The following is a 49,105-nucleotide window of genomic DNA, read 5'->3' as shown; positions in this document are numbered from 1 at the left end:
ACAGAGGGTGTCTTTCTTTTGTGCAATATTTTGGATTTGCTCATTTATAGTTTTTATACAATATTTTACATATACTCTTAAAAAACTTATAAAAGCGTTGATTCCAAAATGAACCAACGCTTTTATAAGTTTTTTGTAACTATTCAGAACCCCTGATAGAGTCCATGTGATTTTTTGTGAAAAACAGAGAAAATAAAAAATCTGTTTTCACTTCATTTGCTTCCTGTCGGTGGATAACTAACCGATGGTGAAGCAGCTATTTCCATCTTTGTGGATTACTGATTTTAATTCATCATTTTTGTATTTCAAAATCCTATTTTTATCGGATTTTGATTAAATTTAGCAACACTTGCACCTTAAAAAAATAGCTTTATCCACAGTCATTTTGCCCAATGAGCATTTCCACACAATTCGCTTTTTTTCTGATTTTACGCTAAAATAGAACTATCATATTTTAGTGAAAGAAGGTGGTCTCTTTGACAGTAGAGGAAATGAATACGCAGCTGCAAATGCAAGTCAATGCATTAAATGCATCTTTGAATTCCCTGCAACAATCATTTGATGCGCAGACTGCGCTTATCACCCAGCTCAATCAGACCATTCAGGAACTGAGAGAACAGCTTAACAAGAATTCTAAAAACAGTTCCAAGCCGCCTTCAAGTGATGGCTTTAAAAAACCTGCGCCAAAAAGTCTGCGTAAACCTTCTGGTAAAAAGGTTGGCGGACAGGAAGGTCATCAGGGAACATACCTGTCTGTCATTTCAGACCCTGATGAGATTGTGAAACATATGCCATCTGCCTGCGAAGGATGTCCTCATTACAAAATGTGTAAAGGAACTGCCTGTGTTGCAGAAAAACGACATGTCATTGATGCGGTCGTCACTGTTAATGTCGTGGAACATCAGCTTCTCGAGATTCCAATCTGTATGCTTCATGGAGATACCAGAAAAGGGAGCTTTCCTAATGATGTTAAAGCAACCGTGCAGTATGGTGAGAACTTGCAGGCACTATCTGTTGCTTTAAATACAGTCGGAGCAGTCAGTGTGAAAAGAACACATGAGATTCTCTCTGGCGTATTTAACATCCCACTTGCCACCGGAATCATAAGTAACATGGTAAAACGTTGTGCTGACGCAGTATCCGAGACAGTAAACCGGATAAAGCAAAAAGTTGCCGATTCAAGTCTTGGTCATTTCGATGAGACCGGAACCCGTGTTGATAAAAAACTATGGTGGGTTCATGATGCATCAAACTGTGAATTCACGTACCTTGATATCAGTCCAAAGCGTGGATATCTTGGCATGGAGCAGTGCGGTGTGCTGCCATTGTTTCACGGTATTTCCATGCATGACTGCTGGGCTTCTTACTGGAGTTACGAAGATTGCCAACATGCAGTCTGCTGTGCCCACTTATTACGGGAATTGACAGGCATTGCCGAGAACCATCCCGAGCAGAAATGGGCGTCTGCATTTATAGGCCTTCTGATAAAAATGAAGAAGGTCAAAGATAAAGCTGTAGAGGCCGGTAAAGAAACTCTCAGCTATTATCACTATCATAAGTTTGATAAGCGATACGATGAACTTATCAAACAAGCCAGGGAAAAAAATCCGCTTCCGGTTACCGCAGAGAAAAAACGTGGGAGAAAGAAAAAAGGAAAGATTCTTGCTCTGGTGGAGCGCTTTGATAATTACAAGGCATCAGTCTGCCTTTTTATCCATAACTTCATGGTTCCGTTTGATAACAATCAGGCGGAACGAGATTTAAGGATGATAAAAGTTAAGACGAAAGTATCAGGCTGCTTCCGAAGTGAAGAAGGAGCCAGGGATTATCTGAAAATCATGTCCTATGTTGGCACAGCCCATAAGCAAGGGCACAACGCATACGATGCAATCAGAAAGGCAATCTCAGGATGCCCAGATTTCATTTTCGAATAGGGGGTTCTGAATAGTTACATGAGAATAACATTTAACTTAGCTCATCTATTGTTTTATCAATCTTCTCAATTGCATAGAGCGGCAAATTTATAAGCCAATCTTCCTTTTTGAAATCTGCCATCGAAGTACGAACAGATATATCAGGTGAAAACTTCTCCTGATATGTTTTCAAGCTCTTTGCTCTAAGGTTAACTTCTGCCTTCACTTCAACCGGAATAATTTGCTCACCTGTATCAATAACAAAGTCAACCTCACAAGAACCCCTATCGTTGGTATAATAATAAATACCTAAATCTTCGATGGTTTTTAATTGCTGACAAACATACTGTTCAGTAAGTGCGCCTTTGAATTCGACAAAAAGATCGTTCCCATCAAGCAAAGTACGTTGACGAAGCCCCGTCATGCATCCGAGCAATCCCACATCTACCAAAAATAACTTAAATGCTTTTAAGTCCTCATACGCCCGTAGCGGGATGCCCGTTGCATTTACACGGCTGACCTTATGAACGAGACCGCAATCACTGAGCCACATAATTGCGGTTTCATAGTCTTTCGCACGGGCACCTTCACGGACGAGCCCGTAAATGAATTTTTTGTTTTCTTTGGCTAACTGAGAAGGAATACTGTTCCACAACATACGAAGTCTTGGTACAATCTCATTTGGAGCATGTTTAGAGAAGTCTTGTTCGTAGGCTGCAAGGATTCGCTTTTGAATTTCACGGACCTCATTAAAGTCTTTGTTCTCTGCGAAGCTTTGCACAGCTTCAGGCATACCACCGACAAAGTAGTATTGCTTTAAGGAATCGATATATGTTTGCTTAAAGCATGTAATCATCCCAAAGTCTTGCTTATCAAGAAGTTCGGCAAAACGTTCCTTATCGGTTGCCATCAAAAACTCTTTGAACGAAAGAGGATAAAGCTTTAAGAAATCTACCTTGCCAACGGGAAAAGATGTGCCTTGATGCAAAGCGATACCAAGCAAAGAACCGGCACATACAATGTGGTACTGCGGGGCGTTTTCATAAAAATACTTAAGAGATGCCAGCGCTCTCGGAACTTCCTGTACTTCATCAAAAATCAATAAAGAATTGTCTGGATCAATTTTGCGACCAGCATACAACTCTAATCCCATAATTAAGCGGTCAGTATCCAAGTCAGAAGCAAATAACTCTGCCATTCTGGAATTAGAGTCAAAATTGATATATATGGCATCTGTATACGCCTGCTTGCCGAATTCTTTCATTAGCCAAGTCTTGCCAACCTGACGTGCCCCTTCAATAATTAAGGGTTTGCGGCGTTTGCTTTGTTTCCATTTTAATAGTTTTTCAATAGCAATTCGGTACATAGACGCACCTCCATCATCATAATGTAAGTATAGTATATTACGCAATTACAAAAAATACAATGAGTTTTAGTCTGATAATTACATTTTTTACAGTGATGAAAGTCGATGAGTTTCATAATATTCTGGCAGCGAAAGCGGCGTATTTATTCCTGTGAAGCAGGCCTCCGATCTTGCTGAAGCAATGAAAACTGCTGCAACTTCCTATTCCACAAGAGATCTGCTTTCTGTCCGCTATATGAACCATTTTAATACGCTTTTTGGTTTTCTCAGAGTCATTTTCTTGAGTCTCATTGGTTTACTCATCGGCGGACTGCTTTCTCTCCCCTACATGGATCATGCCAGCATTCCACTCATTGTTTCCAGCAGTGCGGCCGATTCCCTTCTTGGCAGTGTTCTTCTGGAATCCGGTGTCCAGAGTGGTGTTTATCAGAGTATTTTATGGTTTCTCCTGTGGATTCTGTTTTCCGCTACGCTGGGATTTCTGCATCCCAAAAAACAAATTTGGGGTCCAGGAAACATAACCGTTCCATGGATGCTGAAAAATAAACAGATGAGTGAAATGAAAAACGGAAATATCCGCGTATAATTTTTATCCATTATGCCAAACTGGCTTAAATGATTGATTTATTGAGCAAACTTGTTTTTCTACCAGTCCCATCTTTCCAAAACACTCTTCCAATTTGTCGCATCTTTTTCCGTAGAAACTCACACAAATTTGACAATTTGTGATACACTAACCTATAGCAATTCCGAATATTTTATGCTTCATCACTAATTTTTCGGAACTGAAATTGACTTTTCGATGCATAAACCAAACGATTTGTGGTATACGAAGAAAGGAATTCTTATGAAACTTATTTTTATCCGCCACGGCGAACCGAATTATGAGATTGATTCTCTGACTGAAAAAGGCTGGCGTGAGGCTGAGCTACTTTCGAAGCGGACGGTGAAATGGAACGTCACCGATTTTTACTGCTCGCCGCTCGGACGTGCGAAGGATACGGCTTCTTTTACGTTGAAAAATGCGGGCCGCGAGGCCGAAATTCTTCCGTGGCTGCGGGAGTTTGATGCGCCTGTCCTTGATCCGGAGACCGGAAAGCGCCGGATTCCGTGGGATTTTCTTCCGGATGTGCTCGATGCAAACCGGGATCTCTATGACAATAATCTCTGGACGAAAAATCCGATCATGCAGACCGGAAACATGGACGAGAATTATCATTTTGTGACCGACGGACTCGATGCACTGCTTGCGCGCTACGGTTATGTACGCGACGGTTACCGCTATCACGCTTCGGATGAAACGAACCGCGAAGCTGTCATTGTCTGCTTCTGCCATCTCGGCGTTACGTGTGTGGCGCTGTCCCACCTGCTGAACATGACACCGGTGCAGCTCTGGCAGGGCATGTTCCTGGCGCCGACTTCCGTCACGATCGTCGGAACCGAGGAGCGCAAACCGGGCGAGGTGTACTTCCGCTGCCAGACCGTAGGCGATGTCCATCACCTGCTTTCGGCGGGCGAGCCGGTTTCCTATTATGGAGCGTTTAACGATCCATTTCAATTTTAAACTTTACAAAAAGGAAGATTTTTATCATGAATGAAGCAAAATTAAGAGAATACGCAGAGCTGATCGTAAAAATCGGCGCAAATGTACAGAAAGGACAGCGTGTCCGCCTGCAGACCGGCGTTGACCAGGTTCAGCTTGCTACCATGGTTACCGAAGAGTGCTACAAGGCCGGTGCCAGCTATGTTGAAGTGATCTGGGAGTGCGGTCCGATCAACAAACTGAATTATCAGTATGCATCCGCAGAAACTCTCGGCACCGTTCAGACCTGGGAAGAAGAGCGCCTCAAACAGATGACCGTGGATCTGCCGGTCCGCATTTTCATCGACTCCTCCGATCCGGACGAGCTTGCCGGCATCTCCGCTGACCTGCTCTCCACCGTTCGCCAGATGCGCGCAAAAGTAACGAAAAAATACCGCGACCAGATCGACGGAAAACATCAGTGGCTGATCGTTGCCGCTCCATCACCGGCATGGGCTGCAAAAGTATTCCCGGGCGAGCCGGAGGATGTTGCAGTTGAGAAACTGTGGAATGCCATTTTCGACTGCCTGTACTTAAAAGAAGGCGAAGATATCGAAAAGATCTGGCAGGCACACAGCAACCGTATGATCAGCAAGGCAAAATGGATGACCGAGCAGGCGTTCCATAAACTGCATTACACCAGCAAAAATGGAACTGATTTCACCGTTGAGCTGATCCCGGGCGCAAAATGGAGCGGCGCCGGCGATATCAATCATCTGAACAAGGTCTTCTTCGTTCCGAATATGCCGACCGAGGAAGTTTTCACCAGCCCGATGCGCGGCAAATGCGAAGGCCGCCTTGTTTCCACCAAACCGCTCAGCTGGTCCGGACAGGTTATCAACAACTTTACTGTTGATTTTAAAGACGGAAGAGTCGTTGACTGCCACGCAGAGCAGGGCGAGGAAGTTCTGAAAAAAATGTTCGCCATGGATGACGGCGCTTCGATGCTCGGCGAGGTTGCACTCGTTCCGAAGGAGTCCCCGATCAACCAGTCCGGTCTGATGTTCTTCAACACACTGTTCGATGAGAACGCATGCTGTCATGTTGCCGCCGGTGCCGGATTCTCTGAGGTTCTGGACGGATTTATGGATATGAGTGATGAAGAAATCCTCGCAAAAGGTGTCAATGATTCCCTGATCCACGTTGACTTTATGGTTGGATCGGATGACCTGCACATCGTGGGTATCCACGAAGACGGAAGCGAGACCGATGTCTTTGTAAACGGCACCTGGGCTGAATAATCATCGCCCCATCCTTTCCATCACTTTGCAGAACACCACCGCCGCAATCGTACTCGCCGCTGTCGCCGCAAGCGCCGGTCCGACAATTGCCGTCGGATGGACACTGCCGTACTGACTGCGGTACGCGATGATGTTGACGGGGATGAGCTGCAGGGATGAAATATTCAAAATCAAAAACGTACACATTTCCCGGTTCGCGGTTCCTTCTGGAACTGCGGCCGGGTTTTTCGTTTTCCGCCGCTCCTCCTCCAGCTCCTCAAACCGCTCCATCGCCGCAAGCCCCGGCGGCGTCGCAGCCGCGCCAAGCCCAAACACATTACAGATCATATTCATCCCCGCCGCCCGCATTGCAGGATGCTCTTCCGGCACTCTCGGAAACAAAAACCGCAGCACCGGCCCCATCCTTTTCACCAGCCCGTCAATCACTCCCGCCTTCTTCGCAATCTCCATCAGCCCCGCCCAGAACCCTGTCACCCCAACCAGCGAAACCGCCAGCACCACCGCCTCCCGCGAAGCCCGAATCACCCCATCCGTCACCTCCGGCATCCGCCCCTGTATCGCGCCGTATACGATGCCGAGAAGCAGCATGGAACTCCATAGAACGTTCATTGCATCACCTGACTAAAAAAGATCTTTATAAAAATATGCTGACTTTATATTTTCCATGATTCGAACAGGATCCTGTTATACCCTATCCAGTGAACAAAATAGACTATATATTTCTTCGTGTATTGCCCGGCACTTTTTCATTTAAAAATCAATTTCCCGCTTTCCCTTTTCTCATATAAGGATTTCGATACAGTGAAATCACAAGCTCCGCAGCCATGAAGCACCAGATAATCGGTTCGCACCAGATTACGGCGCTGTAATGGTAACGCGGGATGAATACCATTGCGAAGATAATCTTTCCAAAAAGCTCAATAAAGCTCGACAGCAGCGGCAGAATCTTTTCTCCGAGTGCCTGCAGTGCAAGGCGGCTGCAGTTGACGAGGCCGAGCGCGAAGAAGAACGGGATGGCTACGCGGAGGTAGCGGGCGCCGTTTCCGAGGACGGTCGGGTCGGAGGAGCCGGAGATCAGGTGTACCAGGGTTGGCGCAAACGGTGTGACACAGATAATCAAAGCGATGGTAACGCTGAAGCAGAATAAGTAGGCATAGCGGATGCCTTTGTGTACGCGCTCCCGGTTATCCGCACCGCGATTCTGTGCAACGTAGGTGTTGACGGCCTGCGCCATCGAAGAAAGCGGCATCATGGAGAACGAAAACAGCTTTCTCGCAGCGGTATGTCCCGCAATTGTTTCATATCCAAGACTGTTGATGCCCGGCTGCAGAACGATCGAACCAACGTAAATGATGCTGCTCATGAATCCCATTGAAAATCCCTGTGCCAGCAGATCCGCGTACAGTCCGCGGTCCGGCTCAAAGTGGCGTTTTTCCGGCAACAGAATTTTCGCTTTCGTAACAATATAAATCAGGCAGAGCACCACGGAAATCCCCTGTGCAATGACGGTTGCAATCGCGGCACCGCGGACGCCCATGCCAAAGGTGCGGATAAACAGCAGATCGAGCACGATGTTTACCAGCGATGAAAAGATCAGGAACACGAGCGGCATGAAGCTGTTTCCGATCGCCCGCAGCAGACCGGAGCACAGGTTGTAGGCGAACATGACGAACAGGAAAATCGAGAGAATCGAAATGTAACTGTAGGATTCCTCAAGAATCTTCGCCGGTGTTTTCAGCAGGCGCAGCAGCGGATGCATGAAGATCGTTGCCAGAATCGTGACAACCAGCGTAACGGCAACGCCGATGACGATACAGGATGCAACCGATTTTTTCATCCGGTCTGTCTCCTGCCGTCCAAAGCAGCGCGCCGTGACGATTGCAAGACCGTTTCCGACGCCGAAGGTAAATCCGGTCATCATCTCATAAATCGACGAGCAGGCACCCATCGCCGCAATCGACGAGTCGCCGAGTGTATAGCCGACGATCAGCGTATCCATCGTGTTGTAAATCTGCTGAAACACGCGGGACGCCATAATCGGCAGGGCAAAAAGCAGCAGAGATTTCAGGATTGGGCCATGAAGCAGATCCACCTGAGAACTCCGCCGGGTTTGTGTCTGTGACATAAAAAAATTCCTCCCTCTAAGTATAATGCATTGTTACCATTATATCAGAAGAGAGGAATTACCGGGCAGATAAAATACCCAAAACCATAAAAAAATACAATAATACAAAACTTTTACGGATTTTCGTCAATGATCGTGCATGTTCCGCCTTTTTCTTCGAAGTAATCCTGCATCTGCGCCGACAGCACATTCACATCCTCGTACTGCTCCGGCCGCACATGGTTCGAAATCCAGGCATCGCCGCCCTCGTACAGGATCTGATACTGGCTGTTATAGGAAGCTTCATATACATATGATTCCCCGTCGAGCGTGCATTCATAACGAACCGTGCGAAGCGACGCTTCATCCCGCAGCTGTGATCCCGTGTACACCCGAAGTCCGATCGCCGCTCCAATCAGAACAAAGATCGCCGCAAACACACCAACAAACGCATACCGGATCACTTTCCGTCTCCGCACTGCCTGCTGCACCAGCTGATCATTTAAGACCGCAAGCTGCTGTGCAATCTCATTCAGTTCCGAAGGCTGCTCCTCCTCTACTTCCAGCCCGCCGCCCAGCAGCACGCTCACCGGCACCTCAAACAGCTCCGCCATCCGATCCAGCATCACCGCATCCGGAACCGAAATCCCTTTCTCCCATTTCGAAATCGTCTGCCGCACCACATGCAGCTGCTCCGCCAGCGTTTCCTGGGAATATCCTTTTTTCTTTCGCAGTATTTTGATGTTATCACTCAGCATAACTGTGTCCTCCGCGTATTTGATGGGCCTATCATACGACAAAAACTGGCGTTGCGGCAAGCAACAAAAAATAACACGGCAAATTAGGTTGTATTTATCCTAAGATTTATATATACTATAGAAAAAAGTCTTAAGGAGGTACCCAAAATGACTATCGACACAAAAACTTTAATTTCCATTTCCGAAGCAAACCAGAATTTTTCCAAAGTCGCCCGCCTGGTAGACGAATACGGTTCTGCTGTGATTCTGAAAAATAACATTCCAAGATATCTTGTCATCGACTTCAGCAAAGCCGAGCAGGAAACCACTGCATCCGAAGAGGATGTGTTAAACATCTCAAAACGCCTGATGGAACAAAACAAAGAAGCATACGAGGTACTTGCTAAATGAAAAGACTGAGTAAAAAGCAAATTCTCATGCTGCATACTCAGTTGATTCAGCAAACTGGCGGAAGCGACGGAGTCAGAGATTACAATCTGCTGGACTCCGCTCTCGAAACGCCTTTCCAGTCCTTCGGCGGAGAAGACTTGTACCCCACCCTGCAGGCAAAAGCCGCAAGACTGGGCTATGGCCTGATCAAAAATCATTGTATGATTCTTTCCCCAGCAGATACTGATAAATATCCCTCTTCGTCACCCCGCGATCCTTCGCCACGAGTTTCATCGCTTCTTTTCTTGCAATCCCCTGATCTTCATACCGTTTCATATGATCTTCAATCGAAATCTCCTCAAACGCTGCCTTCGCCTCGTCCTCGATTTCTTTCTGGCTTCGGCCTTCAATCACAAGCACGCATTCCCCTTTCGGATCTTCCTGTTCGTAGCGAGTGATGGCATCTTCAATCGTGGTCTGCCATGCCGTCTCGTGTTTCTTGGTCAGTTCCCGGCAGAGTGTCAGCCGCCGGTTGCCAAGCGTCTCCAGCAGCTCCCGCAGCGTTTTCAGCAGATGATGCGGCGCCTCGTATACGATCATCGTCCGCGTCTCGTTTTTCAGCCGTTCCAGCGCCAGTTTATGTTCTTTTTTATCCGGCGGAAGAAATGCTTCGAAGACAAATCTTCTCGTCGAAAGTCCCGACAGTGTCAGTGCCGTCACACACGCGCATGCGCCCGGCAGGCTTGTCACTTCGATGCCTGCCTCGTACGCCATCTTCACCAGCTCCTCACCCGGATCAGAAATTCCCGGTGTTCCGGCATCCGTGATCAGCGCGATATTTGTTCCCGCCAGCAGCTTCTGCACCAGCTCGCGGCCCTTGTCGTATTTGTTGTATTCATGGTAACTCGTCATCGGCGTATGAATCTCAAAATGGTTCAGCAGCTTAATGCTGTTTCTCGTATCCTCCGCCGCGATCAGATCGACCTCCTGCAGAATGCGGATTGCACGGAAGGTCATGTCCTCCAGATTTCCAATTGGTGTTGCACACAAATATAATTTTCCTGCCATGTTCTTATCTCCCGTCTCCATATAATTCCCGGATGTCCTTTGTATACACGCCCGGCGTCTCATACACAATCAGCGGTTTCTCCACGGTAATTCTCGGATTCCCGCCTTTCATCGCCTCGATCAGCACCATGTTCGGCTCCTTGTCCACAAACGGATAAACGAGCTGCATCCTTTTTGGTTCCAGATGATATTTTTTCAGCGTCGAAAAAATCTCCGCCAGCCGGAACGGCCGGTGCACCAGATAGAACCGTCCTTTCGTCTTTAAAACCGCCGATGCCTCTTTCGCAATATCATCAAACGAGCACAGCACCTCATGCCGCGCAATCGTCTTCGCCTCAAGCGCATTCGTCAGCCCGTGCTGCCCCGTCATGTACGGCGGATTGCACGTTACCACATCAAACACTTCTTTTCCAAACTGCTGCGATGCCGTCTTCACATCTCCCTGGAAAATCTCAACATCATTTTCCAGATGATTGTACCGCACACTCCGCTGTGCCATCTCGGCACTGTACTCCTGAATTTCCAGCCCGGAAAAATGCTCTCCGTTTGTCTTCGCCTTCAGCAGAATCGGCACAATTCCCGATCCCGTGCAGAAATCCATCGCCCGCTCCCCGCGCTTCACCTTCGCGTAGGATGCCAGCAGCACCGCGTCAATGCCATAGCAGAAAAGGGATGGATTTTGTATCATCCAGTAACCGTTCTGCAGATCATCGAGCCGCTCACCCGGCTTCAAAAATTCTTCTTTTCTATCCAATGAAAATCCCTCCTCCTGCTGACTGCCCAGCGCCGCATCACACAAAAAGAAGCGTCAGTTTTACCCGGCGCTTACTTTTTCAAAATGCATTCCAAATCAATCTTATTCCGGCTGTTTTGCCTCTTCCGAAGAAGCCTGCTCCCCGGAGCTGTTTCTGTCTTTTTTCTTCTCTTTGCCTTTTTCCTTCTTATGCTTCGGCTTGAACTTGAGCTCTTCCACCGGGCACTCCCGCATTTCCTTCTCATCGTTCACATCCACCAGCACTTTTACGAGCTGACGAAGCACATTCACACCGGAAACCTCACCTTTCATGCCGTCCGGCAGCGTTACGATATCGCCGACACCCGGCAGCTTGCGGTTCAGGTATTCATAGGTTTCCTGCTCGTTTTTCAGGCAACACATCAGTCGTCCGCAGACACCCGAAATCTTCGTCGGGTTCAGGGACAGGTTCTGCTCTTTTGCCATCTTGATCGAAACCGGTGCAAACTCGGACAGATACGTATGGCAGCAAAGCGGTCTGCCGCAGATGCCGATTCCGCCGAGGATCTTTGTCTCATCGCGGACACCGATCTGGCGAAGCTCGATTCTCGTCTTAAAGACAGCCGCCAGATCCTTTACCAGCTCACGGAAATCAATTCTTCCGTCGGCGGTAAAGTAAAACAGCATCTTGTTATTGTCAAACGTATACTCTGCATCGATCAGCTTCATCTCCAGGTTGTGCGCCCGGATCTTCTTCTGGCAGATTTCAAACGCTTCTTTTTCTTTCTTGCGGTTGCTCTCCTCCCGCGCATCATCCTTCGGCGTTGCAATGCGGATGACTTCTTTCAACGGCTGGATCACCTTGGAATCGTCAACTTCTTTTGGCCCCAGCACAACGAAACCATACTCTACGCCGCGCGCCGTCTCAACGATAACGTGGTCGCCCACGCAGATGTCCAGCTCTCTCGGCGAGAAATAATATACTTTTCCTACGTTTCGAAAACGTACTCCTATAATTGTTATCATGTTATCAGTTTTCCTTCATTGTCAGGAACATAAGCTCCATGGTTAAATCAAAATTAACATTCGCGTTCAGGCGGGCTCTCGCCTTCTGAATCGCCTCTATAATCTTCTCCAGGCCTTCGTATGAGCTCTTATTTGCTCTCTCACGAATTCCATTCAGCTCCTGCTTGAACACAAGGGAATCGACCTCTTTTGTCGCCTTAAAGAGCAGAACATCGCGGAACCATAAAGAAAAGATATCGAAATAATCATCAATATTGTCTTTTTCGGCCGTCAGTTTTTTGATCGTCTCCACGATTTCATACAGCGGCATACTGTCGGCGTACTTTGCCATGCGGAGTGCACTTTCCAGCGTCTCCTCGTATTCCGGAGAACGGGCAATCCGCTCTGCTTTTCCGATATTTCCCTGCGCCAGGGACGCATCAACCTCTGCCTGGTAATCCGGCACATGCATTTCGTTCATCAGATAATCTTTCACAAGCTGGTCTCCCACTGGTTTTAAATTTAACTGCACGCAGCGTGACGAAATCGTCGGAAGCAGCGCATCCGGGTTGTCTGCCAGAAGCATGACAACTGCGTAGGCCGGCGGCTCCTCGATCGTCTTCAGCAGCGCGTTCTGCGCCTGAAGTGTCAGCTTCTGCGCCTCGTCGATGATATAAATCTTGTACGGACTGCTGTACGGCTTGATCATCACATCGTTAATGAGCTGCTCGCGGATTTCATCGATGCTGATGGTGTTCGGCTTTTCATGCTTCACATAAATGATATCCGGATGATTCTGGCTCTGTGCCTTTTTACAGGACGGGCATTCCATACAGGGCTCGACCCCGTGCTTCTCGCACTGAAGCGTCATCGCAAACAGTGAAGCCATCATTTTCTTTCCCGATCCACTCTCTCCGCCAAAAAGATAAGCATGAGATACTTTATTCATCGAAATGGCATTCTGTAAATGCGTTATGATTTCCTGATGTCCTACAACCTTCTGAAAACCCTGCATAAAATCACCCCCTGGAGTTCTTTTGTATTTCTTACTAATACTGCATTAAGTATATCACAACTTTTTCTGTTGTTCCACAAAATTCTGAATTTCGGAAAAACAGTCTTCCGGCGTAGAATTATTGGAAAATCTGCGGACAATTCCAGCTTCCGCAATTTTCTCCTCCGTAAAATCCTCACAGTCCGCCAGGAATCTCCGGCACATCTCCGCGTATTTCGGCTCTGTCTGTTTTCTTTCCCGTTCCAGTGCCCGCGAAAGCCGCAGCCCATCGTCCACCTCGACATACAGCGGAACCATCGCCTGCTCCCCGAAGTATGCCTCTAATTTCAGATACGATTCCAGTGTCCCGATTCCGAGATAATCATGCTTCGCAAGATCAATCTGCCCGTCATCCGCCGTAAAATAATACCACGGCCCCTGCACCGTCGAATACATGCGCTCCTCGATAATCTTTCCGGCCTCCCGCAGTTCCGAAAGCCGTTTTTCATCCACAAAGAAATACTCTCTTCCGTCCTGCTCCCCGCTCCGGATCGGCCGTGTTGTATACAGGACAAACGGTTTTAAATCCAGCGCCGTCTCCTGGATCAGATGCTCATAAATATGATCTTTCCCTGACGCACTTTTTCCCATCAGATAGTAAATTTTTCCCATTTTATCTCTCCCCGAAACACAGATTCTTTATGCCTTAAACCGATATCCAACGCCCCAGATCGTCTCGATATACTGCGGCTTTGCCGTATTAAACTCTATTTTTTCACGGATCTTCTTGATATGCACCGTAACCGTCGCAATATCTCCGATGGACTCCATATCCCAGATCTCACGGAACAGCTCTTCTTTCGTGAAAACGCGGTTCGGATTCTCCGCAAGGAAGGTCAGCAGATCGAACTCTTTCGTTGTAAACTGCTTCTCCTCTCCGTTCACCCACACGCGTCGTGCCGTCTTGTCAATCTTGATGCCGCGGATCTCCACAACATCATTCTCTTTCTTGCCGTTTCCGACCAGACGGTCGTACCGTGCCAGATGCGCTTTCACGCGCGCAACCAGCTCACTCGGAGAAAATGGCTTCGTCATATAATCATCCGCACCAAGACCGAGTCCGCGGATTTTGTCGATATCATCCTTCTTTGCCGAAACCATGATAATCGGAATATCTTTCTTCTCACGCACCTCACGGCAGATCTCAAAGCCATCCACCTCCGGCAGCATCAGATCCAGAATCAACAGATCAAAATCCTCTTTGACCGCCCGTACAAGACCGGTGTCTCCCTGGTTTTCAATCTCCACCTCAAAGCCCGAAAGCTCGAGATAATCTTTCTCCAGATCTGCAATGGATTCCTCATCCTCAACAATCAGTATTTTACTCATGAAACAGGTACCTCCTGATATTTTCTTAATACAAAGTACATCGTGGTTCCCACCCCTTCTTTGCTGGTGGCCCACACTTTTCCGCCGTGGTCTTCAAGAATCTTCTTCACGATGGAAAGACCAATTCCGCTGCCGCCTCTCGTGCTGTTGCGGGACGCGTCGGTACGGTAGAAACGGTCGAAAATCTTCGTCAGATCCTTCGTCGCAATTCCCTTTCCGTTGTCCTCAATCTCCACCTGCACAAAATCTCCGACATCACGCAGACGGATGTTGATGACCTTATGGCTCTTGTCCATATATTTGATGGAATTGCTTACAATGTTATTGATGACACGCTTGATCTGCTCCGCATCCGCGATGACGACCGGGTCGTCCTCGAGATAATTAAAGTATGTCAGATCCACATGCTGCGCGTCAAGCTCCAGATTCAGTTCCTCCACGCAGTCATCAAAATAATCCGCAATGTGAATCTTGGAAAACGTATACGGAATGCGGTTCGTGTCAATCTTGGAATAAAACGTCAGCTCATTGATCAGACGGTCCATCTCATTCGCTTTGTTGTAAATGGTGCGGATGTAGCGGTCCATCTTCTCCGGCGTATTTGCCACACCGTCCATGATTCCCTCGACATAACCCTTGACCGCGGTAATCGGTGTTTTCAGATCATGCGAAATGTTACTGATCAGCTCTTTATTCTCTTTGTCAAACTCGACTTTTTCCTCCGCCGTCTCTTTCAGCCGGATACGCATCTCCTCAAAGTCCTCGCAGAGGTCATTAATCTCCGCCACGCCGCACGGTTCAACAGTGAAATCCAGATTTCCGTCTTTGATATTCTGTGTCGCCTTTTTCAGCTGCTCGAGCGGTCCGATCACACCGCGGTAAATCCAGAAGCTCAGGCCCAGACTGGTGAGCACCAGAATCAGCACAATCACGATGCCTAGCTCTTTTACCATGCCCGTAATCTGCGGCGCAATCTGGTCTGTCTTGGTGACGATAAACGCACTGCATTCTTTTCCGTCCGAGTTCTCATAGTCCACCTGTTTGACCATCCACTGTTTTTCATTGCGGAAATAAACGCCGCCCTTCAAATTGGCCCCCGGGTCACCGTATTTCGGCAGCTCATTTTCCAGCTCCTCCGACGACAGCTCCTCCGAGCCATTGTAAATGATAACACCATCCTCGCGCACCGCGATAAACGACTGTTTTTTCTGCAGTCTTGCATTCAGAACAGAGAGATAATTCGTTTCTTCCAGCTTTGCCGTATCCGATTTCGCGGTATCCTCTACTTCGTCGTACTCTTCTGATGTCATCGCATTCAGCAGCAGGGTGTTGTTCGAAATCGTCCGGTATGTTGCGTTCGCAAGACCGTATTTTTCACCGATAATCTTTGCTTTATACCCTACAAAAAAGTAAAACGTCAAGGCACACATCACGATCGGAACCAGTATGATGATGAAAAAAGAAATGATTACTCTCGTCCTTAATTTCATGCTTTTCTTCTTTTTTTCCATATAAGATCCACCTGTTTTCCAACACATATTTCGTACTTTTGCGCACAAAAAATCCCCAGTACGCAGTCTAAATTTATTATAGCACAACGCCTGAGGATTTTTCATTAACTTAGATGAATCTTTCTAAACTTTCTATAAACAGAAAAGCCTGAAATTAGAGGTATTTCTTCAGGTCTTCTACTTTATCCAGTTTCTCCCACGGCAGATCCAGATCGTTTCTTCCGAAGTGGCCGTAAGCGGAAGTCTGTTTGTAGATCGGACGGCGCAGATCCAGCATTTTGATAATTCCAGCCGGACGAAGGTCGAAGTTCTCACGAACGATATCGGTCAGTTTGTTGTCGGACAGTTTTCCTGTGCCGTAGCTGTCGATCATGATAGAGGTCGGATGAGCGACACCGATTGCGTAGGAAAGCTGGACCTCGCATTTGTCGGCAAGACCTGCTGCTACGATATTCTTTGCTACGTAACGTGCTGCATAAGCTGCAGAACGGTCTACCTTTGTACAGTCTTTTCCGGAGAAAGCTCCGCCGCCGTGACGAGCGTATCCGCCGTAGGTGTCTACGATGATCTTACGTCCGGTGAGGCCGGAATCTCCGTGAGGTCCGCCGATTACAAAACGGCCGGTCGGGTTGATGAAGAACTTGGTGTGCTCATCTACCATGTCTGCCGGAATGATTTCGTCGAATACGTATTTTTTGATATCCTCATGAATCTGCTCCTGGGATACTTCCGGATCATGCTGAGTGGAAAGAACAACCGCATCAAGACGGAACGGTTTGCCGTTCTCATCGTACTCTACGGTTACCTGTGTTTTTCCGTCCGGACGCAGGTAACTTAAAGTACCGTCTTTGCGGACTTTGGTCAGCTGACGAGCCAGTTTGTGTGCCATGTAGATCGGGTATGGCATGTACTCTTCGGTCTCGTTGGTTGCGAATCCGAACATCATTCCCTGATCTCCTGCTCCAATGGCATCGATCTCCTCATCGCTCATATTGTTCTCTTTTGCTTCGAGCGCTTTGTCTACACCCATAGCGATATCGGTGGACTGTTTGTCAATTGCAGTTACAACAGCGCAGGTATCTGCGTCAAATCCGTATTTTGCACGGTCGTAGCCGATTTCGCGAACGGTATCACGTACAACCTGCTGGAAATCAATGTGTGCGTTGGATGTAATCTCACCCATTACCATAACGTATCCTGTTGTAGTACAGGTTTCGCAAGCTACACGGCTCATCGGATCCTGCTCAAGCAGCGCATCCAGAATCGCGTCAGAAATGGCATCACAGATTTTGTCCGGATGTCCTTCGGTTACAGACTCAGAAGTAAACAGTCTTTTTTCCATTCTCGTTCTCCTTTTTTTCTTCTCTTCTCTTTTGATCTTCTATAAGATCTCTGAACAATAAAAAAGATCCGCAAGCGAAGCGGACCTGAATAGTAATGTTCAAATCCCCTTATTGTTCGAAAGTTTCGCTCAGGCTGGCACCTTCCCGTACAGAGCATTCTGTCTGGGGGTTGCCGTGGTTTCACAGATCCTATGTATCTCCACCACTCTGAATAAGAGAAAAGCAACTGAATTTTTGATTTTGTTTTTTGTTCCTCTGATACACTATCGCAAAATACGTCATTCGTCAAGAGGAAATGAAAGGAATTGAGACATTTTCTTAGAAGTGTCGGACTCAAACCGCCAAAATCCCGGAAAATACACTGCCCCGGAGCTTCTGGCGGATTTCCGAAGCCCCGGGGCAGCAAAAAATCATGTTTCTTTTTCGTGTTCTTTAATGTAAAGGAATCCCGTCCTGTTTTCCGGCGTGTATTCATCCGTCGGCACAATTTCAATCGTCACCGTCCGCGCTTTTCCATCCTGCTCGCAGTGATATGTGATTGTCTGCGCAGCCTTGGTTTCATCAAACCGCCGGCGGATCGCATCGAGATCTGTTTTTGCAAGATACTCGTCTTTGTCCTCCGGTACAATCCGGTCAGCCGCAGACAGATGCTCCAGCCAGGATGACAGACTCGTCGGTGCTCCGTCCTCCGTCTTCGGCGGTTCCCAGCTCAGGATCCGGTAGCTGTCCTTGTTCAGATTGATTTTCAGCACCTTCGGATACAGCTTGCAGAGCGCAATATACGCGGCCGGCTGTCCTCTCCGGTCCACGCCGTTCCGGCTGTAATACATCGCCTTTTTCTCATACATGCGGATATCCGCTGCATGCGCTATCTCGTGTACGGACTCCCACTCTTTCTCACGGCTTGAGACAATACCGTACGAAATCGTCATGGAATCGATCCGCTCACCCTTCCAGGACTCCACCGTTTCCACAAACTCGTGACGGATTTCCTGCATCCACTGTGAATTTATAAAGAGAATCGCGACAAACTCATCGCCGCCGATCCGGTAAACCTTTCCATAGTCATCAAACGACTTCCGGATGCAGTACGATGCCCCGCGCAGCAGTTCATCTCCCGCCGCATGGCCAAGACTGTCGTTCACAATTTTCAGTCCGTTGACATCCATGGAAACATAGACAAACTCCGTCGATGGCCGCAGCCCGCGGATATCCTTCTCATATGCTCTGCGGTTCAGACATCCCGTCAGTTCATCCGTATTCGATGTCTCGATAAGCATCTCTTCTTTCTTCTTCTCATTTTCAATGCTCTGAATCGTGAAAATTGCCTTCACCGGCTTCTCATTGATGTCTGCCCGGATCGTAACAAACGATGCACGGAACCAGCCAAAATCCTTTCCTACAAACTCTCCGGAGATAATTTTCTTTCCCTTCATGCGCTCCGCAACCGTGTGCAGATCTACGAACTGATCCGCCTGCTCCTGGTACGCCTCAATGACGGTCTCCGCCATAATCTCATGCATTCTCTGATCCGCATTCCGGTAAATCTTTCCGGTCTCCTGTTCCTCCGTCTGGTCGGAATAGGCAATGACGGAATCCTGTTCCAGATTTACCAGATACATCCGATAATAAATCTCTGCCATCGACGCCAGAATACCGTACTGCTCTTTTTTCTCCCGGTTTGCTTTCAGAACCCGCGAAACCAGATACAGCAGGATTGCACACGCAATGCACAGATACAGCGCAACCATCAGAATCGCAATCAGGTTGCTCTCATTATCCGCAGATACCGCAAAGGTAACACCAACCAGGTATTCTCCCAACGGTTCAAAAACGCAGTTGTATTTCTCTCCGTGGATTTTTACAATTCCGCTCACCATCTTTGTTCCGCCGAGGTACGCCCGCGGCATACCGATGGCTTCCAGCTTCTTTCCGATCGTATTCTCATCCGTTGCACCCAGGATTTCATGGGTATCGAGATCTGCCACGTAAAGATTCATGCCCTGATACATCGGCATATTGCTCACTACGGTCGATACATCATTCTGTTTGATCTCCGCCAGAAGCCGCACTGGTTCGATTCCGACCTGAATCATCTTATCTCCTGTGCTGTTCCAGGTGATCGCATACATCATGCTCCTTCCCTCCGAGGTGTTCGGCGTGATATCCTGGCACATCGTAAGACCCTTATTCTCCAGCATCGGCTTAAAGTACTCCATCTGCTCGCCGGAGTCAAAGCTGTATCCATAGTACTCCGGTTTTGTTCCGCTGTAAATTTTTCCCGTCGCATCAAACAGATAAATTTCGTCAATCGACATCAGCGACGCGATTTTCTGCAGCTCCTCCGTATCATTTTCCGCTTCCAGCCTCGACTCCAGAATGTACGACACTGCCCGCGCACGGATAACATAATCTTCCTTCATCGACCTGATCAGATCTATCTCATTCTTCTGATTTTTCTCAATAATGCTGATCGACTGATCCAGCAGCATCTGTGACGTCTTGTCCAAATTTTTACTGTTGACGTACATCAGAATCCCTGCCTGCAGAAACAGTGCCACAACGACCATTCCAACCATCAGAACGATGATGATCTTCCATTTTGTCCGGTCTGTAAATCTGCTTTTCTTCATCTCATAGCCCTTTTCTCTTCCATTTTTTCAAATCTCTTTTTCCTTCCCTTCTTCCGTCCCGGGAATGCGCAAAAATTTTCATTAGTACTCATACTATACCATACTTTCTTAAAATTTTCCTTATTTCATTACAATTATTTGTATAAATTTTATTTTTTATTAAAATAAAACATTATAAATTTGAGCATTTCTGACAAAAAGTGCAAAAAAGAAGGCGTCCCCGCTCTCCTTTCGGATTGCAGAAACGCCTCCTTATTTTTGTTATGAAAGATTTCAAGGTCATGGAAAGATCAGCAGATCTTATTTATGCCACTCCCAGTTGCGGATCTCTTCGAGGTCTTGACCGTACTCAGCGATGTACTGTTTGTGCTCGATGAGTTTGTCGTTCATCTTCTGGATCAGGTGAGCACCCTTGAAACGGTCAATCTTGTTCTGTACACGCATATCGAATGGAGTTGTAATGGTACCCTCCTCCTGATAGCCGTGAACGGACATGTTGTGGTTGTGACGCTCATAGGTCAGCTCGTGGATCAGAGTCGGATATCCGTGGAATGCGAAGATGATCGGTTTATCTTTTGTACTATAAGTGAGCAAGTTCGTGATTTTGCATAAAAAGAAAGACACCTTAAATCGTTCGTGTTGTATAATGAAAGTGCCTAAACAAACATTGCAACATTTACGAAAGAAGGTGCCTCTCGCAAATACTATACATCATTCTACATTCGTATACAACTCTTTTAAGAAATTAAATTTATGCTTTTTTTCACAGGCTCCTAGGGAGGGAAACTTACACTATGATCCAATGGAATATTCAAATGATGCTACACTCAAAATAACAGTAGCCTTTTCATCATTTTTTGAAAAAACCACCATTTGTAGAACGGTATTCTGTTCCCCACTCCACTGGTAAGTCTGGTTATCTAATCCAGTTGTCTCTACGTCTCCATATAAAGAATTCAGTTCATCGACTTCTTTTTGAATCCATTCTTTCGCATCTTTCTCAAGATAGAAAGTAAATGACACTTGATTTAATTGATCATTGGAAAATTCCAGATTCATGTTCGCTTTTGCATTGTCAAGAGAAAGTTCCTCTTCACTTGTATATGTTTTTGCGCTATCTTGGGTCTGTCCCAAATCTTTCTCATCAAATTTTAAAGAACTTTGATTAAAAGTTTCTTCTGTATCCATTCCCCAACTAAAATCTTCATACTGAAAAATCTGTTCTTTTGTACAAAGTCCTTTCAAATCTAGTTTTCTGATTTGATTTTCTCCATTTAATGCGCAACCAACCAAAAGAATCAATGGTAATAAAGCTGTGGCATGTCTTATTTTCATAATAGTGCCTCCTTATTATCTATCCTAAATCTTTGCTTCAACTTATCATTTCTAAATTAGTTCATGGGAAACACCTCTATTATTTTAAATTTTTGTTATTTTCTTGAAACTATTGTAACATGCCTGTTATTTTTTTACAATATATAGCGTTTCACAATAAAGTTCCGAAAATTTTATTTAACTTGCTGAAAATTAAATTTTTTAAAATGTGTAATTTTTCATATACTCACTCGTATAGGTAAGGTAATCAAGGAAATAATGGTGTTTCCAGTCAACTACCCACGACCTAAAGGTCATGGGTAGTTGACTTCCATCCATGCTGTTCCTACATACTGCGTATATCAAAATCCATGCTGTTCTTTAGCTGTACCGAAAATCCGCTCTATGGTTTCTTTTCTTATCTGCTGTATCTTTTCTTCTACTCTTCTGCTTTCATCTCGCGGACAATCTTCCGCAGCTTCAGAATCATGGACGGAGCAACAGAAAGCTCATCCACTCCCATTCGTACAAACTGCTCCGTCAATGTCAGATCTGCACCGAGCTCCCCGCAGATTCCTGCCCATTTTCCGCATTTGTGTGCATTTTCCACCACCATGCGAATCATCCGAAGAACGGCTTCATGGTGTGGATTGTAGAAATCATCCAGCTGCTCATTCTGACGATCAATCGCCAGGGTATACTGCGTCAGGTCATTCGTTCCGATGCTGAAGAAATCCACCATTTCCGCCAGACGGTCGCTGATCATCACGGCTGCCGGTGTCTCGATCATAATGCCCTGCTCCGGAATTTTATACTGCACTTCCTGTGCTTTCAGCTCTTCCTCTACCTCTGCAACAATTGCGTAGATTTTTTCTACCTCTTCTGTTGATGTGATCATCGGATACATGACAGAAAGGTTTCCGTAAACGGCTGCGCGGAACAATGCGCGAAGCTGCGCTTTAAAAATTTCCGGCTGTTTCAGACAAATCCGGATTGCACGGTACCCAAGCGCCGGATTTTCTTCTTTTCCAAGATTAAAGTATTCTACCTGCTTATCTGCCCCGATATCCAGCGTACGGATAATCACTTTTTTGCCTGCCATGGTCTGCACGGCCTGTTTATATGCCTGAAACTGTTCTTCCTCCGTTGGGAAATCATTTCTTCCAAGATAGAGGAATTCGCTTCGGAAAAGTCCAATTCCACCGGCGTCATTTTCCATCACATAGCCAAGGTCACCAACACTGCCGATATTTGCATAGATGTTGATCTTACGGCCATCCGGCGTAATATTTTCTTTTCCTTTCAACTCCTCAAGAAGCTTCTGTTTTTCTGCTTCTTCCTGCATTCTTTTTTCGGTTTCCTTCCGCACATCCTCCTCCGGCTCAAAGATAACCTGACCTGAAAAACCGTCTACAACGGCCGTCATGCCTGTTTTCAGACCATTTAAATCCATCGGGACGCCGATTAATGCCGGAATATTCATCATTCGCGCAAGAATCGCAGTATGAGAATTGGTAGATCCATGCACAGTCACAAACGCAAGTATTTTTTCTTTGTCCATCTGTACAGTTTCACTCGGACTTAAATCGTCTGCCACTATAACAGATGGTTCCATAGAACTCAGGTCGTTATCTCCCTCGCCGCTTAAATTGCGGACCAGACGTTCGGAAATATCTTTTACATCTGCGGAACGAGCCTTCATATATTCATCATCCATAGCTGCAAACATCTCTGCAAAATTATCGCCGGTTGCTGCCGCTGCATATTCTGCATTTACCAGTTCTGTCCGGATCATGTTCTCCATTGATTCCAGATAGTCCTCATCCTCCAGCATCATCTGATGGACTTCAAAGATCGCCGCACTTGCCTCTCCAACTTCCCGGACTGCCTTGTCATACAGTCTGCCAAGCTGTTTTTTCGAAACCTCCACGGCTTCTTTCACACGTTTTACTTCTGCTTCCGGATCTTCAATCCGGGCTCTTTTAACCTGGTAATCATTTTTCTTCAGAACCGCAACCGGTCCCATAACAATTCCTTTATATACGGATTTCCCCTGAAAATACTGCATTTTTTATCCTCCGAGCGTACTTTTTACAGATTTGCTTCGAAAAACGCTTTCAGCGTCTCAATCGCTGCATCTTCGTCCTCTCCGTTTGCTGCAACGGTTACGGTATCTCCCTGCTTTACACCAAGTGACATCAGCATCATCAGCTGAGTCAGTTTTTTCGTTTTCCCATCTTTTGTGATGGTGCATTCCGATGCAAAATTTTTTGCCTCCTTTACCAGCATTCCTGCCGGTCTTGCGTGGATTCCCAGTTCATCTTTAATGGTATATTCAAATGATTTCATGCTTTTATTCTCCTTCTTCTCTGTCCATAATCCGTTCTATGTGCATAGCGAGATATCCAATTTCGATCTCCTCCATCGGAAGTTTCAGCCTCTTTTCCATCTCCTCACAGATTCGTTTCGCCGCCTGAAAGGCTTTCGGAAACTTTACGGACATGTAGTCATTCATATTTACTTTCAGTTTTTCCCCACTGACCGCTCTTGCAACCATATAGCGGATATGGTTCATCATACGGTTATACGACAACGACATCACATCGATGGTATGCCCGGTGATATGCTCCACCAAAGAAATGCTCTCCCGGACTGCTCTTGCCACTTCCATGGCCTGTGAAACATTTTCCTCCACAATTGCCGAATGAACATGAAGTGCAAGATAGCCGATTTCATGTTCATCAATTTCGATCTGAAGCCGTTCTTTTAAAAGCTCCCTGATACAGGAAGCAACTTTATACTCTTTGTAAAACATCACACGGATATCGTCGGTGAGCGGATTGCTGATCTGCTCACCGTTCTGAATCCGCCGGACAGCAAAATCCAGATGATCTGCCATTGGAAAGACGATGGAACGGTCAATTTTTCCAAATTCCTTTTCTGCCTCGTCAAGCACGGCACTCGCCAGCTCCAGGCTGAGCGGAGAAACGCCCTGTACAATGGTTCTGGCATTTCCTCTCTCCGTCATCTCCGTCAGGGAATAAATGCGGGTATCGTCTCCCGGCTGTACACGCTGTCCCGTTTTTTTCCCAAATGCAATTCCTTTCCCCATGACCAGATATTCCCGGTTATTTCCTTCTTCCACACCAATAAATGAATTGTGGTTCAGTGTTTTTGCTATCCTGTACATTCTTCTCACCCGTTTTTAAGGCACAGCTTACGCGAGAATCTCAATCGCAAATAAAGGATCTCCTGCTTTTACCGGTCCGTCTGTCAAAAGACGGATTCTCTGGTTCTCCTCCAGCTCTGTGCAAAGAACCGGTGACGTAACCGACGGCGCATGTGTTTTCAGATATTCCAGATCCAGCTTCAGCATCGGATCACCTTTTTTCACGGTCTGACCGCTTTCTACCAGTGCCTCAAATCCCTCTCCGTTCAGTTTTACTGTATCAATTCCGACATGAATCAGAAGGCTGACCCCGGAATCGGTTACAAATCCAATTGCATGTTTTGTGTCAAAAACAAACGCAACTTCTCCGTCCTCCGGAGCACGCACATAAGGATCTTCCGGTGTTACAACAGCGCCGTCTCCCATCATCTTTTCCGCAAATGCTTCGTCCGGCGCAGTAGAAAGATCGGCAGCCAGTCCGCTCATCGGACTGCAGACAGTAATCGTATCCACAACCTTCTGTTCTTTTGTTTCCTGCGCTGGCTCCGCCTCTTTTTGGGCTGGTGCATTTTCTGCTTCTGCATTTTCTGCTTCCGCATACGTATTCGGAGCTTTTTCCAGATAATCCTCTAAATTTGATTTTATCACAGTTACATTTGGTCCGTAAATAACCTGTACGCCATTTCCTTTATGCACAACACCAGATGCTCCTGTCGTCTTTAAAATACTATCGCTGACTTTCGCCGCATCGTGAACCGTACAGCGCAGTCTTGTTGCACAGCAGTCCACATCCGAAATATTTTTCTTTCCGCCAAGACCTTTTGTGATCGCTTCACTCATGGCATCTTCCGATGCCACCCCATCGTTTTGCGCCTCTTTTCTTGCATTTACATCTGCTTTCGTATAAAGCTTGGTTTCTACATCATCATCCTCACGACCCGGTGTCTTAAAATCAAACTTTTTAATCATGAATTTGAAGATAAAATAGTACAGGAAGAAATAAAGAATGCCGACCGGAATCACCCTCATCCAGCTTGTCTTTTCATTTCCCTGCAAAATACCGAACAGGAAGAAGTCCAGAAGTCCGCCGGAAAAGGTAAGACCTACTGCGATATTCAGGATGTGTGCGATCATATAAGCTGTTCCCGCAAGAATAACCTGCACGACAAACAACGCCGGTGCAACAAACAGGAACGAGAATTCCAACGGTTCTGTGATACCGGTTGCCATACACGCAAGTGCTGCGGAAAGAAGCAAACCGCCTGCTGCTTTTTTCTTCTCCGGTTTCGCACAATGGTACATGGCAAGTGCCGCTCCCGGAAGTCCGAAAATCATAAAAATAAATTCTCCGGAGAAATATCTCGTTGCATCTGCACTGAAATGTGCGACATTCGCAGAATCCGCAAGCTGTGCGAAGAAAATATTCTGTCCGCCCTGCACCATCTGTCCTGCCACTTCCATGGTACCTCCGACTGCTGTCTGCCAGAACGGCATATAGAATACGTGATGCAGACCAAATGGAATCAGTGCTCGCTTAATCAGACCGAAAATCAGCGTTCCGACATAACCGGAGCCGGTTACCAGGCCACCCAGCGCATAAATGCCGTTCTGTACAACCGGCCATACAAAATACATTATAATTCCCACAAACATATAGACGATCGTAGAAATAATCGGTACAAAACGAGTACCTCCAAAGAAAGAAAGTGCATTCGGAAGCTGGATCCGGTAAAAACGATTATGAAGTGCAGCAACTCCAAGACCGACAATAATACCGCCAAACACACCCATCTGCAGTGACTGAATACCGCAGACAGAAGTGATGGTTCCTTCCAGAACGGATTCTGCAATTTCTCCGTTTTCCAGAATCTGACCCGTAATGGTCAGCATTGCGTTAATCGCTGTATTCATAACAAAATACGCAATAACGGCTGACAGGGCAGAAACCTCTTTTTCCTTCTTTGCCATACCAATTGCAACACCTACCGCAAAAATCAGCGGCAGGTTATCAAACACTGCACTTCCTACTTTGTTCATGATCACCAGCAGTGCATGAAGAATTGTGCCGTTGCCGAGCAAGCTTGTCAGCCCGTACGTTTCAATCGTGGTTGCATTGGTAAATGAGCTTCCGATTCCCAGCAAAAGTCCGGCTACCGGAAGGATTGCGATCGGGAGCATAAAGCTTCTTCCCACTCGCTGCAGAACACTAAAAATTTTGTCCTTCATTTTTTTACTCCTTGTGTAGTTTATACTTTTTACAAGAAAAGTTTCTGCGGTTTTGCATCTTTTTAGCCGGTCTGTACTCTTTTTTCTAAAACAGAGCACAAAAAAGAGACACTAACCCACATAAACAATTCCTGTTATGTATAGTTAATGCCTCCAAAAATCGAGTTACACACTACAACTGTAGTTGAATATAGCACAGATAAATCTCTTTTGTCAAGTCAGTTCTTATTATTTGAAAGATAAAAATAATTCACAATAATAGTAGTAAAATTTAAGCCAATTTCTTCGCAATAAGGTAAAATAAAATAAAAGAACGGTACCTTTTATTGCACCGTCCTTTTTGTCAACATTTGTTTTATACTGTTTTTACGCTCTTAACCGGAATTTCTGGATGTCCTTTGCATTATTCACACGCTCAATTTCAGCGCCGAGTCCACGGAGCTTTCCGTCGAAGTCCTCGTATCCGCGCAGAATGTATACAATATCATCCACCACGGTAACACCCTCTGCTGCAAGACCTGCAATAACAAGTGCTGCTCCGGCGCGAAGATCCGGTGCGGAAACCTCTGCTCCGGTAAATTTCTCTACGCCGTCGATGATCGCCGTGTTGCCTTCTACTTTAATACAGGCGCCCATACGTGCCAGCTCATCCGCATATTTAAAACGATTTTCAAAAATACTCTCTGTTACAATACTCGTACCGTTTGCCAGTGCCAGTGTAACCGCAATCTGCGGCTGCATATCGGTCGGGTAACCCGGATACGGCTGTGTCTTTACGTGTGTTCTGCCCAGACGTTTGCTTGCGCTCACACGGATGGAATCGTCAAACTCTTCTACGTCGCAGCCAATCTCCTCGAGCTTTGCGGTTGTTGCTTCCAGATGCTTTGGAATCACGTTTTTAATCAGCACATCGCCCTTTGTAGCTGCTGCTGCAAACATATACGTACCTGCCTCGATCATATCCGGTACGACCGCATAGCTGGTTCCGTGCAGGGTATCGACACCCTTGATCCGAATCACGTCGGTTCCTGCTCCTTTGATGTTTGCTCCCATGCTGTTCAGGAAGTTCGCCACATCGACAACGTGCGGCTCTTTCGCTGCATTCTCAATCGTTGTATTTCCTCTTGCCATCGAAGCTGCCATCATGATGTTGATGGTGGCTCCAACGGAAACCATATCCAGGAAAATGTGGCTTCCATGCAGATCTGCCGCACTTGCCACGATTGCGCCATGACGGATGCTTACCTCAGCACCGAGTGCGCGGAATCCCTTTAAATGCTGGTCGATCGGACGGCTTCCAATGTTACATCCGCCCGGAAGCGGAACTTCCGCTCTTTTGTATTTTCCAAGCAGCGCGCCTAAAAGATAATAAGACGCACGGATTTTTTTGATATATTCATAATCAACGCTCAGATCTCCGATAGTCGATGCATTGATCCGCACGGTATGACGGTCGATGCGGTCCACAGTGGCTCCGATCTCTGCAATTGCTTCCAGAAGTACATTAATATCGCTGACATCCGGCAGATTTTCGATCAGAACCGTTTCGTCGGTCATCGTTGCTGCCGTAAGAATTGCAAGCGCCGCGTTTTTTGCTCCCCCGATTTCCACTTCGCCCACAAGAGGATTTCCACCTCTGATGACATACTGTTCCATATATTCACCTCAAATTTTCTTTTTCATAACTTAATGAGTGTGTTTTATCCGAAATAACGATTCAAAGTCTGTTCTGCTGTTTTTTTTACACACTCCGGACTCACTGAAACGCACTGCTCCCCGCAGTGATTTTTCAGTCTCCCCTTATCTTAACTCAAATCTAATATTTTGTAAATCAATTTTAATATATTCCGTACTATTTCCGTTTTTTTCCACCGTTTCCGGTCAGGAATATTCAGAGAAACGTTATATGTAATTTCTAACTTTCAGAACATTTTCCTTATTATTACGTAATATTATGTTTTTGAAAATTCTCCGAATATTCCACCCGTTCCTTCTTACATGCCAATCTGCTCGCGAAGTGCCAGAATCGTGCCCTGGATATCCTTTCCGCTCTCATCGACCGTAATCTCGGCATACTGTTCATACAGTTTACTTCTCTCATCGTAAAGATCTTTGAGCGTCTGACCCTCTTTCAGCACAACGCCGCGTCCCTTCAGGTTTCCAAGACGCTTTGCCAGATCCTCATACGACAGCTTCAGGTAAACGATTATTCCAATCTCTTTAAAATGCTCCATCGCCTCTTTTCCGTAAATGGCGCTGCCGCCCGGTGCAATGACGCTTTCATCGGCTTCCAGAGTCGCATTGACCTCATTCTCAATCGCAAGAAAGCCTTCATTTCCCTCATCTGCAATAATCTCGCGCAGAAGACGTTTCTCCCGATGCTGAATCACAAGATCCGTATCAATAAACTCATACCCCAAAGCCTTTGCAAGGATAACTCCAACGCTGCTTTTGCCGGCTCCCGGCATTCCTATTAATATAATATTCCGTTTCTTCAAGTTTTATTCCTCCTGCTGTCCTGTATGTACTCTCGGAATCTTTTTGTTTCCTCTATCTCTGCAGATTTGTTCCGCCCTGCTTCATGATCTGCTCAATCTCTTTTTCGCTGACCACGTTGGCATCGTGCTGAATCATCAGCTTTAAGACGCTTGCAGAAATCGCAAAATCGATGATTCTCTGCGGCGCAAAATCATGCGCCATCGCGTGAATCAGTCCTGCACCAAACGCATCACCGGCTCCGACTGCCTCAAAGCTGTGTACTTTGTGAACCGGGCTCTCATAGAATTTTCCGTCTTTCAGGTAAATTCCCATCCAGTCGCCGTCCTCCACGGTGTAGAGATTGCGCAGCACGCTCGCAACTGCTTTACAGTTCGGGAACTGTTTCTGAATTTCCAGCATGCCCTCTTTGTAAGACTCGATCTGTTCAATGCCGCGCGACATATCTCCATCATACGCCGGAATGCCAAGCGATGATTCAAAGTCCTCATCATTTGCAATGCAGACATCCACGTAAGACATCAGACGGCGCATGACGCGCTGTGCGTCCTTTGCTGACCACATTTTTCCGCGGTAGTTGAGATCACATACCACCTGAATTTTTTTCTCTTTGCAGAGCATAAGAGCGATCTCCAGCGTCTTTTCGATCTCGCAGCTGATGGCCGGCGTGATACCGGAGAAATAAAAGAGATCCACGCCCTCGAGCAGTTTTTCCCAGTCAAACTCCTCCGCTTCTGCCATCGCGATCGCGCTGTAGGCGCGGTCATAAACCACGCTCGTCGGTCGGATGTTGGTTCCCTTTTCAAAATAGTAAATACCGACGCGGCCGCCGCCCCGCAGAACACGGGTCGTATCCACACCGAACCGGCGGATTTCATTGATGGCCGCCTGTCCGACCTGGTGCTCCGGCACTTTTGTCACGTAGGAAACATCGTTCCCGAGTGTTGCCAGAGAAACCGCGACGTTCGCCTCCGCGCCGCCGTAACTGGCTTCAAAGGTATCTGCCTGCAGTATTTTCAGATGCTCCGGTGTTTTTAAACGCAGCATCAGTTCTCCGAATGTAAGTATTTTCATGATAAAATCCCCTCCAGAAACATTTTGTTTTTCACCTCAATACCTTTTTATCTTACGCTGTTTTCTCCCCGGACGCAAGAAAAAAAGCGCAAAAAAGCGGCTTCCTGTTTCGATTCAGAAGCCGCTTTTTCTGCGTTTTCTCTTATTCTTTTACTGCTCCCAGTGTAATACCGGTTACGAAGTATTTCTGCAGGAACGGATATACAATCAGCATAGGAACAAGGGCGATAAATACCTTTGCTGCCTCCAGTGATTTGTTGGAGTTCTGTGCTAACTGCTGATACTGCTCTGCAGTCAGGGTTACGCCTACCGGGATCTGAACGGAGATCTGACGGATGTAGGTCTGTAACGGATAGTTCGTCTCTTTGTTCATTAATACCAGGCCCTGGAAATACTCGTTCCAGTAACCAACGGATGTAAACAGGACGATGGTTGCGATAACCGGTTTGGAACACGGAACTACAATCTGCCACAGGATACGCCACGGGCCGGCGCCGTCTACACGGGCTGCCTCCTCGAGGTCTCCCGGGATGCCGCGGAAGAAGTTCATCATCAGGAGTACGTTGAATACCGGAACAGAACCAGCCAGAACCAGTGCTGCCATCGTATCGATCATACCATAATTTTTAACGGTGATGAACCACGGAATGGTACCACCATTGAACAGCATACAGAATACCAGGATCCACATCAGGACATTTCTCGGTTTGTACTCTGTTTTGCTCTTTGCCAGCGGATAGGACATCATAATCAGGACAACCATGGTCCATATGGTTCCAATCACAACTCGCTTGATGGAAATCCAGAAGGAATTCCAGAATGCGGAATCACCCATAATCAGGCTGTAGGATTTTACGTTTGATCCGATCGGGTAAATCGTTACAAGACCACCCTCAGCGGCTGCTTTTGAAGAAATAGATACGCAGAACGTATACCATAACGGATAAAAACAGCTGAATGCCAGGAGAATCAGGATGATAGCATTTATGACTTTAAACGCTTTGCTGCCAAAACTCTTGCTTTCTATCATAATTTCTGCCCTCCTTAGAAAATCTTGTAATCAGCAAACTTGTAAGCACAAACATAAGAAGTAACAACCAGCACGAAGCTGACAACAGATTTAAAGAGACCTGCTGCAGTAGCCAGCGAGAACTGCATGTTTGTAATACCAATACGGTATACGTATGTATCGATGATATCACCAGTTTCAATAACCAGCTGGTTGTACATGTTGAATACCTGGTCGAAACCTGCATTCAGAACGTTGCCCATTGCCAGTGTGGTCAGAAGAACGATGGTCGGAACCAGTCCCGGGATGGTGATGTGCCATACACGTTTCCAGCGGCTTGCGCCGTCGATTGCGGCTGCCTCGTAAAGGCTCGGGCTGATGCCGGTCAGCGCTGCAAGATAAATAACTGCGTTGTAACCGAACTCTTTCCATACATCGGTTCCGATCAGTAACTGACGGAAGATGCCAGGCATGGTCATCGGAAGAACGGTATCCGTTGCACCCATTGCGCTGCGGACCGTGTTGAAAATTCCGTTTGCGCCAAGGATATTGGTGATGATGTTTGCAAGGATAACCCAGGATACGAAGTGCGGCAGATATACGATCGTCTGAACCGTCTTTTTGAACTTCATATTCTTTACCTCATTCAGCAGCAGTGCGAACACCAGCGGAATGATGATATTCAGAATAACCTTTGCGATTGCAATAATCAGAGTATTGACAAGTGCCCGTTTTGCATCCGGGATAACGGTCAGGTATTTAAACCATTTCAAACCTACCCACGGAGAGCCGAACCATCCTTTGCTCGGATTGTAATCCTGGAATGCCATTACAATACCAACCATCGGAACGATAGAAAACATAAACAGCCAGATATAACCCGGCAGAACCATTAACGTATAGTGAAAGGAATTTGACAGCCCGAGACGGCCTTTTTTCTTCTTCACGGCAAGCTCCTCCTTTGATGTCATTCTTTTAAAGTAGTGGGGTACAGGTTTTCCTGTACCCCACCCTCCACATCATACATTTACATTAGTTACTCAGCCAGGTAATCTTTTACCAGCTCAAGGATCTGATCACCACCCTGTACATGCCAGTCGGTGCAGAACTGATCCCACTCGTCAAGGCTCTTCGCACCAGTGATGAACTGAAGGATACTCTTGTCTTCCAGGTCAGAAATCTGGGTCCAGTAGGTATCCATTCCGTCGATGGTGTAGTACAGTTCAGAATAGATCTTGTGATCCGGCTCAAGTGTTGCGTATGGACGATCACCAATCAGCAGTGCATAGAATCTGTTGAACTGTCCGTTGTTGGTGTTGACATCCATATCGGTTACTGTCAGATCTCTGGATCCGTCATAGTCCTCAGAGATAACGTCTTTCAGAGTTGCGGCATCGTTTGCCAGGTTCTTGTACAGACCGTTGAATTTGCTTCCGCCCTGCTGATAATCATCTGCGCTTGCTTCGCCTTTGATGATTCCCATCAGTGCATCATACTCATACTCGCACTCATCGGTAGCTGCCATACAGTTACGCAGCGGATACCAGCCGATTGCTACAGAAGTATCGAAGGTAGACTCATCACGAACGAGTACGTTGTTCATGATAACAATGGCTTTCTTCACATCATCCGATGCGTTTTTGTTTGCCATAGTATAAGTGGTTCCAACGTCTTTCATATGAATATTCCACTCACCGTCTTTGGTGTACAGCGGATATGCCTGCCAGTTTGCATTGTTATCGTTACGGAAGGAATCCGGGTTTCCGTATCCAAGGCTCCATCATGGTCCCATGAAGATACCGCAGGTTCCGTTCTTAACATTGTTTGCATTGTCGCCGTTGGTTGTGGTTCCAACCTCCGGGTTGATGAGGCCTTTTTCATACCAGTCATGTAAGGTGGTAAGGGCTTCTTTCATTTCATCTGTTGTAGTTCCCCAGTACAGTTCGCCGGAATCATCTTTCAGAAAATACCCCGGTGTTGCATTGAATGCCTGATATACAGCATCGAAACCGTATCCGTTGTTGGAGGAGTTCAGGAAGTTGGAGTAGGTTCTTCCGCCGTTATCAATACCTGCGATTGCATAATCCGGGCTGAGACCTGCGTCTTTAAATTTCTGAGCTACTTCGCCGAGTTCATCTACGGTCTTCGGAACTTCCAGTCCTAACTGATCCAGCCAGTCCTGACGGATAAAGTACAGGTAAACACCATCGGTATCTACCGATATGTTTGGCAGTGCACAGAAGGTTCCGTCTACGGTTGCATTGTTGATCGCACGTCCTTCGGTAGTCTCGATGATTTCTTTTACCTGTTTGGATGCGTACTGGTTGAACTCCGGCCAGAGGTCTGCAAGAAGATCTGCTCTTGCTGCCTGTACCAGGTAGTTACGGGTTGGTGCAACGACTGCATCCGGAAGGGAAGCAGATGCGATCGCCAGAGATACTTTCTGCTGGAAGTCAGATGCATTACCTGCAGTCCAGTCGCAGACAACTTTGATGTTGTAGTTATCCAGAAGGTATCTGGTGTACTGGTTGTTATCTACGGAATCGCCGTCCGGAAGTGTGGTATCCTTCGGGTCGATCTGATATCCATAATGTACTTCTACGACATGATCAAATTTTGCAAACGCACGATCGTCATTTTCACCCGGTACTGCATCGTCTGCTTCATCAGCTGCTGCAACCCAGTCACCAGAACCTGCTGCATCGCCGGAGCCGCTGTCCGATGAGGTATCCTTTGCTTCATCGCCGCCTGCCGTACTTGATGCTGTTGTGCCGCTGCTCTTGCTGTTTGCGTCAGAACTGTCTCCTCCAGTGCTGCCACATGCTACCAGGCTTACGATCATGGTGCTTGCCAGTAATGCAGAAATTACTTTCTTTTTCATTTGGTGTCCTCCTTGTGATTTACGTTCTTTTTGCGTGCTCCGTTGTTGCTTTTGTCCAGGCTTACGAAGAATCCATTGTTTTTAATCATACGTTTTGCCTAAAACTTTCACATTTTCGTCACACTTTTTATGCAATGATTACACCTCTCTTCCACCCGTTTTGACAAGCATTTTTTATGTATTTTTCACAATTTATTTCGTTTTTTTAATTCATATTGTCGATTTTGTACACTATTTTAAAATTTATAGTCAATCTTGACTTTTTCTTTTTCGTTATTCTTTTATCTATTGACGGATTTTTTGTGCTTTTTCCGTCATTTTGTATATTCCTCGTATTTTCAGACATTTTACCTGCAGAGCCTTCTACCGGCAGTTCCCTCCGAATGCCGGGCAGCACAATAAAAAAGAACCTCTTATCTCTCCCCGGGAATACTTCTTTCCGGAAACATAAGAGGTTCTTTTTCTTTTTTTTGTTCTTTATTCTGCTTTTTTCTTCTCTTTTGGAATAATGATATTCAGCACAATCGCCGTAACCGCCGCCGGAACGATACCGGAACCGCCGAAAATCAGCTGGATATAATAAGGAAGCTCTGAAATCGCTCCTGCAGTAGATCCAAGGCCATAGCCAAGACCCAGTGCAACGGAAACGATTGTAATCTCACGACTTGTGATCGGCTCTTTTGTGATGAGCTGGATACCGGAAACCAGAATCGATGCAAACATCATAACGGCCGCACCGCCCAGTACGGACTGCGGCATGATGGATACAAATGCTGCAATCTTCGGGCAGAGTCCGCAGAGAATCAGGAAAACTGCTCCGCAGGAAAGCGCCATACGGTTTACAATTTTTGTCATCGAAATAATGCCGACATTCTGTGCAAAAGAAGTATTCGGGAGAACGCCGAGTGCTGCTGCAAAGCTGGATCCGAGACCGTCGCAGATGATACCGCCGGAAAGCTCAGAATCGGTTGCCTCGCGGTCCATACCGCTCTCTACGCAGGCGCAGATATCGCCGACCGTCTCAACGGTTGTTACGATGAACATGATCGCTACCGGGAGAATTGCCTCCACACGGAAGACTGGTTTTACCTCAGCCAGTTTTCCAAAGCCTGCAATACCAGGGAGTGCGAACCAGGACGCATCTTTTACCTGCTGGAAATTGACAACCCAGGAATATGTATAGGAAACAGTGCTTCCATCCTCAAGAACCGCCGTTCCGGTATGCGGCAGAACCATGGTCATAATAATAGCTACCACGTAGCCGACTAAAATACCGATCAGAATTGAAGCCGTACTTAAGATTCCCTTCGGATTTGTAAAGTGCTTCAGTGCCAGCGTTACAATCAGAACGACCATGCCAAGGAACAGGTTCTGTATGGAACCGTAATCGTTCGTTCCGGAACCGCCGCAGAGATAATTGATTCCAACCGGAATCAGCGAAAGACCGATCGCCATAACGACGCAGCCGGTAACAACCGACGGGAAAAATTTACGAAGCGGCTTTAAACAGACGCCAAGCACGCCCTCAAACAGACCGCCGACAATTGTCGCACCAAGGATAGCGCCGTACGTCAGCGCGCCCTGTCCCAGCACGGCTGTCACGCTCTTGAATACGCCGAGGAATCCAGAAGATGTACCCATAACAATCGGCACTTTACCGCCGATCGGTCCAATCGAAAACATCTGTACCAGTGTTACAATACCGGCTACTGTCATTGCATTCTGCAAAAGAGCCGTACGAAGTGCACCGTAGCCCGCATCCGCCGTCAGACCGCACGCTCCCATGATGATCAGAAGCGGGGTGAGGTTTCCTACGAACATCGCCATTACATGCTGCAATCCAAGCGGAATCGCCTGCTTCAGCGGAATCCGTCCTTCAAAGGTGTACGGGGTTCCCATAGCTGAACTTTTTTCTTTTTTCATTGCTTTTCTCCTGCTTTTGTAGATTTGGGCTGCCTTGCCTTTCGGTATGGAATATGCCCTGCACAGCCGGAATTTTTCCGGCAAAGCGTCCTTGTTTTTTCTTATAGATACTTATAAGTTTTTCTTTTTAAACAAGTCTTCTTCATAAGCTGTGCTTTTATGTAAAAAGATTATCATGTTTCTTTTTTCCCGTCAACCCGCATCTTGTACAGAATTCCATAAAAAGGAGACACCGGTCTGTGTTCCTCATCTCACAGATCAATGCCTCCTTGTTTTCTTCCTTCAATTTAAGCGTTCTGGAAATCCTCAATCGCTTTTACGGTGCGGTTATATTCTTCCGTCACCTTCTGCATCAGATCATCCGTCTCGGTCTCCTGCAGCGGTCTTAACCGCTCGGTCAGCTCGGCGCTTGGCTCGTACAGATTTTTAAAACCAAGATTCTGGCACACGCCTTTTAATGTATGAGCTGCACGGAATGCAACCTCAATATTTCCGTCCGCCAGTGCCTGGCAAAGCTCCTGATAGCTCGGATCCTGCGGAAATTTTAAAATGATCCGCTGAATTAGAGATTCACTGCGAAGCCGCTGAACGGTTTCCTCGTAATCTGCTCCCATCTGCATGTAGCAATCTTTTAATGTCATCTTCTCTTCCTCTTCCCTGTATGCAAATTCATTACATATTAATGCAAACAAGTTCTTTATCAATACATAAATAATTATATTTCTCACGCAAGCTCTTGTCAACTTCTGCTTTTCATTATTTTTGCATTATTTTTGTTTACTATACGCTCTATTTCTGAACATAAAACATCTTTTTTCTTACGTTTTTCTTACGTTTTTATCTTACCTGTATATTGCATTCATGCATAATAATACAACTTACTCGCATATTCTGTCGTTTTATTCACACGGTACCGCGTGAAAGTCTATTTCTTCTGTCTAGTCTCGTTGCAAAATGTAATGTTTTTTGTACACTGTAATTTTCGTTATTTTTCTGTGTTTCTTCTATCTTTTATGCAAAAAGGGACCCCCGGTCTTAACCGGAGATCCCTTTGGATTTCTCAAAATCAGATTAGCAGATTCCCTGAGCCATCATAGCGTCAGCTACTTTCTCAAAGCCTGCGATGTTAGCGCCCATAACATAGTCGCCCTCATGGCCGTAACGTTTTGCAGCATCAACCATGTTGTGTGTGATGTTGATCATGATATTTTTCAGTTTTGCATCAACTTCATCGAAGGTCCAGGACAGACGCTCGGAGTTCTGGGACATCTCGAGTGCGGATGTTGCAACACCACCTGCATTTGCAGCTTTTCCAGGTGCGAAGATTACGCCGTGCTCCTGCAGATATTTGGTTGCTTCCAGAGTAGTAGGCATGTTAGCGCCCTCGCATACTGCAGTGCATCCGTTCTCAACAAGTGCTTTTGCATCCTCAAGCAGCAGCTCGTTCTGAGTTGCGCAAGGAAGAGCAAGGTCTGCTTTTACAACCCATACGCCGCGTCCTTCGTGGTACTCAGAGTTTGGACGATATTTCTTGTACTCGGTCAGACGGGCACGATTTACTTCTTTGATCTCTTTTAATGCAGCTACATCGATTCCGTCTGGATCGTAAACCCATCCGTTGGAGTCAGAGCAGGTGAGAACTTTCACACCAAGCTGAGTAGCTTTCTCGATTGCATAGATTGCAACGTTTCCGGAACCGGATACACAAGCGGTCTTGCCTGCGATGTCGATGCCGTTCAGTTTCAGCAGCTCCTGGGTCAGGTACAGCAGTCCGTATCCGGTAGCCTCTGTTCTTGCTAAAGATCCGCCGTAGCTTAAACCTTTACCAGTCAGAACGCCTTCGTATACGCCGCGGATTCTCTTGTACTGTCCGAACATGAAGCCGATCTCTCTTGCGCCTGTTCCGATGTCACCAGCCGGTACGTCGGTGTCTGCGCCGATATATTTGCAAAGCTCTGTCATAAAGCTCTGGCAGAATGCCATGATCTCTCTGTCAGATTTTCCTTTCGGATCGAAGTCAGAACCACCTTTACCTCCGCCGATCGGAAGGCTGGTCAGTGAGTTTTTGAATACCTGCTCGAATCCCAGGAATTTGATAATACCAATATTTACAGAAGGATGCAGACGGATTCCTCCTTTGTAAGGTCCGATTGCACTGTTAAACTGTACACGATATCCGGTGTTTACATGAGCCTGTCCTTTATCGTCTACCCACGGCACACGGAATTTGATCTGACGCTCTGGCTCTACCATTCTCTCCAGAAGAGCGACTTTTCTGTATTTTTCCTCGTTTGCTTCAATAACAGGGCGAAGAGATTCCAGAACCTCTTTGACTGCCTGATGGAATTCCGGCTCAGCTGGGTTTTTTGCAACTACGGACTCAATAACCTCATCTACGTATGACATGTTAGTTTCCTCCTTGAAATTTCTCCCTTAATGTAGTGCAGAAAGATTTCTTTAAAAGATCCATCTGCGGTTCTCATCAGCCTTAAAGCGTGGAGAAAATCATTTCCGCACTCTCTCGCGTCTCCGGTGGATTCTCCCGTCCTCCGGATCACTTAATTTTATAAGGTCAACGATTGGTTGATATTATAGCATAAAATATCCGGTTTTTGCAATATTTCACGCAAAAAATTCCTAATAAATCATGATTTTGTAGCGTTTTCTAATATTTACCCAGTATTTTTGTCGATTTTGTATATTTTTACCGAAAGTACTATAAAATTTCGCGTGCTGATTCTTTAGAAAATAAAGATTAGCTGCGGTTTTTTGTTTTTATATTAGGTGTTTTCGATTTTTTCTTCACGCTCCAGCCAAAGGTTCCCTGCTTTTTCCCGATTCCGAAGTACTCTCCGTGGGAATACACAATCGGTTTCGCGCGGTTCAGATCGAAGCGGCCGCGCTCATCCATGTATGCCTCATCCGCATGGACAGCCACAACTTTTGCAAGAAACATGTGATGCGAGCCCAGTTCGAGCACCTGCTCCACTTTACACTCGATATTAACCGGCGACTCCCCGATCATCGGTGCGGAAATCTCCTCCGCCTCGACTTTCGTCAGTTTCATCTCTTTGAACTTATCCACATCTCTTCCCGAGCGCACGCCGCAGTAGTCGGTCGCATAGCAGAGGTCCTCCGTCGTCAGGTTGATGACGAACGCACCGCTCTCTTTGATCATCTGATAGCTGTAGCGTTCCGGCCGCACCGAGATCGATACCATCGGAGGATTCGTACACACCGTGCCGGCCCAGGCAACGGTGATGATGTTGTCCTCCCCGTTCTTTCCGCGCACCGACACCATGACCGCCGGCAGCGGATACAGCATATTTCCCGCTTTCCATGTCTGTTTTCCCATTCTTATTTCTTTCCTTTCCTCTTTTTCACCCTTTTATGACCGAAAAAAGCGTGCCCCGGATCTATTTTCAGGCCCGGAACCACGCTTTTTTATTTTTTCTGTTTTTACTGATTCTGCAGCGCCATCATAAATGCCGGAATCAGCTGTTTCTTTCTCGACACAACACCCTTCAGCTCGCAGCTGACCTCGTTGACCGGAAGATCTTCAAAAGCTTTTTCGATGACTTCCTTTGCCCCGCTTCCATAATACAGAAGCTCTGTAGATTCTTCTATAATATTGGTCAGCATAAAGAATACCATCTCGATGCCGTGTTTTCCGCACTCGCTTTCCATCTGCGGCAGAAGCTGTTCCTTGATGGATTCCAGCTCGCCCGCATCGAGGGATGTAATCTGGCCGACACCAAACGTAACATCGCCCATGATGAATTTTTTGAAATCCTGGTAGAAAATTTCTTCCGGTGATTTATCTTTCAGGTTGCTTCCTGCACGGAACATTTCGGATGCAAACTCCGGAATGCTGATGCCTGCAATGTCCGCCAGTGCCTCTGCTGCCGCTTTGTCAAGAAACGTACACGTCGGCGACCGGAACATCAGCGTATCGGAAATGATGGCTGCGCAGAGCAGTCCTGCGATGTTCGGCGCGATCTCCAGCTCTTTTTCCTTATAAATTTCATACATAATCGTTCCCGTGCAGCCCACCGGCTCATTGCGGAACATAACCGGCGCCATCGTCTCAAGTGATCCCAGACGATGATGGTCGATGATCTCGAGAATCTCCGCCTCTTTGACGTTATCGACCGCCTGTGATTCCTCATTGTGATCGACGAGAATCAGTTTCTTTCCTGCATTTCCGATCAGGTTCCGACGGGAAATCGTTCCCACATATTTTCCTTTCTTGTTCAAAATCGGGAAATCGCGGTGTCTCTGATTTTTCATAACTTCTTTGATATCATCGAGGAAATCTTCGGTGTTGAACGTGATCAGATTGCTTCTGCGCATCAGATATTTGACCGGAATACTCTGGTTAATCAGACGCGCAATCGTATACGTGTCATGCGGACTGCTGATGATCACACAGCATTTTTCCTCTGCAAATTTCTGAATCGTTTTCGTCACCTTTGCGCCAAGTCCGACGATAATGCAGCTTGCATCCATCTCGATTGCACAGAGCTGGTCCTCCGCACGGTTTCCGAGAATGACAAGGTCATCTTTTTCGATGTAGTTCTCCATCGTATCCGGATGGAATGCGCCGACAACGACTTTTCCGCGGATAAAATAACCATGTTCATTTCCGACAATAACCGAACCATCCAACGTATCCGCGATACTGCGGTATTGCGTCCTTGCCAGTGACATGACATGGCTGTCATAAGAATCCATATAGGATTCTGCGATATCACTGACCGTAATCACGCCCTGCAGATCATTGTCCGGCGAAGTAATCGGCAGTGTGACCACGTTGTTGTTTTTCATCATGGAATACGCTTTCTTCACGGAAATCGTGCCCGGTACGCTCGGCACCTCATGGATTTCAATTTCCTTTACCTGCGTTCCCGCATTCGGCAGATACCCCGGTGCGCGCACGCCAAAGCGCTTCAGTACATACTCGGTCTCCTCATTGATCTGACCGGCACGCCGCGCCATGTAGGTTTTGGTTTTATCTGTCCTGTTCTTGATATCCGCATAGGCAATCGCCGAACAAATGGAATCCGTATCCGGATTTTTATGTCCAATTACATAAACTCTTGAATTTGATTTCATAATAGTACTCCTCCCTTCTGTATGTTTGTGGTATACAGTAAGTTCGTCCCGGTAGTTTTACTTCTTTTTTTGTAACGACTACAGTTACTGCTCACTTCGTGACCAGTAACCGCCGCCCTGCACATGCAAATTCGCTCCGCGAAGTTCCGGGCGGCCACCTGAATCACTTTCTCCTGCAGCCGCGCAGCAAGTGCGCGTCTCAGTAATTTTGGTAACGACTACACACATATTACCATCCTTTTTTCATCTGGTCAAAGAAAATCTTTTATGTTAAGATAAACGCAGATAGAAAAACGTGCAAAATTGAACCCGATTTTTTCATAAATCCACAATTTTCCTCTCGTTTTCCTGTTATTCTTACGAAAAAGGGGTGTTTCATTATGTCAGAAGAACAATTAACCATGGATGACTTCTCCGCAGAGCTGGAAGCTTCCTTCAAAAAAATTGAGGAAGGCGACATGCTCACCGGAACCGTCATCTCCGTAGATGAAAAAGAGGTGATTCTCGATCTGAAATACTACGCAGAGGGCGTCATCCGCGCCGAGGACTTCAGCAACGAGCCTGGCTTCTCCTTAAAAGACGCTGTTCAGGTCGGTGACGAAATCACCGCAACCGTGATCCGCAAAGACGACGGCCACGGCAACATTCTTCTCTCCCGCGCAGAGGCAAACGATATCCTCGCATGGGAAAAACTCGCACAGTACAAAGAAGAGAAAACCGTACTGGATGTAAAAGTCAAAGGAATCGTAAACGCCGGTGTTATCGCTTACGTCGAAGGAATCCGCGGCTTCATCCCGGCTTCCAAACTCTCCCTGAACTACGTGGAAGATCTGAATGAATACTTAAACAAAGACATTCAGGTACAGGTTTTTGAACTCGACAAAGAAAAAGACCGCCTGATCCTCTCCGCCCGCGAAATTCTCCGCGAGAAAGCAGACGAAGAGCGCAAAGAGAAAATCTCCAACGTAGAAGTCGGCCTCGTCACCGAAGGAACCGTTGAGAGCCTGCAGCCATACGGCGCCTTCATCAGCCTCGGAAACGGCCTCTCCGGCCTCGTCCACATCTCCCAGATCTGCGCCAAACGAATCAAACATCCATCCGCAGTCCTGGCAGTCGGCGATAAAGTCAAAGTAAAAGTCATTGCCATCAAGGACGGCAAACTCAGTCTCTCCATGAAAGCCCTCGATGACGTTGCAGCTGAGGAGATCCAGGAAGAAACCATAGAACTCCCGGAGACAGAGGAAGTGACAACGACACTGGGATCGCTGTTTAAAAATATTAAGCTGAACTAAAGTGGCTGTTCCCGTTGTTATAACAGCATTTTCCAGGGGTTTTGCAGCATCACAGATTTTACCCCCATGACACGTAAACATAAAGCAGCGGCTGTACCGGATTTTTCTTTTCCGGTACAGCCGCCACTGTTATTTTATACCGGCATCGCCGCCACAAAATAATACATCACAATAAAATGACAGAAGCTGCCACCCATCACAAACAGATGGAAAATTTCATGTGTTCCGAACTTTTTATGCTTCGCATTAAACATCGGCATTTTTAAGGAGTAAATCACCCCGCCGACCGTATAAATGATGCCGCCCGCCAGCAACCATCCAAATGCCGGCCGTGAAAGAGCCAGAAACAGCGGATGAAATGCCAGTACACACAGCCATCCCATTGCGATATACAACACTGAGGAAAACCACCTCGGACAATTGATCCAGAATGCCTTGACGAGAATTCCGCCAATTGCTGCTGCCCACACCAATGCACAAAGTACAATTCCCGTCCGTCCATGCAGCGCAATCAGACAGATCGGCGTATAACTTCCCGCAATCAGCACGGAAATCATCATATGATCAAACTTCTTCAGTCGACGGTTTACCTTCCCATTTACATCAAACGTGTGATACACGGTGCTCGCCAGATACAGCAAAATCATACTCAGCATAAACACCGCCATCGCAACCACATGCAGATGATCCGGCTCCCGCGCCGCCTTCAAAAGCAATGGCAGCGTTCCCACCACCGCCAGGATCAGCGCAATCCCATGTGTAATCGCACTGCCAGGATCCTTGATTCCATTTTTTCTGATATACTTCATTCTACTCACTCCTTTCCTGTCAGAAACGCTGTTTTATTTCAATTACCGTCTCACATAGTTTTTATTACTACTTGTTGCCGTTTCTTTTATTATAACAGGATGAAATTATTTTGCAAGTCAAAATATCTGGTTTCTTCCGGAATCGTTCGACACATTTTCACAAAAAAACAGACTTTCCGCATCCACACATTGTTGTGTCTGTTCGAAAAGTCTGTTTTTGATTCTTATTTCGCCTTGATCAGCTTCCATTTCTCTGTCCGCGAAAGCTGTTTAATCTCCCACTCCCGCCGCATCGCCTCTTCTTTGGAGGAATACGTTTCAAAATACACCAGTTTTACCGGTCTCCGGCTTTTGGTGTATTTGGCACCTTTTCCCACATTGTGTGTCTCAACGCGGTGCTCAAGATTGTTGGTCCAGCCGGTGTAAAGTGTTCCATCGCTGCATTCCACGATGTAAGTGAAATTTTTCGGATGTTCCTGCACCTTACTGCATTGCCAGCTCATCTACAGCCAGTTTCAGCGCACCCATGATACCCTGATTGTCGTTCAGGCTTGGAAGTACAATGTAGCTGTCGAGATCCTCAAGTTCTTTTGTTACAAGATATCCGTTCAGCTGTTTCTTTACTTCTTCTCTTACGAGCGGCATCATATGCTCCTGATGCATAACGCCTCCGCCCAAAACGATTCTCTGCGGGGAGAGCAGCATGATGCAGTCTACAAGTGCCTGTCCGATATAGTAAGCCTCAAGCTCCCATACCTCTTTTTTGTCTGCCAGCTCAATACCTTTTTTGCCCCAGCGTGCTTCAATGGCAGGACCTGCAGCAAGGCCTTCCAGGCAGTTGCTGTGATACGGGCATTTTCCGCCGTAAGTATCTTTCGGATGTCTGGTCAGCAGAACGTGTCCGCCTTCCGGATGAAGCATGCCGTGCAACAGCTTGCCATTGGAAATAATTCCCATTCCAACGCCCGTTCCGATGGTGATGTAAATGCTGTTGTCCAGACCTTTTGTGATTCCCCAGGTAGCCTCACCCAGTGCAGAACCGTTTACATCGGTATCAAATCCAACCGGGATGTCCAGTGCATCTGCGAAAGCGCCTACGATGTTGTAGTTCTTCCATGCTAATTTGGGAGTTGTGGTAATGTAACCATATGTTTCGGATTTTCTGTTCAGGTCGATCGGTCCAAAGCAACCGATTCCCAGTGCCTGAATGTCCTTCTCTTTGAAATACTCAATCATTTTCGGAACGGTAATTTCCGGTGTCTCGGTCGGGATAGAAATTCTCTCATAAATTTCTCCATTTGCGTTTCCAATTGCGCAGACCATCTTTGTTCCGCCTGCTTCTAATGCTCCAAGTCTCATTGTGTTTTTCTCCTCTCTTATGCTTCTGGATTTGAGCAGATTACAGAAAGTTTTCCTTCAAATCTGCATCCATTAAAATTAGCCGGTATAATAAAGTGAGTACCTTTCTTAACCGGAATACCGTTTACAGTACCCTCTCCGGCGATTACACTTACATTAGTATAATATTTTTTCGCATCCAAGGTGAATACACCGTCGATGTCGTATTTATCTACAGAGTAGAACTTGCATGTTACAAAATGGGTATGTACCGCGCCCGGGATTTCCTCTGTAAAGGTATCGATATCTGCCGTTTTAAACGGAGCCTCGATAACATCGATACTCTGCTCTACATGAAGTTGTCTCGGTTTGCCGTTCTGCAGTCTGTCATAATCGTATACACGATAGGTGATATCGCTGCTCTGCTGTGTCTCCAGAATCAGTGTGCCGCCTTTGATGGCATGTACGCATCCCGGATTGATCTGGAAGAAATCTCCCTTATGTACCGGCACTTTGCGGATGAAATCGCTCCACTCATGATTGCGGATCATTTTCTCCACTTCTGCCTTGTCTTTTGCATTGTGTCCGATAACAATTTCTGTACCCGGTTCGCAGTTCAGCACGTACCAGCACTCGGTCTTTCCAAGAGATCCATTCTCATGCTCTCCTGCATAAGCATCATCTGGATGAACCTGGATGCTCAGATCATTTTTTGCATCAATGATCTTGATCAGCAGCGGAACCTGGCTTCCCGGGTAATTTCCGAAAATTTCCGGCTCCTCTTTCCAGAGCTCACCTAATGTTTTTCCATCAAATCTTCCGCCTGCCACATGGCTCATTCCGTTGGCATGTCCGCTGATCGCCCAGCACTCGCCGGTTGTATCGCTCGGAATTTCGTAATCAAATACGTCTCTTAACTTTGTTCCACCCCAGATTGCTTCTTTGAACACCGGGTCCATAAATAAAAGCTCCATATTTTTCTAATCCTCCTTGTTTTCAGGATCTGTCCACTACGTCTATTTTAACCGATAACAGCCAAAAACGAAACCCCTAAAATGACAAACTTTCACATTTTCTGTAACCGGTTACTTTCCTTTTATTCCGCCTTTTTTCTATATCAAAACAATCCTGTTTGTTATATGTAAAGCTGACTGTTTTCAGCCAGCCTTTTTTATAAAAAGCAATCGAAAAACGGTATTTTACCATCCGCGGTCTGCGCCGCCTTTTTTGTATTCAAAACCTGTAAAAAAGATTCGATTGCGAATCCTACACTTTATAATACTTTCCCGCATCCCATTTCGTGCAGGTCCTCTTTTTTATTCCGAAATTGCCGGGAGATATACCATAGGATCAATGGCTTTTCCATCTTTTTTCATCTCAAAGAAAAGATTGCTTCCCTCTTTTACATAATATTTCGTCGGTGCTGCAACTGCTCCGATCCGTGCTGCTTTCTGAACTTTCTGGCCTGCCTCGAGGGAAACGTCTGTGAGCTGTCCGTAGATGGCTTCGTATCCATTTCCAAGATTCATGGTGACGGTGAGGCCGGTTCTTGCATCATTTTCCACACTCACAACTTCTCCGTCCGCTGCCGCCAGAACCGGAGTTCCTTCTGCCGCCGAGAAAACAACGCCTGGATTGCACTGGTAAAGATCCAGTGTCGGGAAATAAACGGTATTTTCCATGTTATACGGAATCAGAACTGTTCCAGTAACCGGCAGTTCCATGATTGTCGCTTCGCTGAACATCAGATCCTGTGCAGCCCCTGCTGTCTCAACTGCCGTTTCCTGATTTTCTGCAGAATCCACAGTTCCGGATGCTGCACTCGTTTCTTCATTCGCCGCTGTTTCTCCTGATCCTGTTTCTCCGTTCTGATCCGCCGCTGTTCCGTTTACCGCCTGCGCGTCCTGTCTTTCTGTATTCCCATCTGATTCTTCCGGTGTATTCTGAGCCGTCTCTGCATCTGCTTCTGGATTTCCCACCGCCTCTTCTTCACACGCCGCTTCCATTTCCGGCACCTGTTCCAGACTGTTTTCCACATCATCTGCCTGATCCTGTACGGCACGCGTTCCGTCTGCATCTCCCGCCGTCTCCTCCGTCTGCTGTTCTGTAGTTCCGGTGCTTTCGTCCTCTGTAAGCTGTGCCGTCTCTCCCTGTTTCGCCTGATCTGCCTTACCGTTTCTCGCATCCTGCTGCCAGGTCAGCACTCCGCCTGCAATCATCATTGCCAGTGCCGCTGTGATCACGCCGATTCTCAACTTGTCTCTTTTCATGTTCTTACCACCTCTGCTGATATCTTTTTAAGCATTTCAGAGGCGTTTCTCAATCTCTCGCTCTCCTCCTGCTTTTCCTACAGTAAGCAGTATTTCCCATCCGGCGCGATCTATACACAAAAACCGGATTTTTCCTTTCTGTTATCCACAATTTCTCCTCCGTGCTTTTTCATTTTGTGGAAAACATCTGCCGTTTCTGCGCACTTCGTGCAAAACATCCCCATCATTATCCACACTTTATTTTTGTCGTGTCAGGCGGATATTCGCAATGGTAATAGGAGACTTCCTTCATTTGGTTAAAAAAGAGCTGGAGACGGGAAAATTCCCAGTTCCAGCTCTTTTTTTTTGTTGTAATCTTTTTATTGCAGTCTTCCATACACCGTACTCGCATCCGCAATGCTGTCCACCGCAGATCCCGAATCCGTCATCGCCTCTGCCGTAACGAGTATGTACTCTTCTCCCCCGTATTCTGCAAAGCTGACCAGGCACTGACCCGCCTCATCGGTAAATCCGGTCTTTCCGCCTTCAATGACTGCCCCGTTCTCCAGTGTCGTACTCATCTCATAGCTGGTAAACCGGTGGAGCATCGTATCATACAGCGTAATTCCCTCCGGGTGTGATGCGGTAGCCTCCGTTGTGTAAACCTCCCTCGTCACGATCTCGCGAAACGTATCACTCTTCAGACACTCACTCATCAGCACCGCAATATCACGGCAGGTAGAATAATGGTTGTCGTTATGCAGTCCCGTGCAGTTCTCAAAATGCGTATTGGTAAGTCCCAGTTCTTCTGCTTTCTGGTTCATCATGGCCACAAAACCTTCTTCCGATCCGCCGACTGCTCTCGCCAATGTCTCACAGGCATCTGCGCCGGATGGCAGCAGCACACCATAGAGAAGATCACGAACCGTTGGCTGTTCGTACGGATTAAATCCCGCTACCGACGCATCCTGTGCCGTCAGTTCCTCGAAGATGTCCTCCGGAACCGTAATCGTCTCGTTCAGATCCGGAAGATTTTCAATGGTAAGCAGCGCTGTCATAATCTTTGTCATCGACGCCGGATAAATTCTCTCATCTCCGCCCAGATTCATCATCTCAGCCAGATCGCTTTCCCGCACCAGCAGGGCATGCTGACTGTTCAGACCATCTGACGAAATCTGCTGTACCGGCTCAGGCGTCGGTGTAATCTCCTCCTCCTGGCTGGAATCCGATATCGGCTCTGAACTGTCCCCAGCAAGAGAGGATGACGAAACCGAAGAGGATGCACTTGCGTTTCCATCCGTCTGTTTTTTTTCGTTCTTCTGCATCTGATATCCAAGCACGCCAATCAATCCGATAATGATAACAAGCAGAACACTTAAAATCACTTTCTGCTGAAACTGGCGTCTTCGTCTTTTGTTTTTCTTTTTTTGTGCCATAAACAGATTCCTCCGTTCTCTTTTATTCTTTCAAAGCATAGTACATTTCCTGCTCTTTTGCAAGATTTTCGCCGTAACCTTAAGATAAACATAATCAAAATTGGTCCGGTGGACCAATTTGGGATATGCAGAACAAAAAAAGAACCCTCGAAAGGGTTCCACATAGTGAAGCATCGGGGATTCGAACCCCGGACAACTTGATTAAAAGTCAAGTGCTCTACCGACTGAGCTAATGCTCCGTAAAATATGCCTAGTTCCGGAATCGAACCAGAGACACGAGGATTTTCAGTCCTCTGCTCTACCAACTGAGCTAACTAGGCATAAAATTGCGGGAGTAGGATTTGAACCTACGACCTTCGGGTTATGAGCCCGACGAGCTTCCAGACTGCTCCATCCCGCGATATCCTATTTTTGTACTTGATTTCTCAAGTAAAGCCGATGATCGGACTCGAACCGATAACCTGCTGATTACAAATCAGCTGCTCTGCCAATTGAGCCACATCGGCCGATTGCCTGATTGGCAAGTGGGTGGTGGTGGATTCGAACCACCGAAGCAATTTGCAGCAGATTTACAGTCTGTCCCCTTTGGCCACTCGGGAAACCACCCATAAAAGAATGGGACCTACAGGGCTCGAACCTGTGACCCTCTGCTTGTAAGGCAGATGCTCTCCCAGCTGAGCTAAGATCCCATTTTTCAGATATTTAGTTATGAAAAGCGACCCGGATCGGGATCGAACCGACGACCTCCGCCGTGACAGGGCGGCG

43 protein-coding genes, 6 tRNA genes, 1 pseudogene and 1 riboswitch are annotated in these 49,105 nt (G+C 46.7%); of the genes and pseudogenes, 7 read left to right on the top strand and 43 right to left on the bottom strand.

The window, feature by feature from the left end; all coding sequences use genetic code 11:
- The first annotated feature begins 476 nt into the window (after window positions 1-476).
- Entirely contained in the window at window positions 477-1,934 is a 1,458-nt protein-coding gene (gene tnpC / locus DWX26_RS16800) for an IS66 family transposase (protein WP_238061561.1), read from the top strand.
- Between the two features lie 31 nt (window positions 1,935-1,965).
- On the opposite strand, the gene DWX26_RS14750 is transcribed toward tnpC, so the two are convergent.
- Entirely contained in the window at window positions 1,966-3,279 is a 1,314-nt protein-coding gene (locus DWX26_RS14750) for an ATP-binding protein (protein WP_022461260.1), read from the bottom strand.
- Between the two features lie 280 nt (window positions 3,280-3,559).
- Between DWX26_RS14750 and DWX26_RS14745 the strand changes: the two genes are divergently transcribed.
- The 3 genes from DWX26_RS14745 to DWX26_RS14735 all read left to right on the top strand — a co-directional run bounded on the left by DWX26_RS14745 (window position 3,560) and on the right by DWX26_RS14735 (window position 6,102).
- Entirely contained in the window at window positions 3,560-3,865 is a 306-nt protein-coding gene (locus tag DWX26_RS14745; protein WP_147398135.1) for a hypothetical protein, read from the top strand.
- A 261-nt stretch (window positions 3,866-4,126) separates the two neighbouring features.
- A complete protein-coding gene (locus DWX26_RS14740) occupies window positions 4,127-4,843 on the top strand; it encodes a histidine phosphatase family protein (protein WP_022461262.1) in 717 nt (238 codons plus the stop codon).
- Window positions 4,844-4,869: 26 nt separating this feature from the next.
- Complete coding sequence (locus DWX26_RS14735; protein ID WP_022461263.1) at window positions 4,870-6,102, top strand: aminopeptidase; 1,233 nt, start codon at window positions 4,870-4,872, stop codon at window positions 6,100-6,102.
- Here DWX26_RS14735 and DWX26_RS14730 read toward each other — a convergent pair whose 3' ends face one another.
- The 3 genes from DWX26_RS14730 to DWX26_RS14720 form a co-directional block, all read right to left on the bottom strand.
- Window positions 6,103-6,711: a nucleoside recognition protein gene (locus DWX26_RS14730; protein WP_117762080.1), complete on the bottom strand. Its 609-nt coding sequence runs from the start codon at window positions 6,709-6,711 to the stop codon at window positions 6,103-6,105. It lies immediately after the preceding gene.
- Between the two features lie 148 nt (window positions 6,712-6,859).
- The gene (locus DWX26_RS14725; protein ID WP_118601694.1) at window positions 6,860-8,227 is read right to left on the bottom strand and encodes an MATE family efflux transporter; all 1,368 of its coding nucleotides are present in this window, start codon (window positions 8,225-8,227) and stop codon (window positions 6,860-6,862) included.
- A gap of 113 nt (window positions 8,228-8,340) precedes the next feature.
- Window positions 8,341-8,964, bottom strand: coding sequence for a helix-turn-helix domain-containing protein (locus tag DWX26_RS14720; protein ID WP_118601693.1), 624 nt, complete (start codon window positions 8,962-8,964; stop codon window positions 8,341-8,343).
- Window positions 8,965-9,111: 147 nt separating this feature from the next.
- Here DWX26_RS14720 and DWX26_RS14715 point away from each other — a divergent pair, with 147 nt between their 5' ends.
- Together DWX26_RS14715 and DWX26_RS17775 are read left to right on the top strand one after the other, a co-directional pair.
- Window positions 9,112-9,354 (top strand): type II toxin-antitoxin system Phd/YefM family antitoxin, encoded by a 243-nt coding sequence (locus tag DWX26_RS14715; RefSeq protein ID WP_117804501.1) that lies wholly within the window; start codon window positions 9,112-9,114, stop codon window positions 9,352-9,354.
- Window positions 9,351-9,494 (top strand): annotated as a pseudogene (locus DWX26_RS17775) (type II toxin-antitoxin system death-on-curing family toxin); the annotation flags it as partial. The gene DWX26_RS14715 and the pseudogene DWX26_RS17775, both read left to right, overlap by 4 nt.
- 46 nt (window positions 9,495-9,540) lie before the next feature.
- Here the strand turns inward: DWX26_RS17775 and rsmI are convergent.
- From rsmI to DWX26_RS14570, 27 genes are all read right to left on the bottom strand, one after another.
- Window positions 9,541-10,401 (bottom strand): 16S rRNA (cytidine(1402)-2'-O)-methyltransferase, encoded by an 861-nt coding sequence (gene rsmI / locus DWX26_RS14705; protein WP_117804502.1) that lies wholly within the window; start codon window positions 10,399-10,401, stop codon window positions 9,541-9,543.
- Between the two features lie 4 nt (window positions 10,402-10,405).
- Entirely contained in the window at window positions 10,406-11,089 is a 684-nt protein-coding gene (locus DWX26_RS14700; RefSeq protein ID WP_055226320.1) for a tRNA1(Val) (adenine(37)-N6)-methyltransferase, read from the bottom strand.
- A gap of 168 nt (window positions 11,090-11,257) precedes the next feature.
- Entirely contained in the window at window positions 11,258-12,160 is a 903-nt protein-coding gene (locus DWX26_RS14695; protein ID WP_055226011.1) for a PSP1 domain-containing protein, read from the bottom strand.
- A gap of 4 nt (window positions 12,161-12,164) precedes the next feature.
- Complete coding sequence (gene holB / locus DWX26_RS14690; RefSeq protein ID WP_022461270.1) at window positions 12,165-13,154, bottom strand: DNA polymerase III subunit delta'; 990 nt, start codon at window positions 13,152-13,154, stop codon at window positions 12,165-12,167.
- Between the two features lie 54 nt (window positions 13,155-13,208).
- The gene (locus tag DWX26_RS14685; RefSeq protein ID WP_118601692.1) at window positions 13,209-13,805 is read right to left on the bottom strand and encodes a guanylate kinase; all 597 of its coding nucleotides are present in this window, start codon (window positions 13,803-13,805) and stop codon (window positions 13,209-13,211) included.
- Between the two features lie 27 nt (window positions 13,806-13,832).
- Window positions 13,833-14,522, bottom strand: coding sequence for a response regulator transcription factor (locus DWX26_RS14680; RefSeq protein ID WP_022461272.1), 690 nt, complete (start codon window positions 14,520-14,522; stop codon window positions 13,833-13,835).
- Entirely contained in the window at window positions 14,519-16,012 is a 1,494-nt protein-coding gene (locus DWX26_RS14675) for a sensor histidine kinase (protein WP_055267274.1), read from the bottom strand. The genes DWX26_RS14680 and DWX26_RS14675 overlap by 4 nt, the downstream gene beginning before the upstream one ends.
- 175 nt (window positions 16,013-16,187) lie before the next feature.
- On the bottom strand, window positions 16,188-17,375 hold the full coding sequence (gene metK, locus DWX26_RS14670) for a methionine adenosyltransferase (RefSeq protein WP_117510700.1): 1,188 nt from the start codon (window positions 17,373-17,375) through the stop codon (window positions 16,188-16,190).
- Window positions 17,376-17,481: 106 nt separating this feature from the next.
- Window positions 17,482-17,594: riboswitch (SAM riboswitch) on the bottom strand.
- A gap of 192 nt (window positions 17,595-17,786) precedes the next feature.
- Window positions 17,787-20,009 carry a sensor domain-containing diguanylate cyclase gene (locus tag DWX26_RS14665; protein ID WP_118601691.1) on the bottom strand — a complete coding sequence of 741 codons (2,223 nt, stop codon included), beginning with the start codon at window positions 20,007-20,009 and terminating at the stop codon, window positions 17,787-17,789.
- A 300-nt stretch (window positions 20,010-20,309) separates the two neighbouring features.
- On the bottom strand, window positions 20,310-20,603 hold the full coding sequence (locus DWX26_RS14660; RefSeq protein WP_330423018.1) for a hypothetical protein: 294 nt from the start codon (window positions 20,601-20,603) through the stop codon (window positions 20,310-20,312).
- Window positions 20,604-20,801: 198 nt separating this feature from the next.
- Entirely contained in the window at window positions 20,802-21,344 is a 543-nt protein-coding gene (locus DWX26_RS14655) for a hypothetical protein (protein ID WP_118601690.1), read from the bottom strand.
- A 418-nt stretch (window positions 21,345-21,762) separates the two neighbouring features.
- The gene (ptsP, locus tag DWX26_RS14650; RefSeq protein WP_117510698.1) at window positions 21,763-23,391 is read right to left on the bottom strand and encodes a phosphoenolpyruvate--protein phosphotransferase; all 1,629 of its coding nucleotides are present in this window, start codon (window positions 23,389-23,391) and stop codon (window positions 21,763-21,765) included.
- A gap of 23 nt (window positions 23,392-23,414) precedes the next feature.
- Window positions 23,415-23,672, bottom strand: coding sequence for an HPr family phosphocarrier protein (locus DWX26_RS14645; protein WP_117801790.1), 258 nt, complete (start codon window positions 23,670-23,672; stop codon window positions 23,415-23,417).
- A gap of 4 nt (window positions 23,673-23,676) precedes the next feature.
- Window positions 23,677-24,513, bottom strand: coding sequence for a PRD domain-containing protein (locus DWX26_RS14640; RefSeq protein ID WP_118601689.1), 837 nt, complete (start codon window positions 24,511-24,513; stop codon window positions 23,677-23,679).
- A 27-nt stretch (window positions 24,514-24,540) separates the two neighbouring features.
- Complete coding sequence (locus tag DWX26_RS14635; RefSeq protein ID WP_118601688.1) at window positions 24,541-26,718, bottom strand: PTS transporter subunit IIABC; 2,178 nt, start codon at window positions 26,716-26,718, stop codon at window positions 24,541-24,543.
- Between the two features lie 366 nt (window positions 26,719-27,084).
- On the bottom strand, window positions 27,085-28,374 hold the full coding sequence (locus tag DWX26_RS14630) for a UDP-N-acetylglucosamine 1-carboxyvinyltransferase (protein ID WP_055226306.1): 1,290 nt from the start codon (window positions 28,372-28,374) through the stop codon (window positions 27,085-27,087).
- 338 nt (window positions 28,375-28,712) lie between these two features.
- Entirely contained in the window at window positions 28,713-29,216 is a 504-nt protein-coding gene (locus tag DWX26_RS14625) for a shikimate kinase (RefSeq protein ID WP_117801787.1), read from the bottom strand.
- A 52-nt stretch (window positions 29,217-29,268) separates the two neighbouring features.
- Window positions 29,269-30,288, bottom strand: coding sequence for a sugar kinase (locus DWX26_RS14620; protein ID WP_118601687.1), 1,020 nt, complete (start codon window positions 30,286-30,288; stop codon window positions 29,269-29,271).
- Window positions 30,289-30,430: 142 nt separating this feature from the next.
- Window positions 30,431-31,318: a carbohydrate ABC transporter permease gene (locus DWX26_RS14615; RefSeq protein ID WP_117510684.1), complete on the bottom strand. Its 888-nt coding sequence runs from the start codon at window positions 31,316-31,318 to the stop codon at window positions 30,431-30,433.
- 14 nt (window positions 31,319-31,332) lie between these two features.
- Window positions 31,333-32,244: an ABC transporter permease gene (locus DWX26_RS14610; protein ID WP_238046142.1), complete on the bottom strand. Its 912-nt coding sequence runs from the start codon at window positions 32,242-32,244 to the stop codon at window positions 31,333-31,335.
- 89 nt (window positions 32,245-32,333) lie between these two features.
- Window positions 32,334-32,975 carry a hypothetical protein gene (locus DWX26_RS14605; RefSeq protein ID WP_118601686.1) on the bottom strand — a complete coding sequence of 214 codons (642 nt, stop codon included), beginning with the start codon at window positions 32,973-32,975 and terminating at the stop codon, window positions 32,334-32,336.
- Between the two features lie 102 nt (window positions 32,976-33,077).
- Entirely contained in the window at window positions 33,078-34,178 is a 1,101-nt protein-coding gene (locus DWX26_RS14600; protein WP_118601685.1) for an extracellular solute-binding protein, read from the bottom strand.
- 477 nt (window positions 34,179-34,655) lie between these two features.
- Window positions 34,656-36,101, bottom strand: a complete 1,446-nt coding sequence (locus DWX26_RS14590; protein ID WP_118601684.1) for a uracil-xanthine permease family protein — start codon at window positions 36,099-36,101, stop codon at window positions 34,656-34,658.
- Window positions 36,102-36,388: 287 nt separating this feature from the next.
- Complete coding sequence (locus tag DWX26_RS14585) at window positions 36,389-36,742, bottom strand: Hpt domain-containing protein (RefSeq protein WP_055220310.1); 354 nt, start codon at window positions 36,740-36,742, stop codon at window positions 36,389-36,391.
- Between the two features lie 430 nt (window positions 36,743-37,172).
- Window positions 37,173-38,507, bottom strand: a complete 1,335-nt coding sequence (gdhA, locus tag DWX26_RS14580; RefSeq protein WP_055220308.1) for an NADP-specific glutamate dehydrogenase — start codon at window positions 38,505-38,507, stop codon at window positions 37,173-37,175.
- A gap of 349 nt (window positions 38,508-38,856) precedes the next feature.
- A complete protein-coding gene (locus DWX26_RS14575) occupies window positions 38,857-39,456 on the bottom strand; it encodes a flavin reductase family protein (RefSeq protein WP_117510675.1) in 600 nt (199 codons plus the stop codon).
- Window positions 39,457-39,560: 104 nt separating this feature from the next.
- Window positions 39,561-41,216 carry a putative manganese-dependent inorganic diphosphatase gene (locus DWX26_RS14570; protein WP_117762172.1) on the bottom strand — a complete coding sequence of 552 codons (1,656 nt, stop codon included), beginning with the start codon at window positions 41,214-41,216 and terminating at the stop codon, window positions 39,561-39,563.
- A 380-nt stretch (window positions 41,217-41,596) separates the two neighbouring features.
- On the opposite strand from DWX26_RS14570, the gene DWX26_RS14565 reads away from it, so the two are divergent.
- Window positions 41,597-42,508 carry a 30S ribosomal protein S1 gene (locus DWX26_RS14565; protein WP_118601683.1) on the top strand — a complete coding sequence of 304 codons (912 nt, stop codon included), beginning with the start codon at window positions 41,597-41,599 and terminating at the stop codon, window positions 42,506-42,508.
- A 134-nt stretch (window positions 42,509-42,642) separates the two neighbouring features.
- Here the strand turns inward: DWX26_RS14565 and trhA are convergent, their stop codons facing one another.
- The 12 genes from trhA to DWX26_RS14505 all read right to left on the bottom strand — a co-directional run bounded on the left by trhA (window position 42,643) and on the right by DWX26_RS14505 (window position 49,029).
- Window positions 42,643-43,317: a PAQR family membrane homeostasis protein TrhA gene (gene trhA, locus DWX26_RS14560; protein ID WP_117510669.1), complete on the bottom strand. Its 675-nt coding sequence runs from the start codon at window positions 43,315-43,317 to the stop codon at window positions 42,643-42,645.
- A gap of 224 nt (window positions 43,318-43,541) precedes the next feature.
- Window positions 43,542-43,820 (bottom strand): GIY-YIG nuclease family protein, encoded by a 279-nt coding sequence (locus DWX26_RS14555; RefSeq protein ID WP_022461219.1) that lies wholly within the window; start codon window positions 43,818-43,820, stop codon window positions 43,542-43,544.
- The gene (locus DWX26_RS14550) at window positions 43,801-44,676 is read right to left on the bottom strand and encodes an ROK family protein (protein ID WP_022461220.1); all 876 of its coding nucleotides are present in this window, start codon (window positions 44,674-44,676) and stop codon (window positions 43,801-43,803) included. Before DWX26_RS14550 ends, DWX26_RS14555 begins: the two co-directional genes overlap by 20 nt.
- A 17-nt stretch (window positions 44,677-44,693) precedes the next feature.
- Window positions 44,694-45,629 carry a mannose-6-phosphate isomerase, class I gene (gene manA, locus DWX26_RS14545; protein ID WP_117510667.1) on the bottom strand — a complete coding sequence of 312 codons (936 nt, stop codon included), beginning with the start codon at window positions 45,627-45,629 and terminating at the stop codon, window positions 44,694-44,696.
- A gap of 342 nt (window positions 45,630-45,971) precedes the next feature.
- Complete coding sequence (locus DWX26_RS14540; protein ID WP_055220294.1) at window positions 45,972-46,925, bottom strand: M23 family metallopeptidase; 954 nt, start codon at window positions 46,923-46,925, stop codon at window positions 45,972-45,974.
- Between the two features lie 359 nt (window positions 46,926-47,284).
- Window positions 47,285-48,340 carry a D-alanyl-D-alanine carboxypeptidase family protein gene (locus tag DWX26_RS14535; protein WP_117510663.1) on the bottom strand — a complete coding sequence of 352 codons (1,056 nt, stop codon included), beginning with the start codon at window positions 48,338-48,340 and terminating at the stop codon, window positions 47,285-47,287.
- 166 nt (window positions 48,341-48,506) lie between these two features.
- Window positions 48,507-48,579 (bottom strand) — tRNA-Lys (locus DWX26_RS14530).
- 8 nt (window positions 48,580-48,587) lie between these two features.
- Window positions 48,588-48,660: transfer RNA gene (locus DWX26_RS14525), tRNA-Phe, on the bottom strand.
- A 6-nt stretch (window positions 48,661-48,666) separates the two neighbouring features.
- Window positions 48,667-48,740, bottom strand: a tRNA-Met gene (locus tag DWX26_RS14520).
- A 33-nt stretch (window positions 48,741-48,773) separates the two neighbouring features.
- Window positions 48,774-48,846, bottom strand: a tRNA-Thr gene (locus tag DWX26_RS14515).
- 19 nt (window positions 48,847-48,865) lie between these two features.
- Window positions 48,866-48,947: transfer RNA gene (locus tag DWX26_RS14510), tRNA-Tyr, on the bottom strand.
- A 9-nt stretch (window positions 48,948-48,956) separates the two neighbouring features.
- Window positions 48,957-49,029, bottom strand: a tRNA-Val gene (locus DWX26_RS14505).
- Between the last annotated feature and the right edge of the window lie 76 nt (window positions 49,030-49,105).

The organism is Blautia sp. AF19-1 (genome assembly GCF_003479155.1).
GTDB classification, from domain to species: domain Bacteria; phylum Bacillota; class Clostridia; order Lachnospirales; family Lachnospiraceae; genus Fusicatenibacter; species Fusicatenibacter saccharivorans.
The sequence above is the reverse complement of the archived record's forward strand: the minus strand, read 5'-3'. Positions and strand labels throughout refer to the sequence as shown.

What these genes read in the sequence shown, in the direction of transcription:
- DWX26_RS14750 (WP_022461260.1), bottom strand. Translation starts at nt 3,279, where the DNA reads ATGTACCGAATTGCTATTGAAAAACTATTAAAATGGAAACAAAGCAAA.
- DWX26_RS14740 (WP_022461262.1), top strand. Translation starts at nt 4,127, where the DNA reads ATGAAACTTATTTTTATCCGCCACGGCGAACCGAATTATGAGATTGAT.
- DWX26_RS14735 (WP_022461263.1), top strand. Translation starts at nt 4,870, where the DNA reads ATGAATGAAGCAAAATTAAGAGAATACGCAGAGCTGATCGTAAAAATC.
- DWX26_RS14730 (WP_117762080.1), bottom strand. Translation starts at nt 6,711, where the DNA reads ATGAACGTTCTATGGAGTTCCATGCTGCTTCTCGGCATCGTATACGGC.
- DWX26_RS14725 (WP_118601694.1), bottom strand. Translation starts at nt 8,227, where the DNA reads ATGTCACAGACACAAACCCGGCGGAGTTCTCAGGTGGATCTGCTTCAT.
- DWX26_RS14720 (WP_118601693.1), bottom strand. Translation starts at nt 8,964, where the DNA reads ATGCTGAGTGATAACATCAAAATACTGCGAAAGAAAAAAGGATATTCC.
- DWX26_RS14715 (WP_117804501.1), top strand. Translation starts at nt 9,112, where the DNA reads ATGACTATCGACACAAAAACTTTAATTTCCATTTCCGAAGCAAACCAG.
- rsmI (WP_117804502.1), bottom strand. Translation starts at nt 10,401, where the DNA reads ATGGCAGGAAAATTATATTTGTGTGCAACACCAATTGGAAATCTGGAG.
- DWX26_RS14700 (WP_055226320.1), bottom strand. Translation starts at nt 11,089, where the DNA reads ATGATACAAAATCCATCCCTTTTCTGCTATGGCATTGACGCGGTGCTG.
- DWX26_RS14695 (WP_055226011.1), bottom strand. Translation starts at nt 12,160, where the DNA reads ATGATAACAATTATAGGAGTACGTTTTCGAAACGTAGGAAAAGTATAT.
- holB (WP_022461270.1), bottom strand. Translation starts at nt 13,154, where the DNA reads ATGCAGGGTTTTCAGAAGGTTGTAGGACATCAGGAAATCATAACGCAT.
- DWX26_RS14685 (WP_118601692.1), bottom strand. Translation starts at nt 13,805, where the DNA reads ATGGGAAAAATTTACTATCTGATGGGAAAAAGTGCGTCAGGGAAAGAT.
- DWX26_RS14680 (WP_022461272.1), bottom strand. Translation starts at nt 14,522, where the DNA reads ATGAGTAAAATACTGATTGTTGAGGATGAGGAATCCATTGCAGATCTG.
- DWX26_RS14675 (WP_055267274.1), bottom strand. Translation starts at nt 16,012, where the DNA reads ATGAAATTAAGGACGAGAGTAATCATTTCTTTTTTCATCATCATACTG.
- metK (WP_117510700.1), bottom strand. Translation starts at nt 17,375, where the DNA reads ATGGAAAAAAGACTGTTTACTTCTGAGTCTGTAACCGAAGGACATCCG.
- DWX26_RS14665 (WP_118601691.1), bottom strand. Translation starts at nt 20,009, where the DNA reads ATGAAGAAAAGCAGATTTACAGACCGGACAAAATGGAAGATCATCATC.
- DWX26_RS14655 (WP_118601690.1), bottom strand. Translation starts at nt 21,344, where the DNA reads ATGAAAATAAGACATGCCACAGCTTTATTACCATTGATTCTTTTGGTT.
- ptsP (WP_117510698.1), bottom strand. Translation starts at nt 23,391, where the DNA reads ATGCAGTATTTTCAGGGGAAATCCGTATATAAAGGAATTGTTATGGGA.
- DWX26_RS14645 (WP_117801790.1), bottom strand. Translation starts at nt 23,672, where the DNA reads ATGAAATCATTTGAATATACCATTAAAGATGAACTGGGAATCCACGCA.
- DWX26_RS14640 (WP_118601689.1), bottom strand. Translation starts at nt 24,513, where the DNA reads ATGTACAGGATAGCAAAAACACTGAACCACAATTCATTTATTGGTGTG.
- DWX26_RS14635 (WP_118601688.1), bottom strand. Translation starts at nt 26,718, where the DNA reads ATGAAGGACAAAATTTTTAGTGTTCTGCAGCGAGTGGGAAGAAGCTTT.
- DWX26_RS14630 (WP_055226306.1), bottom strand. Translation starts at nt 28,374, where the DNA reads ATGGAACAGTATGTCATCAGAGGTGGAAATCCTCTTGTGGGCGAAGTG.
- DWX26_RS14620 (WP_118601687.1), bottom strand. Translation starts at nt 30,288, where the DNA reads ATGAAAATACTTACATTCGGAGAACTGATGCTGCGTTTAAAAACACCG.
- DWX26_RS14615 (WP_117510684.1), bottom strand. Translation starts at nt 31,318, where the DNA reads ATGATAGAAAGCAAGAGTTTTGGCAGCAAAGCGTTTAAAGTCATAAAT.
- DWX26_RS14605 (WP_118601686.1), bottom strand. Translation starts at nt 32,975, where the DNA reads ATGAAAGACGTTGGAACCACTTATACTATGGCAAACAAAAACGCATCG.
- DWX26_RS14600 (WP_118601685.1), bottom strand. Translation starts at nt 34,178, where the DNA reads ATGAAAAAGAAAGTAATTTCTGCATTACTGGCAAGCACCATGATCGTA.
- DWX26_RS14590 (WP_118601684.1), bottom strand. Translation starts at nt 36,101, where the DNA reads ATGAAAAAAGAAAAAAGTTCAGCTATGGGAACCCCGTACACCTTTGAA.
- DWX26_RS14585 (WP_055220310.1), bottom strand. Translation starts at nt 36,742, where the DNA reads ATGACATTAAAAGATTGCTACATGCAGATGGGAGCAGATTACGAGGAA.
- gdhA (WP_055220308.1), bottom strand. Translation starts at nt 38,507, where the DNA reads ATGTCATACGTAGATGAGGTTATTGAGTCCGTAGTTGCAAAAAACCCA.
- DWX26_RS14575 (WP_117510675.1), bottom strand. Translation starts at nt 39,456, where the DNA reads ATGGGAAAACAGACATGGAAAGCGGGAAATATGCTGTATCCGCTGCCG.
- DWX26_RS14570 (WP_117762172.1), bottom strand. Translation starts at nt 41,216, where the DNA reads ATGAAATCAAATTCAAGAGTTTATGTAATTGGACATAAAAATCCGGAT.
- DWX26_RS14565 (WP_118601683.1), top strand. Translation starts at nt 41,597, where the DNA reads ATGTCAGAAGAACAATTAACCATGGATGACTTCTCCGCAGAGCTGGAA.
- trhA (WP_117510669.1), bottom strand. Translation starts at nt 43,317, where the DNA reads ATGAAGTATATCAGAAAAAATGGAATCAAGGATCCTGGCAGTGCGATT.
- DWX26_RS14555 (WP_022461219.1), bottom strand. Translation starts at nt 43,820, where the DNA reads ATGAGCTGGCAATGCAGTAAGGTGCAGGAACATCCGAAAAATTTCACT.
- DWX26_RS14550 (WP_022461220.1), bottom strand. Translation starts at nt 44,676, where the DNA reads ATGAGACTTGGAGCATTAGAAGCAGGCGGAACAAAGATGGTCTGCGCA.
- manA (WP_117510667.1), bottom strand. Translation starts at nt 45,629, where the DNA reads ATGGAGCTTTTATTTATGGACCCGGTGTTCAAAGAAGCAATCTGGGGT.
- DWX26_RS14540 (WP_055220294.1), bottom strand. Translation starts at nt 46,925, where the DNA reads ATGAAAAGAGACAAGTTGAGAATCGGCGTGATCACAGCGGCACTGGCA.
- DWX26_RS14535 (WP_117510663.1), bottom strand. Translation starts at nt 48,340, where the DNA reads ATGGCACAAAAAAAGAAAAACAAAAGACGAAGACGCCAGTTTCAGCAG.